57 protein-coding genes, 1 rRNA gene and 1 riboswitch (1 of these 59 only partly in view) are annotated in these 57261 nt (G+C 55.4%); of the genes, 48 read left to right on the top strand and 10 right to left on the bottom strand.

Going from position 1 to position 57261, the window contains the following annotated elements; all coding sequences use genetic code 11:
- The 5 genes from KI367_RS19985 to KI367_RS19965 form a co-directional block, all read left to right on the top strand.
- Positions 1 to 1198 carry the 3' portion of a homocysteine synthase gene (locus KI367_RS19985; RefSeq protein WP_212951884.1) on the top strand. Its footprint begins 98 nt before the window's first position, so the window shows 1198 of its 1296 coding nt (coding positions 99-1296); the start codon falls outside the window, past its left edge; its stop codon occupies positions 1196 to 1198.
- A 241-nt stretch (positions 1199 to 1439) separates the two neighbouring features.
- Positions 1440 to 2597, top strand: a complete 1158-nt coding sequence (locus KI367_RS19980) for a hypothetical protein (protein ID WP_036712813.1) — start codon at positions 1440 to 1442, stop codon at positions 2595 to 2597.
- A gap of 298 nt (positions 2598 to 2895) precedes the next feature.
- Positions 2896 to 4863 (top strand): heavy metal translocating P-type ATPase, encoded by a 1968-nt coding sequence (locus KI367_RS19975; protein ID WP_036712814.1) that lies wholly within the window; start codon positions 2896 to 2898, stop codon positions 4861 to 4863.
- Between the two features lie 240 nt (positions 4864 to 5103).
- Positions 5104 to 6045, top strand: coding sequence for a thioredoxin-disulfide reductase (gene trxB, locus KI367_RS19970; protein ID WP_212951883.1), 942 nt, complete (start codon positions 5104 to 5106; stop codon positions 6043 to 6045).
- Between the two features lie 64 nt (positions 6046 to 6109).
- Positions 6110 to 6346, top strand: a complete 237-nt coding sequence (locus tag KI367_RS19965) for a glutaredoxin family protein (protein WP_036712815.1) — start codon at positions 6110 to 6112, stop codon at positions 6344 to 6346.
- 198 nt (positions 6347 to 6544) lie between these two features.
- On the opposite strand, the gene KI367_RS19960 is transcribed toward KI367_RS19965, so the two are convergent.
- A complete protein-coding gene (locus KI367_RS19960) occupies positions 6545 to 6748 on the bottom strand; it encodes a hypothetical protein (protein WP_373316247.1) in 204 nt (67 codons plus the stop codon).
- 234 nt (positions 6749 to 6982) lie between these two features.
- Between KI367_RS19960 and KI367_RS19955 the strand changes: the two genes are divergently transcribed.
- Both KI367_RS19955 and KI367_RS19950 read left to right on the top strand, forming a co-directional pair.
- Positions 6983 to 7618, top strand: a complete 636-nt coding sequence (locus KI367_RS19955) for a bifunctional 4-hydroxy-2-oxoglutarate aldolase/2-dehydro-3-deoxy-phosphogluconate aldolase (protein ID WP_036712817.1) — start codon at positions 6983 to 6985, stop codon at positions 7616 to 7618.
- Positions 7619 to 7768: 150 nt separating this feature from the next.
- Positions 7769 to 8914: a transglutaminase domain-containing protein gene (locus KI367_RS19950; protein WP_036712820.1), complete on the top strand. Its 1146-nt coding sequence runs from the start codon at positions 7769 to 7771 to the stop codon at positions 8912 to 8914.
- Positions 8915 to 8981: 67 nt separating this feature from the next.
- Here KI367_RS19950 and KI367_RS19945 read toward each other — a convergent pair whose 3' ends face one another.
- The gene (locus KI367_RS19945; protein WP_212951881.1) at positions 8982 to 10445 is read right to left on the bottom strand and encodes an amino acid permease; all 1464 of its coding nucleotides are present in this window, start codon (positions 10443 to 10445) and stop codon (positions 8982 to 8984) included.
- Between the two features lie 132 nt (positions 10446 to 10577).
- Positions 10578 to 10787, bottom strand: a riboswitch (Lysine riboswitch).
- A gap of 110 nt (positions 10788 to 10897) precedes the next feature.
- Complete coding sequence (locus tag KI367_RS19940; protein ID WP_036712823.1) at positions 10898 to 12034, bottom strand: virulence factor; 1137 nt, start codon at positions 12032 to 12034, stop codon at positions 10898 to 10900.
- Positions 12035 to 12251: 217 nt separating this feature from the next.
- Between KI367_RS19940 and KI367_RS19935 the strand changes: the two genes are divergently transcribed.
- Both KI367_RS19935 and KI367_RS19930 read left to right on the top strand, forming a co-directional pair.
- Positions 12252 to 13214, top strand: a complete 963-nt coding sequence (locus KI367_RS19935; protein ID WP_036712880.1) for an MBL fold metallo-hydrolase — start codon at positions 12252 to 12254, stop codon at positions 13212 to 13214.
- Between the two features lie 87 nt (positions 13215 to 13301).
- Positions 13302 to 14927, top strand: coding sequence for an ABC-F family ATP-binding cassette domain-containing protein (locus KI367_RS19930; protein ID WP_212951875.1), 1626 nt, complete (start codon positions 13302 to 13304; stop codon positions 14925 to 14927).
- Positions 14928 to 15122: 195 nt separating this feature from the next.
- Here KI367_RS19930 and KI367_RS19925 read toward each other — a convergent pair whose 3' ends face one another.
- Entirely contained in the window at positions 15123 to 15308 is a 186-nt protein-coding gene (locus KI367_RS19925; RefSeq protein WP_036712824.1) for a hypothetical protein, read from the bottom strand.
- A 180-nt stretch (positions 15309 to 15488) separates the two neighbouring features.
- Here KI367_RS19925 and KI367_RS19920 point away from each other — a divergent pair, with 180 nt between their 5' ends.
- On the top strand, positions 15489 to 16400 hold the full coding sequence (locus KI367_RS19920; RefSeq protein WP_281422520.1) for a cation diffusion facilitator family transporter: 912 nt from the start codon (positions 15489 to 15491) through the stop codon (positions 16398 to 16400).
- A gap of 188 nt (positions 16401 to 16588) precedes the next feature.
- A complete protein-coding gene (locus KI367_RS19915; protein ID WP_212951873.1) occupies positions 16589 to 17437 on the top strand; it encodes a C40 family peptidase in 849 nt (282 codons plus the stop codon).
- Between the two features lie 106 nt (positions 17438 to 17543).
- On the opposite strand, the gene KI367_RS19910 is transcribed toward KI367_RS19915, so the two are convergent.
- Positions 17544 to 17930, bottom strand: coding sequence for a hypothetical protein (locus KI367_RS19910; RefSeq protein WP_212951871.1), 387 nt, complete (start codon positions 17928 to 17930; stop codon positions 17544 to 17546).
- A gap of 174 nt (positions 17931 to 18104) precedes the next feature.
- Between KI367_RS19910 and KI367_RS19905 the strand changes: the two genes are divergently transcribed.
- The 12 genes from KI367_RS19905 to KI367_RS19850 all read left to right on the top strand — a co-directional run bounded on the left by KI367_RS19905 (position 18105) and on the right by KI367_RS19850 (position 31122).
- Positions 18105 to 18758, top strand: a complete 654-nt coding sequence (locus tag KI367_RS19905; RefSeq protein WP_036712885.1) for an SGNH/GDSL hydrolase family protein — start codon at positions 18105 to 18107, stop codon at positions 18756 to 18758.
- A 113-nt stretch (positions 18759 to 18871) separates the two neighbouring features.
- The gene (locus KI367_RS19900; RefSeq protein ID WP_036712827.1) at positions 18872 to 19444 is read left to right on the top strand and encodes a hypothetical protein; all 573 of its coding nucleotides are present in this window, start codon (positions 18872 to 18874) and stop codon (positions 19442 to 19444) included.
- Positions 19445 to 19669: 225 nt separating this feature from the next.
- A complete protein-coding gene (locus tag KI367_RS19895; protein WP_212951869.1) occupies positions 19670 to 20179 on the top strand; it encodes a DUF948 domain-containing protein in 510 nt (169 codons plus the stop codon).
- A gap of 122 nt (positions 20180 to 20301) precedes the next feature.
- A complete protein-coding gene (locus KI367_RS19890) occupies positions 20302 to 20646 on the top strand; it encodes a YflT domain-containing protein (protein ID WP_212951868.1) in 345 nt (114 codons plus the stop codon).
- A gap of 215 nt (positions 20647 to 20861) precedes the next feature.
- Positions 20862 to 22046 carry a SpoIIE family protein phosphatase gene (locus tag KI367_RS19885; protein ID WP_212951866.1) on the top strand — a complete coding sequence of 395 codons (1185 nt, stop codon included), beginning with the start codon at positions 20862 to 20864 and terminating at the stop codon, positions 22044 to 22046.
- The gene (locus KI367_RS19880; RefSeq protein ID WP_212951864.1) at positions 22043 to 25708 is read left to right on the top strand and encodes a response regulator; all 3666 of its coding nucleotides are present in this window, start codon (positions 22043 to 22045) and stop codon (positions 25706 to 25708) included. The genes KI367_RS19885 and KI367_RS19880 overlap by 4 nt, the downstream gene beginning before the upstream one ends.
- Before the next feature lie 53 nt (positions 25709 to 25761).
- On the top strand, positions 25762 to 26631 hold the full coding sequence (locus KI367_RS19875) for a CheR family methyltransferase (protein ID WP_052147145.1): 870 nt from the start codon (positions 25762 to 25764) through the stop codon (positions 26629 to 26631).
- Positions 26632 to 26649: 18 nt separating this feature from the next.
- Entirely contained in the window at positions 26650 to 28293 is a 1644-nt protein-coding gene (locus KI367_RS19870) for a hybrid sensor histidine kinase/response regulator (protein ID WP_212951862.1), read from the top strand.
- A 118-nt stretch (positions 28294 to 28411) separates the two neighbouring features.
- Entirely contained in the window at positions 28412 to 28750 is a 339-nt protein-coding gene (locus KI367_RS19865) for an STAS domain-containing protein (protein WP_036712831.1), read from the top strand.
- Between the two features lie 19 nt (positions 28751 to 28769).
- The gene (rsbW, locus tag KI367_RS19860; protein WP_212951861.1) at positions 28770 to 29219 is read left to right on the top strand and encodes an anti-sigma B factor RsbW; all 450 of its coding nucleotides are present in this window, start codon (positions 28770 to 28772) and stop codon (positions 29217 to 29219) included.
- Positions 29216 to 29986 (top strand): sigma-70 family RNA polymerase sigma factor, encoded by a 771-nt coding sequence (locus tag KI367_RS19855; RefSeq protein WP_212951859.1) that lies wholly within the window; start codon positions 29216 to 29218, stop codon positions 29984 to 29986. The genes rsbW and KI367_RS19855 overlap by 4 nt, the downstream gene beginning before the upstream one ends.
- A 155-nt stretch (positions 29987 to 30141) precedes the next feature.
- Positions 30142 to 31122 (top strand): magnesium transporter CorA family protein, encoded by a 981-nt coding sequence (locus tag KI367_RS19850; protein WP_212951857.1) that lies wholly within the window; start codon positions 30142 to 30144, stop codon positions 31120 to 31122.
- A gap of 111 nt (positions 31123 to 31233) precedes the next feature.
- Here KI367_RS19850 and KI367_RS19845 read toward each other — a convergent pair whose 3' ends face one another.
- Together KI367_RS19845 and KI367_RS19840 are read right to left on the bottom strand one after the other, a co-directional pair.
- Positions 31234 to 31563 carry a DUF5665 domain-containing protein gene (locus KI367_RS19845; RefSeq protein WP_246537125.1) on the bottom strand — a complete coding sequence of 110 codons (330 nt, stop codon included), beginning with the start codon at positions 31561 to 31563 and terminating at the stop codon, positions 31234 to 31236.
- 110 nt (positions 31564 to 31673) lie between these two features.
- Entirely contained in the window at positions 31674 to 32075 is a 402-nt protein-coding gene (locus KI367_RS19840) for a YtxH domain-containing protein (RefSeq protein ID WP_212951856.1), read from the bottom strand.
- Positions 32076 to 32289: 214 nt separating this feature from the next.
- On the opposite strand from KI367_RS19840, the gene KI367_RS19835 reads away from it, so the two are divergent.
- Together KI367_RS19835 and KI367_RS19830 are read left to right on the top strand one after the other, a co-directional pair.
- Positions 32290 to 33294, top strand: coding sequence for an asparaginase (locus KI367_RS19835; protein WP_212951854.1), 1005 nt, complete (start codon positions 32290 to 32292; stop codon positions 33292 to 33294).
- A gap of 220 nt (positions 33295 to 33514) precedes the next feature.
- Positions 33515 to 34237 (top strand): pirin family protein, encoded by a 723-nt coding sequence (locus tag KI367_RS19830; RefSeq protein ID WP_212951853.1) that lies wholly within the window; start codon positions 33515 to 33517, stop codon positions 34235 to 34237.
- 95 nt (positions 34238 to 34332) lie between these two features.
- Here KI367_RS19830 and KI367_RS19825 read toward each other — a convergent pair whose 3' ends face one another.
- The gene (locus KI367_RS19825) at positions 34333 to 34557 is read right to left on the bottom strand and encodes a DUF1128 domain-containing protein (RefSeq protein ID WP_036712844.1); all 225 of its coding nucleotides are present in this window, start codon (positions 34555 to 34557) and stop codon (positions 34333 to 34335) included.
- A 239-nt stretch (positions 34558 to 34796) separates the two neighbouring features.
- Here KI367_RS19825 and yyaC point away from each other — a divergent pair, with 239 nt between their 5' ends.
- The 5 genes from yyaC to KI367_RS19800 all read left to right on the top strand — a co-directional run bounded on the left by yyaC (position 34797) and on the right by KI367_RS19800 (position 40656).
- Positions 34797 to 35378, top strand: a complete 582-nt coding sequence (gene yyaC, locus KI367_RS19820; RefSeq protein ID WP_212951851.1) for a spore protease YyaC — start codon at positions 34797 to 34799, stop codon at positions 35376 to 35378.
- A 93-nt stretch (positions 35379 to 35471) separates the two neighbouring features.
- On the top strand, positions 35472 to 36257 hold the full coding sequence (locus tag KI367_RS19815; RefSeq protein WP_212951849.1) for an alpha/beta fold hydrolase: 786 nt from the start codon (positions 35472 to 35474) through the stop codon (positions 36255 to 36257).
- 326 nt (positions 36258 to 36583) lie between these two features.
- Positions 36584 to 37261: a DUF6483 family protein gene (locus KI367_RS19810; protein ID WP_212951848.1), complete on the top strand. Its 678-nt coding sequence runs from the start codon at positions 36584 to 36586 to the stop codon at positions 37259 to 37261.
- A gap of 11 nt (positions 37262 to 37272) precedes the next feature.
- Positions 37273 to 38451 carry a class I SAM-dependent methyltransferase gene (locus KI367_RS19805; RefSeq protein ID WP_212951846.1) on the top strand — a complete coding sequence of 393 codons (1179 nt, stop codon included), beginning with the start codon at positions 37273 to 37275 and terminating at the stop codon, positions 38449 to 38451.
- A gap of 48 nt (positions 38452 to 38499) precedes the next feature.
- Positions 38500 to 40656, top strand: a complete 2157-nt coding sequence (locus tag KI367_RS19800; RefSeq protein WP_212951844.1) for an O-antigen ligase family protein — start codon at positions 38500 to 38502, stop codon at positions 40654 to 40656.
- Positions 40657 to 40736: 80 nt separating this feature from the next.
- Here KI367_RS19800 and KI367_RS19795 read toward each other — a convergent pair whose 3' ends face one another.
- The gene (locus tag KI367_RS19795; protein WP_036712861.1) at positions 40737 to 41048 is read right to left on the bottom strand and encodes a hypothetical protein; all 312 of its coding nucleotides are present in this window, start codon (positions 41046 to 41048) and stop codon (positions 40737 to 40739) included.
- A 154-nt stretch (positions 41049 to 41202) separates the two neighbouring features.
- Between KI367_RS19795 and uptA the strand changes: the two genes are divergently transcribed.
- The 16 genes from uptA to KI367_RS19715 all read left to right on the top strand — a co-directional run bounded on the left by uptA (position 41203) and on the right by KI367_RS19715 (position 54916).
- The gene (gene uptA / locus KI367_RS19790; protein ID WP_212951842.1) at positions 41203 to 41817 is read left to right on the top strand and encodes an undecaprenyl phosphate transporter UptA; all 615 of its coding nucleotides are present in this window, start codon (positions 41203 to 41205) and stop codon (positions 41815 to 41817) included.
- On the top strand, positions 41818 to 42384 hold the full coding sequence (locus tag KI367_RS19785; RefSeq protein WP_036712864.1) for a thioredoxin family protein: 567 nt from the start codon (positions 41818 to 41820) through the stop codon (positions 42382 to 42384).
- Between the two features lie 8 nt (positions 42385 to 42392).
- Entirely contained in the window at positions 42393 to 43019 is a 627-nt protein-coding gene (locus KI367_RS19780; RefSeq protein ID WP_036712865.1) for an MBL fold metallo-hydrolase, read from the top strand.
- Between the two features lie 438 nt (positions 43020 to 43457).
- Entirely contained in the window at positions 43458 to 43838 is a 381-nt protein-coding gene (locus KI367_RS19775) for a hypothetical protein (protein ID WP_036712867.1), read from the top strand.
- A gap of 240 nt (positions 43839 to 44078) precedes the next feature.
- Entirely contained in the window at positions 44079 to 44675 is a 597-nt protein-coding gene (locus KI367_RS19770) for a TetR/AcrR family transcriptional regulator (RefSeq protein ID WP_212951835.1), read from the top strand.
- Between the two features lie 7 nt (positions 44676 to 44682).
- Positions 44683 to 45111, top strand: coding sequence for a DMT family transporter (locus tag KI367_RS19765; protein ID WP_052147146.1), 429 nt, complete (start codon positions 44683 to 44685; stop codon positions 45109 to 45111).
- Positions 45112 to 45115: 4 nt separating this feature from the next.
- Positions 45116 to 45544 carry a DUF5360 family protein gene (locus KI367_RS19760; protein ID WP_246537124.1) on the top strand — a complete coding sequence of 143 codons (429 nt, stop codon included), beginning with the start codon at positions 45116 to 45118 and terminating at the stop codon, positions 45542 to 45544.
- A 196-nt stretch (positions 45545 to 45740) separates the two neighbouring features.
- Positions 45741 to 46028 (top strand): Asp-tRNA(Asn)/Glu-tRNA(Gln) amidotransferase subunit GatC, encoded by a 288-nt coding sequence (gene gatC / locus KI367_RS19755; RefSeq protein ID WP_036712868.1) that lies wholly within the window; start codon positions 45741 to 45743, stop codon positions 46026 to 46028.
- 32 nt (positions 46029 to 46060) lie between these two features.
- Entirely contained in the window at positions 46061 to 47518 is a 1458-nt protein-coding gene (gene gatA, locus KI367_RS19750) for an Asp-tRNA(Asn)/Glu-tRNA(Gln) amidotransferase subunit GatA (RefSeq protein ID WP_212951833.1), read from the top strand.
- A gap of 30 nt (positions 47519 to 47548) precedes the next feature.
- Positions 47549 to 48988: an Asp-tRNA(Asn)/Glu-tRNA(Gln) amidotransferase subunit GatB gene (gene gatB, locus KI367_RS19745; RefSeq protein WP_212951825.1), complete on the top strand. Its 1440-nt coding sequence runs from the start codon at positions 47549 to 47551 to the stop codon at positions 48986 to 48988.
- Positions 48989 to 49109: 121 nt separating this feature from the next.
- A complete protein-coding gene (locus tag KI367_RS19740) occupies positions 49110 to 49580 on the top strand; it encodes a GNAT family N-acetyltransferase (RefSeq protein WP_036712869.1) in 471 nt (156 codons plus the stop codon).
- 59 nt (positions 49581 to 49639) lie between these two features.
- A complete protein-coding gene (locus KI367_RS19735) occupies positions 49640 to 50353 on the top strand; it encodes an MgtC/SapB family protein (protein ID WP_036712871.1) in 714 nt (237 codons plus the stop codon).
- Positions 50354 to 50536: 183 nt separating this feature from the next.
- On the top strand, positions 50537 to 51184 hold the full coding sequence (locus tag KI367_RS19730; protein ID WP_246537123.1) for a hypothetical protein: 648 nt from the start codon (positions 50537 to 50539) through the stop codon (positions 51182 to 51184).
- A gap of 25 nt (positions 51185 to 51209) precedes the next feature.
- Positions 51210 to 52478 carry a DUF4097 family beta strand repeat-containing protein gene (locus KI367_RS19725; protein ID WP_212951823.1) on the top strand — a complete coding sequence of 423 codons (1269 nt, stop codon included), beginning with the start codon at positions 51210 to 51212 and terminating at the stop codon, positions 52476 to 52478.
- Positions 52479 to 52653: 175 nt separating this feature from the next.
- Positions 52654 to 53079, top strand: a complete 426-nt coding sequence (locus tag KI367_RS19720) for a Fur family transcriptional regulator (protein ID WP_212951821.1) — start codon at positions 52654 to 52656, stop codon at positions 53077 to 53079.
- A gap of 109 nt (positions 53080 to 53188) precedes the next feature.
- Positions 53189 to 54916, top strand: coding sequence for a glycosyl hydrolase family 18 protein (locus KI367_RS19715; RefSeq protein WP_212951895.1), 1728 nt, complete (start codon positions 53189 to 53191; stop codon positions 54914 to 54916).
- Positions 54917 to 55092: 176 nt separating this feature from the next.
- Here KI367_RS19715 and KI367_RS19710 read toward each other — a convergent pair whose 3' ends face one another.
- Positions 55093 to 55497, bottom strand: coding sequence for a DUF2614 family zinc ribbon-containing protein (locus KI367_RS19710; RefSeq protein WP_212951820.1), 405 nt, complete (start codon positions 55495 to 55497; stop codon positions 55093 to 55095).
- Positions 55498 to 55619: 122 nt separating this feature from the next.
- Between KI367_RS19710 and KI367_RS19705 the strand changes: the two genes are divergently transcribed.
- Complete coding sequence (locus tag KI367_RS19705; protein ID WP_212951818.1) at positions 55620 to 56498, top strand: nucleotidyltransferase-like protein; 879 nt, start codon at positions 55620 to 55622, stop codon at positions 56496 to 56498.
- 639 nt (positions 56499 to 57137) lie between these two features.
- Positions 57138 to 57261, top strand: a 16S ribosomal RNA gene (locus tag KI367_RS19700); the annotation flags it as partial.

The following is a 57261-nucleotide window of genomic DNA, read 5'->3' as shown; positions in this document are numbered from 1 at the left end:
AACGACGTCCTACGGATTCCGCGACAGCGAGCATGCGGCGAATCTGTTCGCGCTCAAGGAATTCGGAAACATTTACACGCGTCTGATGAACCCGACGACCGACGTGTTCGAGCAGCGGGTGGCTGCGCTGGAAGGCGGAGTGGGGGCCCTTGCGACCTCTTCGGGACAGGCGGCCATTACCTTTTCCGTATTGAACATCGCAGGAGCGGGAGACGAAATCGTGTCTTCCTCCACGCTGTACGGGGGGACGTACAACCTGTTTTCGACCACGCTGGCGAAGCTCGGCATCAAGGTGCATTTCGTCGACGCAAGCAATCCGGAAAACTTCCGCGCCGCGATCACGGATAAGACCAAAGCGCTGTACGCGGAGTCGATCGGCAATCCGAAAGGGGATGTGCTGGACATCGAAGCCGTGGCCCAAATCGCCCATGAAAACGGCATTCCGCTCATTATCGACAATACCTTCCCAAGCCCGTATCTGCTTCGTCCGATCGAACACGGCGCGGATGTGGTCGTCCACTCGGCGACGAAATTCATCGGCGGCCACGGCACGTCCATCGGCGGCGTCATCGTCGACGGCGGCAAATTCGACTGGGCGCAAAGCGGCAAATTCCCGGGCCTGACCGAACCGGATCCAAGCTACCACGGCGTCGTTTATACGCAAGCCGTCGGACCGCTGGCATACATCATCAAAGCGCGCGTGCAGCTGCTTCGCGACATGGGCGCGACGATTTCGCCGTTCAACTCCTGGATGCTGCTGCAAGGGCTTGAAACGCTGCATTTGCGCATGGAGCGCCACAGCCAAAATGCCCTGAAGGTGGCGCAGTTCCTGGAAAACCACGACGCGGTGGAGTGGGTAAGCTACGCGGGTCTTCCAAGCCATCCTTCGTACGAACTCGCGAAAAAATACCTGCCGAAAGGCCAAGGCGCGATTTTGACGTTTGGCATCAAAGGCGGCAAAGAGGCCGGACGCAAAGTGATCGAAAACGTCAAACTGTTCTCCCACCTCGCCAACGTGGGCGATTCCAAGTCGCTGATCATCCATCCGGCAAGCACGACGCATCAGCAGCTGTCCGAAGAGGAGCAGATTGCGGCCGGCGTCAATCCGGAAATGCTGCGCCTGTCCATCGGCACCGAAGCGATCGACGATATTTTATACGATCTGGAGCAGGCGATCGCCGCCAGTCAGCAATCATAATATAGAGGTTCAAAAGGAGACAACCGCTCGATGTTTCGAGCGGTTTTTTATTGGGCCCGGGAAGGGTCGGGCGGCCTCGGAACTTGTCATCCGTTGCGGTTATATTTCGCGCCCCCCGCTAATATGGTGTAAGGTAGGGCTCACTGCAAACGGGCTCATTTATCCGGGAAAAGAGGGTGGACTGCCAAACATGAGGAATGGTCGGTGTCAGAATAACTGCTGCCAAAGCGGCTCCTGCTCGATGTCTTCTTTTATGGAAGCGATTTATCCTGTTGACAGGCAAAATGACGGCATGTCCCTGCAGGATGAAGGGCAGGCGCGGGCATGCTCCTTGCCGGAGATTGCGTCGCTTGTAGAATTGGTCCGAATCGAGTCCATGACGAAAGAGGAGGCGATCCGCGCCGCCGACCCGTATTCGATCGGGAGCCTTTTGCGCGAGGCCGAGCCCTTTTCAGGAGATCAGGGCGATCTGGGGGCGCCGGAGCTTTTGCTCGGATGGTGCGACGATGCGCGCGGCATGGGCATTTTTGCCGAAGATTGGACGTATCCGCCGGAACAGGCCGAAGCGTTGTCCGGGACCGCCGGTTTGACGCTGCTGCGGGAGGATGATTGGCTTGCGCGCGGCCATTTGAAGGAGATTTACGAAGAGTGGATCATGCAATATGCCGGTCTCAGCGGGCGGCCGCACCCGAGCATCGCCTGCAGGGAACGTCTGCTGTACCGGTGGAAAGGGCATATGGAAACGGTGCTGCATCACTTGGACGAGAGGGTTTTACGCGTCGCGTTGATTTCCGGGCTCGATATTATGAAGGGACATCCGAGAGAAAAGGAAGCCCTCTCCGATTTAAGGGACATCCAGCTGGAAGCGTTATTCAGAGCCGCGCTGGCTTGCCACCGGCAGGGAATGGAGCATCGGATCGAAATTCTCGTTCCCCATACGTCCGACCCGGAGGCATGGAACCAAACCCATGAATTGATCGAGCGGGTGGCCGAGGAGACGTTGTGCCATCAACGCCGTGCCGTCTCATTCAGCATCGGTGCCTTAATGAATGCGGATATCGCCTGCAGCGCGGCGGCCGACCTTGCTAGAAGCGCGAACCTGCTTGTATTGGATTGCGGCGGGATCAGCGATCCGGAAACGCCATGGCCTGATGATGTCGTCGAACACATCGCCGCGCTTTCGGGTACGATTCGAAAAATAAGGCCGCGCCTCCTGCTGCGCGCGACAGGGCTGCGAAACACGGCCGATTTGCCGGCGGTTTACCGCGCCGGGTTCGCGGAGATTGGCGTTCCGGCGGAGCAGCTTCCCGCTTTCCGTCTGGCTGCGGCGCAGTGGGAAATACAGCAGAGGGCGGGAAGATCCTCAAGCTCCCAGAGCACCATGCGGGTTAAGGGATGATGAATTCGATACTGCATAAGGTGATTGCCTAAAACGGCATTCCCGTATGCAGTTTTTTTGTCTTTTCGTGAACAATGGGCCAGAATATGGGTTTACTTTTTTGCCGGTCCGGCATATAATGCAAGTATAAAGTTGTATGTAGGAAAAATAATTGTATTAGTGCAAAAATGATTATCATTCTCAATGGGACGGTCCCCGTCCTTCATGAAAACATGCTGCTCCGGCTGGTCTGGAGCAGCATGTGCTGTTTTAAGGGCAGTAATAATGTTTTTCATTCTCAAACAGGAAGGTGATTACGATGGAAAATGTACAAAAAATCGCGGCCAAAGCCATAAAAGAGCTTCCTTCATCCGGCAGCGCCAATGCGCCGAATCCGCACCGCAGAAGACGCATCGATCTTCGGAGCATGCTGCTGAACAAGGAAATGCAGGCGGCCATACTCAGCGGCTTGCTTATGATTGGCGGATGGGCGTTCGGCCATGTTTCGGCCGGAATTTCGGTGCTCTTATATATCATGTCCTACGCGGCCGGGGGATGGCTGAAAGCGAAGGAAGGCGTCGAAACGCTGATCAAGGAGCGGGAGCTTGACGTGAACCTGCTGATGGTCGCGGCGGCGATGGGCGCCGCAAGCATCGGCTACTGGAACGAAGGCGCGATGCTGATCTTTATATTCGCCTTAAGCGGCGCGCTGGAAAGTTACACGATGGAACGGAGCCGGAAGGATATCTCTTCCTTGATGGCGCTCAAACCCGAGATGGCGCTTCGGATCGAAGACGGAAGGATGGCCCTGGTTTCGATCGATGAGCTGAAGGTGAGCGACCTGATCTTGGTGAAGCCCGGCGAGCTTATTCCTGCGGATGGCATCATTCAGAAAGGGAGCTCGGCCGTCAACCAGGCCTCCATTACCGGCGAATCGGTGCCCGTCGACAAAGCCGAAGGCGATGAGGTGTTTGCCGGAACGCTGAACGGGGAGGGCGTGCTGTATATTGAAGTGACGCAAACCTCGGATGCGACCGTATTCGCAAAAATCATCCGTCTGGTGGAAGAAGCGGAAAACGAGGTTCCGCAATCGGAACGGTTCATGCAGCGTTTTGAAGGCATTTACGCACGGATCGTCGTGGCGGCCACGCTTGTCATCATTTTTGGGGCGCCGTTCGTCCTTGGCTGGAGTTTCGGGATGTCTTTCTATAAAGCCATGGTTTTCCTGGTCGTCGCCTCGCCTTGCGCGCTTGTCGCTTCGATTATGCCGGCCCTGCTGTCGGCGATCTCCAACCGGGCCCGCCGCGGCATCCTGTTCAAAGGCGGAGCCCACATGGAAAACATGGCGCTGACCTCCGTCGTTGCCTTCGATAAAACCGGCACGCTGACGGCCGGGGAACCCCAGGTCACGGACTTGATTGCGGCGGAAGGGTATGACCGCCTGGACCTGCTGGCCGCCATCGCATCGGTGGAACAGCTGTCCGAGCATCCGCTCGCCAAAGCGATCGTTCGCCAAGCCGAAATCGAGGGCGTCGAGACGCTCCCGGCCGAGTCGGTCACTTCGGTGACGGGCTGGGGGATGGAAGGCATCGTGGCGGGCAAAACCTGGCGGATCGGCAAAACCGACGTGCTGGATCGTTTGGACGACCGCGCGGAAGCGGAGCGTTGGAAACGGCGGCGGAGCATCCTGGGCGGCGAAGGCAAAACCGTGTCGGTCGTTATGGACGGAGAGCGGGTAGCCGGACTTGTCGCTCTGCAGGACGTGGTGCGTCCTCAGGCCATCGCCGCGGTTCGCAAGCTTCAGGCGATCGGCGTGAAGGTCGCGATGCTGACCGGCGACCGCGGCGAAACGGCGCAGGTGATCGGCCGGCAAATCGGCGTCGACCTGATTTATTCCGACCTGCTTCCGGAAGAAAAGGTGAAATACGTGAAACAGCTGCGCGAGGAACACGGCCATGTCGTGATGGTCGGCGACGGCGTCAACGATGCGCCGGCGCTGGCCACGGCGACCGTCGGCATGGGGATGGGCATGAGCGGCAGCGGCACGGCGCTGGAGGTGGCCGACGTCGTCCTCATGAACGACAACATCGAGGAAATTGCCGGGACGATCAAGCTTGCCCGCCGCGCGCGCCGGATCGTCAAGCAAAATATGGTATTTGCCATCTCCGTCATCGTGCTGCTGATGGCCGGGAATTTCGTGACGGGCATTGCGCTTCCGCTCGGCGTGGTCGGGCATGAAGGGAGCACGATCCTGGTCATTTTGAACGCGCTGCGTTTGTTGAGATAAATGTCGGAAATTCCCGCATAATGAGCTCCCGGGCCGTCTGGCCGGGAGTTTTCCCTTTAAATAAAGGTTAACAATCGGTTTGAACCCATGTATACTAGTTCTATTGACATTCGTGTCCATTTATATGATAATAATTATCAAATAATAATCATTTTAATTAGTACACTACAAGTGATCCTGGTAACGTCCCGCTTTGAAGCGGACTACTTTCCGGGCACTGCAAGCTTGGAGGGAATCTTTATGTATAAATCCGTAATTATCGGTACAGGACCTGCGGGTTTGACCGCAGCCATCTATTTGGCGCGCGCCAACCTGAACCCGCTCATTATCGAAGGACCGCAGCCTGGCGGCCAGCTCACGACGACGACCGAAGTCGAGAACTTCCCGGGTTTTCCCGACGGCATCATGGGACCGGAACTCATGGATAACATGCGCAAGCAAGCCGAACGTTTCGGAGCGGAATTCCGCACGGGATGGGTCAACGGCGTGGAACTGGGCGGACGCCCGTTCAAACTTGACGTGGAAGGCATCGGCCAAATCGAAACCGAAACGCTGATCATTTCGACCGGCGCGACGGCCAAATATTTGGGCATTCCGGGCGAGCAGGAAAACGTCGGACGCGGCGTCAGCACTTGCGCAACCTGCGACGGCTTCTTCTTCCGCGGCAAAGAAATCGTGGTTGTCGGCGGCGGCGATTCGGCGCTGGAGGAAGCAGGTTTCTTGACGCGTTTCGCATCGAAAGTGACGCTGGTTCACCGTCGCAACGAGCTGCGCGGCTCGAAAATCATGCAGGACCGCGTGCGCAGCAACGAGAAAGTGGAATGGGCGCTCAACCGCACGCCGATCGAGGTTGTCGCCGACGAGCGCGGCGTGCAAGGCTTGAAAGTGCGCAATAACGACACCGGCGAAGAGGAATTGATCGAAGCAAGCGGCGTATTCGTCGCGATCGGCCACCATCCGAACACGGGCTTCCTTGGCGGACAAATCACGACCGATGCCAACGGATATATCGTGGTGCAGCCGGGCACTTCCGAAACGAACATTCCGGGCGTATTCGCCTGCGGCGACGTTCAGGATACCCGCTACAGACAAGCGATCACGGCCGCCGGCAGCGGATGTATGGCAGCGATGGATTGCGAAAAATACATCGAAAGCCTGGAGCATCATACCGCCGTTCTTTAATGGCTTGAAATATTCAGTACGTGATGGATTTTTATATTCAGATTTGACGACGAGGTGACATTCCATGGAAAAAGCAATCGTATATACCAGCACTAACTGCCCGCACTGCCGTCAGGTGAAAAGCTATTTGGCGGAAAAAGGCGTGGAATACGAAGAACGCAACATCGAGCAAAGCGATGAATTCGCCCAGCAGGTATGGGATATGGGCATGCGTGCCGTTCCGGTTACCGTCATCGGCGAACACCGCATTCTCGGCATGAACAAACTGCAGTTCGAAAAGGCTTTGAACGGGCAGGCGTAACGTTCGGCAAACTCAGACCTTTCATCCGTAGAGCAGTCTATGGATGAAAGGTCTTTTTAGATGAACGGCACAAAGGATCCCGCAATAAAAAAGGGAGTCGCGTTTGGTTCGAAAACCAGCGTGATTCCCTTTTTTAAAAGCCATATTTCGTTCGATCGGAAAAACGTTCGCGGCCAAACGTTCAAAAAGCGAGCGCATTCAAAATAAAAATTTCATGACGATCTGAAAAACAAGGTAAACCGCCACGCCGGCCGCGATCAGCAGCAGCCCGGCTTTTTTCTTGCCCTGGAAAAACCGGAGGATCGCCAAGCTGAAAAGAGGCGCAATGATGATCAGAAACAGCAACACGGTCACGAACACTTCGGCCGATATATTGGAAGTATCCACGTAAGTCACGGACATTCGCTCCATTCATCAATATGGATCAAGCTGAACAACAGACAACCCGGATTTTTGCAAAATCCTCAACATTTCTATTATACCGGAATTTGCCGGAGATTTCCGCTGCAAACGGCCGAAAAATGTTGCGATTTTCCGACCGTTGACGTCTTTTGGATTTTCTCGCCTACAGAAGGGAAACCGCCTCAAGCCTGCGAATTATGTTTAATAGAGAAGAGGATAGGGGGCAAGCACGACATGAAATTAATGGGCGAGCTTTTATCTTCCCGGCTGGTGGCCATCGTCAGGGGAATTACGCGGGACGAGGCAAGGGTGGCGGGGGCGGGCCTCGCCGCCGGCGGGGTAAAGCTGATGGAAGTGACGATGAATACGGAAGGGGCGCTGGATATCATCCACGATTGGCGCTCGTTATATAACGGCCAAGCTCGCATTGGGGCGGGGACGGTGCTGAACGTGAAGATGGCCGAAGAAGCGGTATCGGCCGGAGCCGAATTTTTGATCTCTCCCAACGTGGATTTGCACGTCATCCGGTATGCGCTCGAGCAGGGGATCGACATTTGGCCGGGAGCGATGACCCCGACCGAAATCGTTACCGCCTTCCACGCGGGGGCCGAGGCCGTAAAGCTATTTCCGATGGCCAGCCTGGGTCTCGGATATTTGCGCGAAATCCGCGCTCCGCTCAACCATATTCCGCTGATCGTGACCGGCGGGGTGTCGCTCCAAAATATCGCGGAATATTATGAGGCAGGCGCCAGCGCGGTCGGCATCGGAAGCTCGCTGCTGCCGAAAGACGCCTTGGCGGCGGGAGACGCGACCCGGATCGCCGAAAGCGCAAGGGCCTTCGTGCAGGCAGCATTTAAGCCGAATCCGTGAATGACGGATATAACCTGATGCGGGCAAAAGATCAGCCAAATACGCAGTCATATATGTTCCATCATAGGAATAGAGTCAATTCGGAGGGCTAAAAAGCGGCTCGTTGTTACCCGGACAAATATGCCTATTGTAGAGAAGGGAGGGGACTGTATGAGATGGAAGCGGGGATCGGCGGCCAAAATGCTGCTGACCGGCACGCTCATCGCAGCGGTAATACCCCTTTGTATCGATTGGGAGATGGTTTATGCATCCTCGACGACATCAGGCGCCAGCGTGGTCAAAACCGACCAGGAGCTGCAAAACACGCTGCTGCGCGCGATGAATCAACGGCTCGGGCAAATTCAATTTGTTTATCAAGGGAAAACGAATCAGCTCAAGGGGCAGCTGAAACAGGCGCTCGAAGAGGCGCTTGAAAGCGATCCGTACATGAACTATACCATCGAAAGTTACGGTTATTCTTACAGCGGCAGCTCGAAGTCGGCGAACGTGAGCGTTCAATTGAGCTACCGGGAGACGGCGGCCCAAACGGCATATGTCTCCCGGCAGGTCCGGAGCATTTTGGGCGATATGATCAAGCCGGGGATGAACGACCACGAGAAAATCAAGGCGATCCATGACTGGATCGTGCTTCATTTGAAATACGACGAAACGCTGCAGAAATATACGGCTTACGACGGACTGAGCTCCGGCAGCACGGTTTGCCAGGGATACTCCCTGCTAGCTTATAAGATGCTGAAGGATGCGGGCATCACGAACCGGATCGTGGAGGGAACGGCCACGCCGCGGAATACGGGGGTGAGCCAGCTTCATGCATGGAACCTCGTCTTGCTGGACGGGAAATGGTACCATCTCGACACGACTTGGGACGACCCGGCGCCGGACAGGAAGGGAGAGATCGGATTCGGATATTATCTTCGCACCGACGCGCAGATGAAAAAGGACCACGCCTGGACGAAAAGTTATCCGGCCGCGAATACGCCGTACCGGGATACGCTCAAGCAGCTGATCAGGCAGAACGACAGCCGCAAAGGCTTCTACAAGAAGCTGGAGCGGGACCTGGAATACCAGCTTTACGATCCGTCGCAGATCGTCAGCTCCAGTGCCCAGCTGAGGTCCAAAGCGCAGGCCGTGATCAAGCAGGGGGGACGCTCGCTGTTGTTCCGTTATCACGGAAGCAAGGAAGCTTTGGTGGATGATCTGCAGGATCTGTACCGGCTTGGCGTCAATTCCATCTCATACGTGGAAAGCGGACTGGATGAAACGGAGGACTTGCGGGTATACGTGACCTGGAAATAGCATACGTTAAAAAAAGATCCCTCCCGGACTGCACGCAGCAGAAGCGGAAGGGATCTTTCTCGTTTCATTATCGGTTCGGCCGTTCGTGCATCGTCAAGTCGCATTCCTTCAGCGGAATCAATTTGCTGCCTTTGACCCATTTGTATCCGAGCCAAATCACGATAAACAAAGGGACGCTGACGTAGGATACCAACAAACCGTACCAGTCGATTTTCGAACCGGTGAAGGCGCCCGTATTTTGGCCGGCGATGGCGACGATGCACAGGATAAAGGCAAATATCGGGCCGAACGGGAACCATTTGGCGCGGTAAGGCAGCTCGTCGAGCGAATGCCCCTGCGCGATGAAGGCGCGGCGGAACCGGTAATGGCATACGGCGATGCCGAGCCAGTTAATGAAGCCGCACATGCCCGAGGCGTTCAGCAGCCAGTTGTACACGACGCCGTCCCCGAACAGGGAGGCCAGGAAAGCCAGCATGCCGATCAGTCCGGTCATGATCAGCGCGTTGATCGGAACGCCGCGGCTGCTCAGCTTGCCGAATATTTTCGGCGCGAGCCCGTCTTTGGCCATCGCGTACAGCACGCGGGTCGAAGAGTACATGCCGGAGTTGCCTGCGGAAAGCACGGAGCTCAGGATGACAGCGTTCATGACGGAGGCGGCGAAGGCGAGCCCGGCTTTTTCGAATACCAGCGTGAACGGACTGACGCCGATGTTGTTCAAGTCGGTTTTCAGCAGGTTCGGGTTCGTGTAAGGGATCAAAAATCCGATGACCACGATCGCCAAAATATAAAACAGCAGGATGCGCCAAAAGACTTGTCGGATGGCCCGCGGCACGTTGCGCCGCGGGTCTTCGCTTTCTCCCGCCGCGACCCCGATCAGTTCGGTGCCCTGGAACGAGAAGCCTGCGGCCATGAACACGCCGATAAAGGCGAAAAATCCGCCATGGAACGGGCTGCCGCCCAGATTGAAATTGCTGAAGCCGACGGGTTTGCCGCCGAAAATGCCGAAGATCATCATGACGCCGAGCACCAGGAACAGGATGACCGTGGCAACCTTGATAATCGCAAACCAATATTCCGATTCGCCGTAACCTTTCGCGGATAACGCGTTGAGGGCGAACATAAGCGCCAGGAACAAAAAGCTCCAAAGCAGCGACGGGGAATTCGGGAACCAGTATTTAATAATGACGGTGGCTGCGGAAAGCTCGGCCGCAATCGTGACCGCCCAGTTGTACCAAAAGTTCCAGCCGACCGCAAAACCGAAAGCGGGACTTACGAAACGGCTGCCGTACGTGCTGAACGAGCCGGAGTCGGGCATGTAGGTCGCCAGTTCTCCAAGGCTTGTCATCAAAAAATAAACCATAAGTCCGATCGCGGCATAAGCCAGGATGGCTCCGCCGGGACCGGCCGAAGATATCGCGCTCCCGCTGGCAAGAAAAAGTCCGGTGCCGATCGAACCCCCGAGGGCGATCATCGTCATGTGGCGGGCTTTCAAGCTTTGCCTTAGGGAATTCGCAGGTTGTTTGCTGCTCATGAGTGTAAAACTTCCCTTCTGTATGATTTCGTTATGATCATGGAAGGGGATAAACCAGCCCAAAAAGCCCGCAGGGCATGGAATGACCTGCGGGCTGTATGCTTGTCCTCTGGCTTCCGCATCCGTGCATCCATGAAAGATAGCTCAACACGGCCAAACGGCATTCTTAAGCGATGCCGGTTCAGCCGCGACAGTTCTGTCCCTTTCGGGTACAGCCCCAGCATGGCCGTCGATCGGAACGGACCGCCACACTTCGGCGAAAGCGCCCTTCACGGCAGATCGTCGGCGGTTCCTTGCGCCTCCCTGCAGCTACTCATCGCTTTCGCAACCTCTACCTCACCTTTGCAGGATGAGGTTATCTTTACGTTTTCAATTGCTTTTCTATAGTAAAGCAATGCGAAACGTATGACAATAGATATATATGGTAATGCAGCAATAAATCGGCGGGCCGGTCAGGAACGGTTGCGTTTGGCCATTTGCTGCCACACGGTGCCGGCGGCCTGTTCGCCGGATTCGATCCGCTCCAGCGCCATCCGCGCCTGCAGGCTGACCTCGAACTCGGGATCGTCGACCGCTTCCTTCAGCGCGTCTCTGGCGTCCTCCGTTCCGACCTCGTACAGGAAACGGGCGGCCCGCCAGCGGACGATTTTGCTCGTGTCCTTAAGCAGAGCCTGCATGGCGGGCGTTGCCGCCGGATCGCCGATATCGGAGAGCGTATCCCCGGCCGTGCGGCGCACGGTAGGCGAGCTGTCCTTCAGCGCTTCGTACAGCAGCTCCATCGCTTCGGGCGTGCGGATGTCGCCAAGATAAACGACGGCAAGGCGCCGCGTCTGCATTTTCTCGTCGTGGAGAGCCTGACGGAGCAACGGAAGATGCTTTTCCGCCGGCGTCATGCCGTCCAGCGCCGCATAACGGACGCGCCAGTCCGAGCTGTTCATCGCTTCCTTGAGCTCTTCGTCGGTCAATTCGCGCCGCTGCTCTTCGAATTCCTCGCTGCTGGCCCCATGGGCGATCGCTTGGGCGACGACCTGCTTCAGGCGCTCTTCGGGGAATGCCGCTTCCAGCTCCTGCTCAACCTCTTTGGCGATTGTCTTCAGCTCCCCGTAACGGACGCCGTAATCCTTCAGCTTGCGTTCCTTGATCATGGTCGTCGCGGCGACCTCCATCACCGCATCGGTGAATCGCTGGGAAAGCGCCAGACGTTCTTCCTCCATGCCGAATTTGACGCGAATCTGCATCGGAATGCCGCGGAAAAACTGGACCAGCACCTCGGCTTCGCCAAAATGCTCGCCGGCTCCCGCTTCGTCCTCCAGCGCGGCGTTTTGCACGCCTTCCCGCCCGAAGCGTTCCTGCACCTCCCCGAGAATGGCCGACCAGTCGGCATTGCCTTTGCGTTCGAGCGCCACGAAATCCAAGGTGTGGAACACGCTTTTTACGCCTTCGATGTGCAGCATTTCCCGGATCCAGGCCGGGGCCGATCTTTCGTTTTCGAGCGTATATGTTTTGCGGATTCCGGGCTCCAGGCTTTCATCCAGGTGAAGTTTCATGGAGTTCGGACTCGGCGTCGGTTCGATGAATTTTATTTTCATGGGATACAAACCTCCTTCAAGGTAACGGCCATATCAAATATTTCGCCTCATGAATAAGTGTACCTTACTTCGCGATAAACAAAAACCTTTTGCCGCAGGTTCGGCCCCAAAATTTTCAGGAGAGCGGCAGCTTCGGTCAACCGCCTTGGCTGGAAAAAGGCGCCATGTTCAGGGTAAAATGGAAGGGATGAGCCTGAAGGAGAAGGAGGGAGAACATTTGCCCAAAATTCGCTATAAAAATATGGACGATGTCCGGACGGACCATTCCGTGCAGGAGTTCAGGCAGTGGCGAAAGGAACGGAGAGGGAAGAAAAAGGATCTCGCCTTCCGGGTACCCAGCGTGCCTCCCGACATCGAATATCTTCAGGGAAACCGCCGCGAACCTACGATCACGTGGATCGGGCATTCGACGTTCCTCATTCAATACGAGGGCTTGAACCTGCTGACGGATCCGGTATGGGCCAACCGGATGGGACTGGACCGCAGGACCCTGGATCCGGGAATCGCCATCGGCGACATGCCTCCGGTGGACGTGATCCTGATCTCGCATTCCCATTATGACCATTTGCACCTGGCTTCCATACGGAAGCTGTATCGTGAGGGTACGACCTTGATCGTTCCGGCCGGGCTGCGCGCCAAAATGGTCCGCAAAGGCTTCCGGAACGCCATGGAGCTGGGCTGGTGGGAGCAGACGGCCGTCGGCGGCGCGAAGATCACATTCGTGCCCGCCCAGCACTGGACGCGGCGGACGCCTTTCGACACGAATACCTCGCATTGGGGCGGATACGTGCTCGAGCCTGCCGCGGAAGCACGGTCTGCGGCGGACTGCGATCCGGACCCGCCGAAGCGGACCCTGTACTTTGCCGGCGACAGCGGATATTTTCCCGGATTCCGAGAGATCGGAAGCCGCTTCAAGATCGATGCGGCGATGATCCCGATCGGGGCGTACGAACCCGAGTGGTTCATGGCGACGCAGCACGTCAATCCGGAGCAGGCGGTGCAGGCTTTTCTCGATGTCGGGGCGAAAACGATGATCCCGATGCATTACGGCACGTTCCGGCTTGCGGACGATACGGCGCAGGAGGCGCTGGAGCGGATGGAGGCCGAGCGGAAACGGCTAGGCATCGCCGAGGAACGCATCCGGGTGCTGAAATGCGGGGAGACGATGCGGGTCAAGTAAAGCCTAAGCGGCAAAAACTCCCCTTTGCGGGGGCATTTTATGCTATAATGTGCTGAAGCCTATTAGTGAAAGGGATGGTAATGCTTAATGATCAGTACAAGCGGCGTGACGCTCCGTTACGGAAAGCGCGCACTTTTTGAAGATGTGAATATAAAATTTACAGCGGGCAACTGCTACGGCTTGATCGGCGCAAACGGCGCCGGCAAATCGACCTTCCTCAAAATTTTGTCCGGCGAGATCGAGCCGAATTCCGGCGAAGTTCATATGACACCGGGCGAACGGTTGGCCGTGCTGAAGCAGAACCACTTTGAATATGACGAATATCCGGTTCTTGAAACGGTCATTATCGGCCATAGCCGCCTCTATGAGATCATGAAGGAAAAGGATGCCTTGTACGCCAAGCCCGACTTCTCCGAAGAAGACGGCCTGCGCGCGGGCGAGCTTGAAGGCGAATTCGCCGAACTGAACGGTTGGGATGCGGAAGCCGACGCGGCCGCGTTGCTGATCGGTCTCGGCATTACGCGCGAGCTGCACGACAAAAAAATGGAAGAGCTGAGCGGCAACGAGAAGGTGCGCGTGCTCTTGGCCCAGGCTTTGTTCGGCCGCCCGAACAACCTGCTGCTGGACGAACCTACGAACCACTTGGACCTCGAATCCATCCAGTGGCTTGAGAACTTCCTGATGGATTATGAAGGCACCGTCATCGTCGTATCCCACGACCGTCACTTCCTGAACAAGGTATGTACGCATATTGCGGATATCGATTTCGGCAAAATCCAGCTGTATGTCGGCAACTACGACTTCTGGTACGAATCCAGCCAGCTGGCGCTCCAAATGCAGCGCGAATCCAACAAGAAAAAGGAAGAAAAGATCAAGGAACTGCAGGCGTTCATCCAACGCTTCTCCGCCAACGCCTCCAAGTCGAAGCAGGCGACTTCCCGGAAGAAGCAGCTGGAGAAAATTACGCTGGACGACATTCGTCCGTCCAACCGCAAATATCCTTTCATCCACTTCAAACCGGAGCGCGAAGCCGGCAAGCAGCTGCTGACGGTCGACCGCCTGACCAAAACGGTGGAAGGCGAGAAGGTGCTGGACGATCTGAGCTTCGTCGTCAACAAAGGCGACAAGATCGCGTTCGTCGGTCCGAACGGGCTGCCGAAATCGATGCTGTTTGAGGTGTTGATGGGCCGCACGGAACCGGATTCCGGCGAATTCTCTTGGGGGGTTACGACTTCCCAGGCGTATTTCCCGAAAGACAACTCCGAATATTTCGACGGGGTCGATCTGAACCTGGTCGAATGGCTGCGCCAGTATTCCAAAGACCAGGACGAAACCTTCCTGCGCGGCTTCCTTGGCCGGATGCTGTTCTCCGGGGAAGAAGCCCTGAAGAAAGCGAGCGTGCTTTCCGGGGGCGAGAAGGTGCGCTGCATGCTTGCCAAAATGATGCTGAACGGCGCCAACGTCCTGCTGCTGGACGAACCGACCAACCACTTGGATCTCGAATCGATCACTGCGCTGAATAACGGGCTGATCGATTTCGACGGAACGATCCTGTTCACGTCGCATGACCATCAGTTCATTCAGACGATCGCCAACCGGATTATCGAGATTACGCCGACCGGCATCATCGATAAGGTCATGACCTATGACGAATATCTGGAAAGCGAAGAGATCAAGGCGCTCCGCGAAAAAATGTATCCGAACGGCCTGTAGGCCGGCGGCGATGCCGTATATCGAAAAAAGCTGCTAACCCGCCCGGGCGGTCCTCTGTTTTCAAACAGGGGCTGTCCGGCGGGGAGCAGCTTTTTTTTCGTTCATAGAAATTCTATACTTCGGGGTCCCCGCAAAGCCCTTCGAAAAAAAATAATTGCAACGGGTTCGCTTTGTGGGGGAGTTTTCCGCCATGGCTCAAGAGCCTCCGGTGCGGCGGCGCTGGTTGTTCGGCTTTTTATTGTTTTGGCTTTTCATCGCCTGCGGGGAATTTCCTTGAAATCCACCGGGCTTAAACGATTGGTTCTGCTGTTTTTTCTGCTCCAGCTTGGCGCGGATGGCGTCAGCCAGGCTGACCTTCTTCTGCTCTTTGCTTTCGGACATGGGCAGGCCCTCCCTAAGGTTTATCGTACCTAATTCTATCCGTTTTTGCGGCTCCCCACAAGAGATGTAGCGCATAAAACCTCTTTGCCCGCTGCAACTATGTTTCTCTAGACCCACCCGGGTGGTATTTGATAGGATAGGAAAAGACTTTTTGGAACCCATGTAAAGGTGGCTTCGAAATTGGTGAATATCTATGACGATATACGGAAAGGGGAGCGGGGAGCCTGGATCAGCATCGCGGCTTACTTGCTCCTGTCCTCCTTCAAACTCGCGAGCGGTTATTGGTTTGCGTCCAGCGCGCTGCTTGCCGACGGTTTTAACAACGTGACGGATATCGTGGCCTCCCTGGCCGTGCTGATCGGACTGCGGATATCCCGGAAGCCGCCCGACTCCGACCATGCTTACGGGCATTTTCGGGCCGAAACGGTCGCGGCGCTGATCGCTTCCTTCATTATGGCGACGGTCGGGATCCAGGTGTTGGTCGATGCCGTACGATCCTTGTTTGCCGGCAAGGAGACGCAGCCCGATCTATGGGCCGCCGGAATTGCCGTGGTGTGCGCGGTATGCATGTACGGCGTGTATCTGTACAACCGGAGATTGGCGAGGCAGATTAACAACCAGGCGCTTATGGCTGCGGCCAAGGACAATTTGTCGGATGCCCTCGTCAGCATCGGAGCGGCGGTCGGCATCGTCGGGGCCCAATTCGGGCTGCCTTGGCTCGACATGGTTGCGGCGATCGCGGTCGGCTTGTTGATCTGCAAAACGGCTTGGGATATTTTCAGGGATTCAACCTACCGGTTGACCGACGGCTTCGACCAGGCGGAGCTGAAGGATCTTCGCAGCGCCATCAGCCGCACGCCGGGCGTGGAAGGCATCAAGGACGTCAAAGCCAGGGTACACGGCAACCATGTGCTGGTGGATGTGGTGATTGAAGTGGACCCTCATTTGAGCATCATCGAAGGGCATCGGATCAGCGACGAAATCGAGGACCGGCTGACGGATATGCATAATATCATGAACGTCCATGTCCATGTGGAGCCGAAGGATTTGGATGTTTTGGAACCGGGGCGGCATGGTGCCGTCAAAAAATAGAAGTTATGCGGGCGCCGGGTTGCCGGCGTTTTGTTATTCAACCGGAATAGAATTTTGGGCCTTTAGTCCTGTGAATATCTAAACCACGAATGGGAAATTTGTGAGAAAAGAAGCATGTAGTACATCCTTCCGCATGACTATAATGGGGACAAGAACGCCCATTTTCAGTCAGCATAAGGAGGATTGACATGTTCAACATCAAGAAATGCCTGATCGGCTGCCTGCTGGTTTCCGCGGTGATTCCCGGTGCGGCGCTGCTGCCGGGCTCCAAAGCCGATGCCGCTTCGATTTCGGCGCCAAAGAGCGCGGTCACGCCAACCGGCGTCATTCAGGCGAGCGTCCGGTTGCGGGACAAACCTTCCTCGTCGGGCCAGGTCATCGGATATTTGAAAAACGGGGATAAGGTCACCATTCTCGAAAGCAGCACCGCTTATTTCTATAAAGTAAAAACACCGTCAGGCAAAGTGGGCTATACCAGCTCTGACGAACGATACATAACGGTACCCGGCGAAGCCTCCCCGGGTTCGGGATCCGCGGCCCCTTCCGGCAGCGGATCCGGCGCTCCGCAGGCAACGCCGCTGATCGCCTCGGAGGCCGGCGAGGCCATTGAACGGGTGATCCAAACGGGAATGAAATATTTGGGGACCCCTTACGAATTCGGCTCGGACCGCAACCAAACGAATACCTTCGACTGTTCGGCGTTTACCCGCCAAATTTTCAAGGAAGGCGCCGGCATCGTCCTGCCGATGGACTCCCGCCAGCAGGGAGCCTGGGTGAAACAAAACAGCCAAGCGGTATACGATATTGACTGTCTCAAGCGCGGGGACCTGGTCTTTTTCGTGAATGATATCGGGTCTGCGGGTTCGGCGGCCGCCGGCGCCGACAAAGACCATGAGCGGATTACGCACGTGGCGGTGTATCTGGGGGAGGGCAAGCTTCTCCACACCTATTCCCAAAAAGCGGGCGGCGTCGTCGTAACGGATTTCAGCAATTCATGGAAGCTGCGCTTCCTTTTCGGAGGCAGCATCATCAGATAACTTCTTTGGCGTCATGCCGATCATCATGGCCATGCAAAAAGACCGGAGGCGAACCAGGCGAACCTCCGGTCTTTTTGCGCTGCATGTTCCTATTATGTATTAGGAATTATACCGCTTCGGGAATATGCAGCCAGGCTGTGCCGAGCCAGGTATAAATTTCGACCCACTGGCCGTCGCCGTTGACGTCGGTGACATGCTTTCCGGTGCTGTACACGACCTGAGGAGACAGGAAGTTCAAAATGCGGCCGTTAGGATCTGCAAAAAAAGGAGTGATTTTGGAAATGACGATCGGTTCGTTGTTCTCCTTCGAAAGATCGCCCGGCTGGATCAGCGGCTCATCGAACAGCTTGGTAGGCTGCACGACCGTCGTCGACGTGCCGGTAACCGGGGACGCCGCCTGTTCCGCCGCGGAGTTGTCCGCATCGGCAAACGCCGCCGTGCCCATGGAGGCCATCAGGCCGAAAGCTGCCGCAAACGCAATCATTTTTTTCATCTTTGTTTTCCTCCTTCAATAATGTGGATTCGCATCCTATCGTAGAAATAACCCGCCTTTGGCAAATTGAACCAACAAAATTGGCGGTCATCTATCAAAAATACCAAAAGTTCAGGTATATTATTTTATAGCAATCTTGAAAAAAATCAATCAGGAAAGCGTGGAATGGTGCCAATGATTTCGAAGAAAAACGCGGTTATTTTATTCCAAGGGGATTCGATTACGGACGCAAACCGGGACAGAGGGCTTTATCAAAAGTACTTTATCGGGCAAAGCTACGTTTTTCTGATCGCCTCCAGACTGGCAAACGACCATGCGGATAAAAATCCGGTATTCGTCAACCGGGGCATCAGCGGCAACCGGGTCTCCGATCTGTATGCGCGCTGGAACGAAGATGCCTTCAGCCTGAATCCCGACGTAATCAGCATTTTGATCGGGGTTAACGATGCATGGCGGACGATGTCGGAGGAGCCGAGCGGCGTGACGGACCGTTTTGAAAGGGCATACAGGCATCTGCTGGAAGAAACGAAGGAAGTGCTGCCGGATACCCGTCTCATTTTGTGCGAGCCGTTTGTTCTCAAGGGAGTCGCAACGGAAGCCAAATGGGAGGAGTGGCAAAAGCTCGTCGGCAAATACCAAACGATCGTCCGTGAGCTCGCGGAGGAATTCGGAGCGGTTTTCGTGCCGCTGCAGGACGCATTCGACGAAGCGGCGAAAAGGGCCGAACCGGCATACTGGCTGTATGACGGCGTCCACCCGTCGGCGGCAGGCCATGATCTCATCGCCAGACGCTGGCTCGAAGTGGCCGGCCGGACAGGTTTGGCCTGATCGCAGGGACGGCGGCGTTTCGGACCCCGGATTCGAGATTGATAGGCGAATTCAGTATAATGGGAGAATAGAGAGGCGGGAATGATCGCCTTGAACCGGAAAGGAGTCGGAACATGAAAGTACTGCTTCGGATGATCGTTACGTTGCTTTTGCTTGCCGTCATCGCGTGCGGCCTCATCATCTGGTATATTTCTCCCGATCAGAAACTGGATTTAAGCTATCAAGACATAGACGTCAAAGCCAAGGCCGTGGAAATGCTGAAAACGCGCAAGCCCGAAATAACGCTTAACGGCAGCGAGCTGAACGAGCTGGCCAAAAAAGAGCTGGTGAAACATTTGGGGGATATCCCGCAGCAGATCACCGTTACCGGTGCGGAGTTTCATTTCAGCGGCCGGGAAGTGACGGCGGACATCAACGGCAAATACGACAATCTGATCCCGTTTGGCGCCGAGCTGAAATTCCATATGGAAGCCAGCGGCAGCAACCTGGATCTGCAGCATGAATCCACGAGCGTCAAATCCGTGCGGATTCCCGCTTCATGGCTTCATCTGGGAACGATCACGGTCCATTTGAAGGACCATTTGCCGGACATGCTGACGGTGGACCATATCGAATTCCTGCAGGACGGCGCCAAGCTGACGTTTAAGCTGGACTGGCTTTCTTTGCCGTCGCTCCTGCTCAAATAACATGATGCGTACATGGAAGAAACGCCTGGCGTCCGATAACGATGCTTGGCGTTCTTTTTGTGCACCAAAAGGCGTTGTTTCGGGCGTCCTCCGGCAGGGTAACTAACGCATATCAGCACATTCGGCCGCGTGGTGAGCCGCCTTAGCGCATGTTGTCTTCGTTGGCGGTTTATGCCGGAGCTAACGGGATAGCCGTGCAATCTACTAGGAAAGCGAGGTTTTGCTATGCTCATCGGAGTAAGCGTTGCCGTCATTGCCGCCGCGTTTGTGGCGCTGGTCGTTTATTTGATCAAAACCCTTCTCGCCGCCAAGGAATCGTTGGAGAAAACGACGCAAACGCTGCAGGAAATCCAAAAAACGGTGGACGAACTGGGGTACGAAGTGAAACAGGTCGTAAGGGAAGCCAACGATATTACGAGGGACGTGCGGCACAAAATGCAGCAGATCGACCCCGTCATGGAATCGGTCAAGCATTTGGGCGAGGCGCTCAGCGAAATTACGCTTGCCGCCAAACAGGCGTCAGCCGCCTTCATGCACAAATTCAAGCGGGGAACCGAAAGAGTCCTCATCAAACAGCCTTCTCCCCTGAGAGCCGCTCCGGCCGACTCGGAGGAACGCACGATCGAGGCCTATGCGTCGGCTTACGGAACCCGCGGGAAAAAGAAAAAGGATGCGGGCTGGATGAAATGGGGAGATCTCGCGGTTTCCGTCTGGCAGAAATTCCGCCATGAATGACCGGTGGAAGGACTGCGAACCGGACCAAACCCATTTTCGAAAAATAAATGGTTTCACCGCCGCCCTTCATGGTTAATAGGAACATGAGCGGACGAAAAAAACGCTTAAGGAGAGTGAGGAACATGAATTCATCAACCCATGCAAGATCGTATGCAAAAGTCGTGGAAAACGGCGTTCAAGCCGTGGAGGAAGTGCGCCGCCTTCGAAACAGCGGCTACATGAGCGACAACATCTTCGTGTTGGCCCATGACGGCGACCGGACGGAACGGATTGCCGATGCGGCAAATGCGAACGAGATCGGCATTAAGGAAGAAGGCATGTTTGATGCTCTTGCCAATCTGTTCCGGCTCAGGGGCGACGAGCTCCGCGCCAAGATCACTTCGCTTGGTTTCACGGAGGCGGAGGCCCAGTTTTACGAGAAGGAGCTGGACCTCGGAAAGGTCTTGGTCATCGCCAAAACCGTATAACGTTTGATACAAGTTTCGGGTAGGGTATCCAGAATATAGATAAGGAATGGGGTCTTTTGTCCCATTCCTTATCTGTGTTTTTGGAGCCGGGCCCGCCGTATGGAAAATTTTGAATTTTCCGGGCGTTGGCCGAAAAGTTATCTTTTAGATTATGTTAGTATGGTAGCAGGAGATTTCATAACCCAAACCTATTCGGGCGTGTTAAGGAGAATGTTATGAGAATATTAATCGTTGACGATAATCCGACAAATATCATTATTATCCGGGAAATTTTGAAAAAAGAGAACTACCGCGAAACGGCATCGGCCTCCTCGGCCCACGGCATGTTCGAGATGCTGGGCATCGAGGGCCGCGGAGAAAGCGGCTCCGGCAGGCAGGCAGCGGGCCATCAGGCCAACATCGACCTCATCCTGCTGGACATGATGATGCCGGAAATCGACGGGATCGAAGCCTGCCGGATCATTCAGCGGCACGAGCATCTTAAGGACATTCCGATCATTATGGTCACGGCCGTGGGCGACTCGAAAAAATTGGCTGAAGCGCTGGATGCCGGAGCGGTGGACTATGTGACGAAGCCGATCAACAAGGTGGAGCTGATGGCCAGAATCCGGCTGGCCTTGCGGCTTAAAAAGGAAAACGATTGGCATAAGGAGCGGGATCAGCGGATCAAGGACGAATTGCGGTTGGCCGCGCTGGTGCAAAATGCCGTGCTGAGCCCCCCGATCGAGGACAGCGCCTTCGAGGTGCACGCGATCTACCAGCCTTCCGCCGAGCTTGCCGGGGATTTGTACGCGTGGTATCCGCTTGGCGGGGGACGGTACGGCGTCCTTCTGCTGGACATGATGGGCCACGGCATCTCCTCGTCGCTGTTTACGATGTTTATCGCGTCGGTGCTGAAGGATACCGTAACGACATATGTGGAGCCGGAAAAGGTCATCCAGGAGCTGAACCGCCGGTTCAACCAGCTCCATATCGAAAATCAGCTCGTGCAGTACTATTTTACGGCGATCTATCTCGTCGTGGACACGGTCGTGAAAAGGATCGATTACGTCAACGCGGGGCATCCGCCGGCGCTGTTTTTCCCGAATGAAGGGGGAGTCGTTCAGCTTGACAAGGCATGCTGTCCGGTAGGGCTGTTCGAGAAGATGGAGATTGAACCGCAAACGCTTCATTACGAAGGCGACGGGCATATCGCCTTGTATACCGACGGTCTGCTGGAGGTGGTGGACGGGGAACATGAAGAGAAGATGGATTTCCTGATCGACCGCCTGAGCCATTCGCATCGGTGGGACGAGTCCCGGATGTTCGAGGCTTTTTTTGAAGACCACGGCACGCAGGAGCGGGAAGACGACAAGTGCCTCGTGTGGATATCGTTAAAAGAGGGGGAAAACGCGGAATGAAGCTGAAAGCCAAGCTGATTATCGGTTTCGGCGTCATGATGGTCCTTATGGCCGTGATGACGACGATTGGCTACAACCGTTTAAACGATATGAACAAGCAGCTGGACGAGATCTATGAGCAGCGGTATTTGAAGGTCAGATATTCCAGCAGCGTGCGGAGCGAAGTGAACAATATTTCGCGGGTGCTCGTCAACGTGATGTTGAACCGGACCGCCTCGCTCGAAGAAACCAAAAACGAGATCAACGCCATGATAGACAGCGGCAACGAAAGTTTGCAAAAGCTTATCGCGAGCAGCGAGTCCCCGGAAGAGCAGCAAATGCTGACCCGGGTGAGAAGCGCTTGGGAAGGCTTCAAGCGATACGAGGAGAAGCAAATGTCTCTTGTTTCGCAAGGAATGTGGGAGGCAGCCAACGCGTACCGCAACACAAGCGGTCTTGCCTTGCAGGAAGAAGCGCTGAAAAGCGCCAACGAGCTTGCGGCGTTCCAGGACATGCAGGTGGATCGCGACATAACGGAAGCGAAAACGAATTACGGCCGATCGATTCAAATCACGGCCGTTTTGATGACGGCCGGTTTGCTGATTGGATTTGCCGTCATTTTATGGGTAATTCCGAGCATTACCAGGGGACTGAACGTGGTCTCCATGATGATCGACAGCTTCGGCAAGGGACGGATCCGGACCATCCGCCGGATCAAAGTGACCTCCAAGGATGAAATCGGGGAGGTAGCCCGCGTGTTCAAAGAGATGGCGGAGGATCTCGAGGAAAAACAACAGCTGGAAAAGAGCTACCTGCAGGCCCAAAAAGATTTGAACTGGCTGAATTCCAACGTGAGCCGGATTACGGAGCTCTTGCGGGGCATCAATTCCAGGGAGCAGGTGTCCCAGGCCTTTATCAGCGAATTTACGCCCGTCCTGGGAGCGATGTACGGGGCCATCTATATCCATGATGAAGAAAAAGAGCCGGACTGGCTTGTTCTGAACGGCACGTATGCCCGCGAAGGCGAATTGGCCACGAAGGGGAAGGTCGGGGTAGGCGAGGGGCTGATCGGACAAAGCGCGCTGGACCGCAAGCCGATCGCGACCACGGTTCCGGACAACTATTTATCCGTGACGTCGGCCTTGGGCCAGGGCAAGCCGGCACATTTGATGATCCAGCCGATCCTGTTCGAGGACGAGCTGCTGGGAGCGATCGAAGTGGCTTCGTTCGAGCCGTTTTCGGAGCTGCAAAGCAAGCTTTTTTCCCAGCTCGCCGACCATTTGGGCATCGTGATCAACAATATCAACCGGAGATTGCGCGTCGAGGAGCTGCTGCGGGAATCGCAGGCGCTTACCGAGGAGCTGCAGTGCCAATCGGAAGAGCTGCAAACGCAGCAGGAAGAGCTGAGACGCACGAACGAGAACCTGGAAGAGCAAACCGAAGCGCTCAAAAAATCCGAGGATCTGCTGCAGCGGCAGCAGGAGGAACTGGAGCACTTCAATACGGAGCTCATCGCCAAGACGCGGGCGCTCGAAGAGCAGATGCAGCAGCTTGAGGAAAAAAACATCGAGGTCGAGGAAGCGAAGGCGAAGCTGGAACGGCAGGCGATGCAGCTGGCGGTAACGAGCAAGTACAAATCGGAGTTTTTGGCCAATATGTCGCATGAGCTGCGGACGCCGCTGAACAGCCTTCTGATCTTGTCCCAGCTCCTGGCCGAAAACAAGGAAGGCAACTTGAGCGACAAGCAGACGGAATACGCCCGCACGATTTATATGTCGGGGGCCGATCTCCTGAAGATGATCGACGAGATTTTGGATCTGTCCAAAGTGGATGCAGGCAAGATGGAGATCAATCGGGAAAAAGTGGCGGTTCAGGAATGGAAAGGTTTCGTGCATCAGAACTTCATGCCGGTCGCGACGCAAAAGCAGGTGGCGCTCCGGTTCGACGTGGACCCGGATTTGCCAGTATCGATCGTCACGGATGGTTACCGGGTCAAGCAAATCATCCGCAACCTGATGTCCAATGCGTTTAAATTCACGAACCGCGGTTCCGTCACCTTCAGCGTTCAGCGGGCGGAAGAGGCTGAACTGCCCACCTATCTGGACGGACGCCGCAGCTACCTCGCTTTGTCGGTCAAGGATACGGGCATCGGCATTCCTAAAGACAAAACGGAGCTTATCTTTGAAGCGTTCCAGCAAGTGGACGGCACGACAAGCCGCAAATACGGGGGAACGGGCCTCGGGCTTTCGATCAGCCGCGAACTGGCCAAGTTGCTCGGAGGCGGCATAGAGGTGCAGTCCACGGAAGGCAAGGGAAGCTGCTTTACTTTGTATCTGCCGATCGAAGCGGACGAAGCGGCGCTCCAGTCGGCCCGCAGCGAGGCTGCGGCTGCCGGCGAGCTGCTGGTCTCCGGGGAAACCGCGCCGGCCGGAGAGCCGGAACGCAAAGCCAAGGACCAAATTCCGGCTTTGGCGGCGATTGCCGACGACCGGGACCGGATCGAGGACAACGACAAGGTGCTGCTGATCATCGAGGACGATCCGAAATTTGCCGGCATCTTGCTGGAAATGGCCCGGGGCCGCGGCTTTAAGGGCCTTGTCGCGGCGCAGGGCGATATCGGCCTGCAGATGGCCCAGTCTTATTTGCCGGATGCCATCATCCTCGATATCCAGCTCCCGGTCATGGACGGCTGGTCCATTCTCGGCGAGCTGAAGAGCCATTCGGCTACGCGGCACATCCCGGTGCATATCGTTTCGGTCGTGGACGAAGTGAAGCAGGGATTGAAAATGGGGGCCATCGCCTATCTGAAGAAGCCGTCTTCCAAGGCGGCGCTCGAAAGGGCATTTTCGCATATCGAATCGTATACCGAAAATTCGGTCAAACATTTGCTGATCGTAGAGGACGACGAAACGCAGCGGAATTCGATCATCGAGCTGATCGACCACGACGATGTCGTCATTACGGCGGTGTCGACGGGCGAAGAGGCGCTGAGGGAGCTGCGGAACAAACGGTACGACAGCATGGTGCTGGATTTGATGTTAAGCGATATGACGGGCTTCGAGCTGCTGGATCAAATCCAGCAGGACGAAGAGCTGGAGGACCTGCCGATCATCATTTACACGGGCAAGGACCTGGACAGCAAGGAGGAAATGAGGCTCCGGAAATACGCCGAGTCCATCATTATCAAGGACGTGAAATCGCCCGAGCGGCTGCTGGACGAAACGACGTTGTTCCTGCACCGGGTCGAAGCGAATTTGCCGGAAGACAAACGCAAAATTTTGCAAAGGCTGCACAATAAGGAGGTTTTGTTCGAAGGCAAGCGGATTCTGCTCGTCGACGACGACATCCGGAACGTGTTTGCGCTGTCCAGCGTGCTGGAAAGCTATGATATGGACGTCACCTTTGCCGAAAACGGGCGGGATGCGATCGAAATATTAAACAGCGGCGAGCATTTCGATTTGGTGCTGATGGACATGATGATGCCGGAAATGGACGGCTACGAGGCGATGCGCCGAATCCGCCAGCAGCCGGAGTTCCAAAAGCTGCCGATCATCGCTTTGACGGCGAAAGCCATGAAGGAGGACCGCTCGAAATGCATCGAAGCCGGAGCCTCGGATTACGTCAAAAAACCGATCCAAACCGAACAGCTTCTTTCGCTCATGCGGGTATGGCTGTATTCGTAGGCCGGATATGCGGGTAATGGAAAGTGTTATACGGGAAATCAGGAGGAACTTGAATGGATATTTGCATTTCGGAAGATTTTGAAGAACGTTTGACGGCAGGCGGCAACAGGGAGCGCGAGGATATCGAACTTGAGCTTCTGCTTGAAGGGGTTCACCGGCTTTACGGTTATGACTTCCGCAACTACGCGCTGCCATCCCTGCGACGGCGAATATGGCATTTTATCCATTCGGAAGGCCTGAAAAGCATTTCCGCGCTTCAGGAACGGGTGCTTCATGAGCGTACGTGTTTTGAGCGGATGGTCCAGACGTTGTCGATCCCGGTGACGGAGATGTTCAGGGACCCGGAGGTGTTTAGGCTTTTCCGCGAGAAAATCGTGCCGCTGCTCCGCACCTATCCGTATATCCGTATCTGGCACGCGGGCTGCTCGACGGGCGAGGAAGTTTACTCCATGGCGATTTTGCTGCATGAGGAAGGGCTGTACGACAAATCGAGGATTTATGCGACGGACATGAACGACCGCTCGCTGGCGATTGCCAAGCAGGGGATATTCGGGATCGAAAAAATGAAACAGTACACGAAAAACTACATCGAGGCCGGGGGAACCCGCTCGTTTTCGGAATATTACACGGCGAAATACAACTCGGTCATTTTTAAGCCGTTTTTGCAAAAAAACATCATTTTCGCCGAACATAACCTGGCCACGGACCGTTCCTTCAACGAATTTAACGTCATTTTTTGCCGGAATGTCATGATTTATTTTAACGATACGCTCCGGGACCGGGTACATGGGCTGTTTTACGAAAGTCTGAGCCGCTCCGGCATTTTGGTCCTCGGCTCGAAGGAGTCGATCCAATTTACGGAATACAGCCAGTATTACGAACCGATGGACCGCGTGGAGAAAATATACCGGAAGATGAAATAGGTTAGTGGGGAGGATTCTATGGGGGTTCAAGAACCGATTCATATATTGCTCGTGGACGACCATCCCGAAAATTTGCTGGCCCTTGAGGCCGTGCTGGAGAGCGAACGGTACAACCTCGTCAAGGCGACGTCCGGAGAAGAGGCGCTGCGCTGCCTGCTGAAGGACGAGTTTGCCGTCATCGTGCTCGATGTGCAAATGCCGGGGCTGGACGGGATCGAAACGGCGAAGCTGATCAAAAAAAGGGATAAGACGAAAGACATTCCCATCATCTTTATCTCGGCGAACAGCAAGGAAGCGGAGCATTTATTCGCGGGGTATTCCGCCGGAGCCATCGATTATATGGTCAAACCTTTCATTCCGCAGATCCTGAAATCGAAAATCGAAGGTTTCGTCGAAATGTATTTGACGGGGAAAAAACATAAAACCCAGTCGATGCTGCTGCAGCAGAAAACCCAGGAGCTGGAGAAAATCAACCAGGAGCTGGTGAAGGCCAAAGAAGCCGCGGAAATCGCGGCCAAGGCGAAAACCGAATTTTTGGCGATGATGAGCCATGAAATCCGCACACCGATGAACGGGGTGATCGGCATGGTCGATCTGCTGATGGAAACCGAACTGAACGAAGAGCAGCAGGAATATGCCGAGATTATCCGCAGCAGCGCGGATGCCCTCGTGACGGTCATCAACGACATCCTGGATTTCACGAAGATGGAGTCCGGCAAAATGGAGCTTGAAGAGCATCCCTTTGACCTGGGCGTCTGCATTCAAGAGGTTTTCAGCCTGTTTTCCGTCGAAGCGGGCAAAAAGGGGCTGGAGCTCGTCTATTTCCTTGACGACAGGATTCCCCCGGCGATTTACGGCGACATGGCCCGGTTGCGCCAGGTGCTCATCAATTTGATCGCCAATGCGGTGAAATTCACCCACGAGGGCGGCGTGTATTTAATCGTGTCTTTGAAGGAGCGGACAGCCGGGAGCCTCGATATCGAATTTGCCGTCAGGGATACGGGCATCGGCATCTCGGAGGGCAAAATCGACCGATTGTTCAAGCCGTTTTCCCAGCTCGATTCCTCCATGACGCGCAAATACGGCGGCACCGGCCTTGGACTGGCCATCTGCAAATCGCTCGTCGAGATGATGGGCGGCGACATCCGGGTCGAGCCGTCCGAGGTTCAGGGAACGACCTTTATTTTCAACATCGTCGTCAAGGAGCCGGAATACGACGAATGCTTGGACGGATGCTGCGACGAACTTCGGCTGCAGGTGAAACGGGACGGCAGCGCGCCGCCGGACATTCTGGTCGTGGACGACCATCCGGTAAACCGGAAGCTGATGGTCAGCATGCTCGGCAAATTCGGACTGAAAGCCGAAGTGGCCGAGGACGGGCTTCAGGCCGTGGACAAGTCGCTGGCAAGCCCCGGTTACCATTACATTTTCATGGATCTGCAAATGCCGGTGATGGACGGGCTCGAGGCGGCCAAACGAATCCGCCAGCGGCAGAAACCTGCAAACCGGACGCCGGTGATCGTCGCGATGACGGCCAACGTGATGGAGGGCATACGCGATCGCTGCCTGGAAGCGGGAATGGACGACTACATCAGCAAACCTGTGCAGATGAGCAGGCTGAAGGAAATATTGAATCGTTACCCGCTTTCGTTGCCTTCATGAACCGGAAGTGATTCAAGCAGGCGGGTTCGGGTTATTTGTAAATATCGGGTCGTATGGACCTGGGATGCACATGCGATGGATATGACGAAATGAAATCAATTTTCGGGAGAGAATGTCTATGAATGCAAATAAAAACGATAAATTCAAAGCAACGACAGAAAAAAACGGAAATTCTTGCACCGTATATCTGGCCGGAGAGCTGGATTTGTCGGTGGCCCCTGATTTCAGGCTCGTCATGGAGCCGTTGGTATCGGACGCGGGGATCGATCTGATCGTCAACCTGAAGGATTTGAAGTATATCGACAGCACCGGGATCGGGATCCTGCTCTCCATTTTGAAAGCCAGACACGGCATGGAAGCCCGCTTCCTGGTAGAACAGGTTCCTCCGCAAATCCAGAAGCTGTTCGACATGACGGGCATCGCCAAGTTTTTCGCCCCTAATGAGAATTCCCAATAGGAAAGGATCGAAGAAAAGAATGAATGCTGAAGTTCAAAGAGTCGTGATCAGTCTGCCGGCCAGAGCGGAATACGTCGATATCGTCAGACTGAATTTGTACGGGATCGCCTCGAAGATGGGTTTCACTTACGAGGATATCGAGGACATGAAGGTAGCGGTGTCGGAGGCGTGCAACAACTCGGTGCTTTATGCCTACGGCAAGCAGGACGGCATCGTGGAAGTGGCGTTTGAGGTTTTTGAGGACATGTTGTCCATTACGGTACGGGACGAAGGGGAAAGCTTTGAACGGACTTCTACGAGCGGCAGTGCGACGCTTCACGACAAGGAGCTGCTGGACGTAGAAATCGGCGGGCTTGGTTTCTACCTGATGGAAGCGCTCATGGACGAGGTCAGCATCGAAAATGCGGCCGGGCGCGGAACCAAGGTCGTGATGGCAAAACGTCTGACGAGAAGCGAGGAAAAGGTATGAACGATAAAGTGACTCCCCCTGAGTCCATGAGCGAGGCCGTCGGTTTGATTTGGCAGTACCAGCAGACCAAAGACAACGAAATCGCTACCGTTCTAATCCAAAAATATGAGCCTATGGTAAAAATCGCAGCAGGCAAAATTGCCCGAAACCGCCCCGATTTGTACGAAGATTTGTACCAGGTCGGCCAAATGTCGCTGATTCGCCTGCTGCAGCAATACGACATCGAACTTGGAGTTCCGTTTGAGCCGTACGCGATGAAAAGCATGATCGGCCACATGAAAAATTTCCTTCGCGACAAATCTTGGTACATACAGGTGCCGCGGCGGATCAAGGAGAAGGGCGCGCTGGTCCAGCAGGCGATCGATGAGCTGACGGTAAAGCTCGAACGTTCGCCAAGCGTGGATGAAATCGCGGAGTTCCTGGATCTGTCGGTGGAAGAAACCGTCGAAGTCCTGGCCGGACGGGAATGCTATCATTATGTGTCCTTGGATTCCCCTTTGTCCCAGGAAGAAACGGGGGCGACGCTCGGGGAACTGATCAGCTCCGAAGCGGACGACTACGATACGGTCGAAAAGCGGATGGATCTGCAGCAAGCGTTGAGCCAGCTGAAGGAACAAGAGCAGCGGGTGCTGCTGATGGCTTTCCAGGACGGAGAATCCCAGCGCTCGATCGCCCAGAAGCTGGGCGTTTCGCAGATGAGCGTTTCGCGCATCCAGAAGCGGGCCACCGAAAAATTGAAAGAAATCATGTCGAATTCTTCGTTATGACGGACAAGCTTTTTTTGGGGTTGCGCGCATGGCGGGAATGTTATAGATAGGACACGCAATGGATTTCTCCATCGAGAACTTGCGTGTCCTTTTGCATATCCGAAAGGCGGATGACGCCTTGCTATTCGCAGTTTAACGAAAGGGGCGCTTAGCCTATGAAGAACAACGGTTCCAATGCGGCACAGCACCGCTTGCTCCATTTTGCCGGCGGATGGCGATGGTACGATGTGGCCATGGAAGACTCGTCCCATGAATGGCTTCAGAGGCTTCGGGAGGAATCCCCGGCGATCGACGAGTGGCTGCGCGTCATTCCGAAGGTCAGCGAAAATTATATTTCGGTCCGGTTTCCCGATGGCGCGGAAGCCGTCATTTTCGGTACGCTGCCATACTCCGTCAAAAGCGAGGTCACGGGCGCCGGCCCGGTGGACAGGCTTCATTTTTTCGTGAACGATCAGATGCTGGTCACGATCAACCTGGATCCGGACACCAGGGAGATGATGGCGGCCAAAGAAAGAACGTCGATGCTGCAGCAGTGCCCGAACGCCGTCGACGGCATGTTCGTATTGGCGAGGACGCTGCTTCATTATTTCCATCAAGGGCTCGACCGCTTCGAGATGAATTTGCGCGCCATCGAACGCGCGATGGAGATGGACAATCAGCGCCATCTGATGGATAAAATTTTGAACTCCCGGTTCGAGCTGTTGTTCTGGAGCAATTTGTTCACCCCCTTTGACGAGTTGATCGCGGCTGCCAGGGAGGGGTATCTGGATAGGCTTGAGTCAAGCAAACCCTTCCTGCGGCTGCTCCATCGGATGGAACGGATGGATAGGGCCTTCCGGCATTACGAGGACGAAATCGATACCCTTATTGCCATCGACGACGCCGTGTCCGCGTTTCGCGGCAACGAAATCATGAAGACCCTCACGATCGTGACTTCGATCTTCACGCCGGCCACCGTGGTCGGGGCGATATGGGGCATGAACTTCGATAACCTGCCGGCGATCAAAACCCCCTGGGGATTCGTGTCCGTCATGTTCGGCACGCTTCTGTTTACGCTGGGCATGTACTGGTGGATGCACAGCAAGGGCTGGACCGGGGATTTGCTGAGGGTCAAAGGGCGAAAATCCAAAATATGACGGCATCCGGACACGAAACTTCGCACGCCGGTCGCGTCACGAAAAAGCGGCCCCGAAAGGAATTCCGGGCGCCGCTCTTTCCGGTTAAAAAACGCTGAACCTGTCGCCGGTTCAGCGTTTATATTGGTTGATATAGTGCAGCAGGTTGGCGATATATTCGCCGATGACGGGCATTTTGACGAACAGGCTGAGAATGTACCCGAGCACCCCCAAAATGACGAACGTGCCGATGGAGAGCCCCAGCCCGCGGGCGATGCCCGAAGTGAAATTGGTGATGATTCTTTTTTTCGGATTCGTATAATTTTCAAGAATGTCCTTGATTTCGGCCTTTTCGAGCGAATCGGCGATTTGGTCCAGCCGCCGGTTGAGCCTTTTGACCTCATGCCTCAGCTCGAAAGGATGTTCATCGACGCGATACGGGCTTGTTTTGCTCATGTTCATCCCTGCTTTCTTCCGGCGCGCGGGCGCCTTCAATGTCGCTTGGGTCGCGGAAAAAGCCAGCCGCTTCGGCTGGCTTGCGGACGAATCTTTCATTCGGCAGCAGGAGGCGTTTATTCCATTTTGCCCGCGGCTGTTTGGGAGGCATCCTCCGCCGCCGCTTTGACTTTATCGGAAGCGTTTTTGGCGTCCTCCGCCAGATCGGCCGAAGCCTGCTTCACGCTTTCCATGATGCTGTTTTTGCCTTCGTTCACCGATTTGGCCAGTTCCGTCGTTTTGGAAGAGACCGATTTGGCGACATCGGACGCTTTTTCGCCCAAGGTGGACGCGAGTTCCTTCGATTTATCCGTCATGGTGCTGATCGTTCCGGACAAATCGCCCCGCAGCTCGCGGCCCGATTTGGGGGCGAACAGCAATGCCGCGGCCGCGCCGAGCAGCCCGCCGACCAGCGCCCCTTTGAGGAAGGTAGAGGTGCCGCCGCTTTGAACTTGGCAATCCGTTTCCGTCTTATTCATCGAAATCACTCCTTGTTTTATGATGATGGTTTGAGATCGGCCATGATAGGGTTTGTCCTTGCTTATTTCGTATTTAAACGGTCTTATGGAGCCTGAAACAAAAATCATGAAATGCGTAGCGAAAGAAAATAATGAACAATATTGCGGCAGTCTTCAAACTCTTCGGAATAAGTTGTATGATGGATAAGCGATTAGCTAAAGGAGAGATGGTTTGATGGAACCGGTATTGATCAAGGAATATCGCGCGGGCATCATGGAATGCTCGCATCATGGACATATATGCGTCGTCGACGATCGCGGGGAAACCTCGGCTTACGCGGGAGATCCGGATTTCGTAACCTTCACGCGTTCGGCCGCGAAACCCCTTCAGGCGATCGTTGCGATCCGCGGAGGCATTGCGGCCCATTACGGGCTGGACGACAAGGAGATCGCCATCATGACCGCATCGCACATGGCGCAGCCTGAGCATGTGGACGTGCTCGAAAGCATCATGAAGAAAACGGGACTGTCGGAGTCGGAGCTCGTTTGCGCGGCAAGTTATCCTTGGAACGAAGAAAGCAAGGAAGAGGTGCTGCGCCGGCAGGGCGGCAAACGCCGCTTGTACCATAATTGTTCCGGCAAACATCTCGGCGTGCTTGCCTACTGCAAAATGAAAGGATACCCGCTGGATGGGTATGCGGACCCGGGGCATCCCGTTCAGCAGGAAATCATCGGGACCGTGGCGATGATGTGCGGCATTCCCGCGGATCGCATCGAACTCGGTACGGACGGCTGCGGTTTTCCCGTTTTTGCTTTGCCGCTTTCGGCGATGGCCGCGGCCTACGTGAAGCTTGCTTGCCCGGACCTCATTGCGGATGAAGCCGTCAGGGAAGCGGTGAAAACCATTGTCCGGGCGATGAACCTGCATCCGGAAATGGTGGGCGGCCGCGGCCGCGTCGATTCCCTCGTCTTGCAGGACGGAAATATCGTCGCCAAGGGCGGCTTCAAGGGCGTGTACTGCTTCGGCCTGAAGAAGGAACGCCTCGGCATCGCCTTTAAGGTATTGGACGGGTCGGAAGAAGAATGGGGCTGGATCGTCGAGTCCATCCTGGAACAAATCGGCTACGGCAACCACTCGATCATCCGGGAATTAAGCGAGTCTTTTACGCATGACATTTATAATGACGAAGGCAAAAAGGTCGGGCATGCCGATGCCGTGTTCCGGCTACAATCGGTATAACGCCTGAGGAGGCCTGCGCAAGGTGCCACCCGGCACCGCATTCGTTTTTTTTTCGCGCTAGGCATCCCCAAGAGAATAGGAATCCGCATGAAATCCCTTCCGGATTGCAGGAGGGATTTTTTTGTTTTTGAACGTGATTGAGCGGTGAAGGTTAGGGGTAAGAATTACGTAATCAAGACCAACCTTTTTTGAGAAAGACATTCATGGAGGTGGATGTAAAATGATTAAAGTAGTGACTTCGGCGGAGCGTCATACTTCGGAGAAAGGGTGGATCCACAGCGAATTCAGCTTTTCTTTTGCCGACTACGATGATCCGAGCAATTCGCATTTCGGCTGCCTGCTGGCGCATAACGATAATTGTTTAAGTCCGTTGCAAGGCTTTAAGAAACATCCTCATCATGATTTGGAAATCGTCAGTTACGTCATCTCCGGCACGCTTGAACATAACGACAGCCTGGGCAACGCGCAGCGCCTTCCGGCCGGCACGGTCCAGGTGATGAGCGCAGGCACCGGAATCGAACATGCGGAGACGAATCCGTCCGAAGACGAACCTGTCAGGTTTATGCAAATGTGGTTTTTGCCGTCGGAACCGGGGCACAGGCCGTCATGGACGTCCCGCCCGCTCACCAGGGAGGAACGTTTGAACAAGCTGGCGCCCGCGGTAACCGGAAGGACGGAAGGGCAAGAGGGGATCCGGATACATTCGGATATTTCCCTTTACATTCCGATCTTGGAAACGGGCCAAGAAATCGTGTTCGATCAGCAGGAGGAAAGACGGACTTATTTGTTCCTCATTTCCGGCCACCTGGAAATCGGCTGCAATGACGGCACTTTCCAGCTTGAACCCGGGGATGCCGCCCGGATCCGCAACAACTGCGACCTTCACATCAAAGGGACGAGCAGCGACGGGGACGCGGAATTCGTGCTCGTGGATCTTCCCTGAAATGAGCCGGCTCGTAGAAAAGCCCCCTGCGGCCTTCCTTCGTACACGTTGGAACGATAAGGATCGACAGGGGGCTTTCGTATTCCGGGGAAAACTTATTTGCTGCGTAAGCGGCCAAGCTCCGACACCAAGGCTTCCACTTCGGAAATGCTGAGGTTCGATTTGGTCATGACAAGCTCGTAGACATCTCGGATGTCTTCGTATTGATCCACCGAAAAGGCGGTGGAGCTCATGGCGGCGCCGCTGGCCATTCGAAGCTTGGTTTTGATCTGTTCGATCATGTACTCGATATTTTCAGCCGTTTTTTGCGATAAATCCATGGGGGAGGTTCATCCTTTCCAGTTTCTTTTCTTCAGTTGCAGCCGTTTATCATTTCCCTTGCCTCTTCGAAGTGCGAGAACGGGCTGCGAAGCTAAGTCCCTGCCTTCGGGGAATCGCGGGTTGTACCCATTGTAGCATGTCTTGCCGCCCGACACAGGAAAATGATTTTTCTTGCCGGCTATTTTGCAGTAAAATCAAAAGGAATATGTTGATCAACCTGCAAGGGAGGCACTAGGCCTTGTCGAATCAAGACTTCCGCTCCGGCCGGGATAAGGGCGGGAACAGCCAAAAAACGGATGCCAACGGGCTTCGCGCTTTTTTGGCGGAGATCCGCAGCCGCCATGAGCCCTCCGCCGTGACCTTTTTGTGCATCGGCACGGACCGGTCCACCGGCGATGCGCTCGGCCCGCTGACGGGAAGCGCGCTTTCCGCCTGCGGTTTCCCCCATGTCATCGGAACGTTGGCGTCCCCGTGCGATGCCTCCAGCCTGGTAGCCCGCTTGGCGGAAATCCCGGAAAGCCATGTCGTGGTCGCGATCGATGCATGCTTGGGACAGCCGCAGTCCGTCGGAAGCTTCCTGGTTGCGGACGAGCCGCTGTTACCCGCAAGATCGGTGGGACTCTCGCTTCCGCCCGTCGGAAATTACAGCGTCGCCGCGGTCGTGAATGCGATCGGTCCCAAGCCTTATGCCACGCTGCAGATGACCTCGCTGCATCATGTGATGGCGATGGCCGGCCAGATTGCCTCCGCCGCGGCGGAAGCGTTCGGACTGGCGGCCGATGCGGGCGCCAACCGGGCCTATGGTTGGCCATTCATTTAAATCTATGGGAGTCCGGTCCGGAATATGGCTGCATGATGGGATTGGAACCGAAAAAGCGGATGCAAAAAATCCTCACGAAAGAAGGGTTTCACGATGGATAAAGTAGTTTGCGACGGATATACGCTTTGTTATGCCGATCAGGGAGAGGGAGAGGCTGTCGTGCTGCTCCACGGCTTCTGCGGCAGCTCCGCATACTGGGAGCCGCTCGTGCCGCTCTTATCCGGCAGCCTTCGCTGCATCGTGCCCGATTTGCGCGGACACGGCTCGTCGGATGCCCCGCTGGGAGCGTATTCGATCGAGCAAATGGCGGACGACGTCCTGAAGCTTCTCGACGAGCTGAACGTGGAGAAGGCGACGATGCTGGGGCATTCCATGGGCGGATACGTTACGCTTTCCTTCGCCCAGCGGTACGCCTCGCGGTTAAACGGCTTCGGCCTCATCCATTCCACGGGATACGCGGATGACGAAGCGGGCAAGGAAAAGCGGCTGAAAGCCGTAAGCACCATCCAGACGGAAGGAATGACCGCGTTTATCGACGGCCTGATTCCGGGATTGTTTGCGCCAGGCACGGCGAAGTCCCGGCCCGAGCTGATCCAAAAAGCGAAGGAAATCGGCTATCTTACGCCGCCGCAAGGCGCCGCAGGCGCGGCATTGGCCATGCGCGAGCGGCCGGACCGCCGGGACGTCATTTCCGCTTCGGCGCTGCCGGTCCTGCTGGTGGCGGGAGAACATGACGGCATTGCCCCTCCGGAAAAAGTATTCTCCTCGGACCGCCCGAACATCACGAAAGCAACGATCAAGGGCGCAGGCCATATGAGCATGATGGAAACGCCGGAGGAGCTGGCCGGCATCGTCCGGAGCTTCTTGAAGGAAAGCTGAGCGCCCGCGGCCCTCGTTCATGCGCTGAAAATTTCATCCCGTTACAGCTTCATGCCATAAATAAAAGCCGGAGCCCTAAGAACAAAGGGCTCCGGCTTTTTGCGCCATAAAGGCAGCGGCTTAAATCCGGTTTACCCGGGCGTTTCCGGGCGGGCCGCTGGCTTTGGCATGCCGAATAGCATACAATCATTAAAAAGAAAGATCCTCGAGGCAAAAGACGCGGTCTTCCCGGGCATCAAGGTTCAACGCGCACCAGAAGGCAAGAAAAGGGAGGCTTCGCGATCTTGCCTGTCGCTTAATCATTTTGGAAAGGGTTGAGGAGCGTCATGTTCAGGAAAGACTATTTGCTGCAAATGGTAGAGGATATGGTTGAAATGGTCGGCAAGGTATTCGGGCTCAAACAGCAGAAAAAATACACCGAGGCTCTGTGGGAAATCGACGACCTGCTGAGCAAAAATTTCCGCCTGAACTCGAAGCTTTTGAATTCCCTGTCCGTTGAGGATATCATAGAGATGTTTCGCCTGGGGGGCGGGATCGAAGCCGACAAGCTGCAAACGATCGCCAGGCTGCTTCAGGAAGAAGCCGGGGTATACTTGGATATGGAGCAAAAGGACGAGGGGCTGATCCGCCTTATGAAGTCGCTGCATCTGTATCTCTATGCCGACCTGCACGGAGCGGACCATACGATGCTGAAGCTGCCCGAGCGCGTGGCCGAGCTGAAGGAAGGGATCAAAGGCTACAGGATTCCGGCCAAAACGGATCAGCTGCTGCTCCGCTATGAAGAGGAGCGGGGGCGGTACGACGAGGCGGAGAACGCCCTCTACAGGCTGCTCGATCAGCAGGAAATCACCGAAGAGGAAGGCTTTGCCTTCTATCAAAGACTGTTAACGAAAAGCGACGAAGAGCTTGAAGCGGGAGGGCTTCCGCGGGAGGAAGTGCAGGAAGGCTCGGAAGAACTGCAGCGCAAAGCAAACAAGCCGCGTTTGGAAAATACGAGAAAGTGAGATGTACCCTCTTGGAATCTTTACGCAAACTCATCCATGACATCACGGAAGAAACGACATTGATCACGGCGACGCTGAGCCAGCTGCGCAAGCGGGAAGGCGCAACCTTTACCAAGGTGCAGATCAAGCCGGTGGAGCTGAAGAAAAAAATACATTATCAATTCGCTTACGTGCATCCGAACAAGGTCGTTCACCAGAACGTCCCCGCGGAAGAAGCGGAGGAGGCGATCATGCGCCTGTTCGAGCAGACGTTCCGACAAGGAATGATCTGCACGCCGGATGCGGACTACCAAATCTTGATCAGCAAAAAATACAAAGTATCGATCCTTACCAAATCCCCGACCAAAACCTCCGCCGATTTGGCGCATAACCGCAAGAAAAAATACGTGCTGGAGGAAGGGCATCCGATTTCGTTCCTGGTCGAACTGGGTATAATGAATGAACAAGGGAAGGTTTTGGCCCGAAAATACGATAAGTTCAAACAGATCAACCGTTTCCTGGAGATGGTGGAGGACGTGCTCCCGGCGCTGCCCGAGGGACGCCCGCTGACGATCGTCGACTTCGGCTGCGGCAAGTCCTATTTGACCTTTGCGCTCTACCATTATCTGTCCATTCAGGAACGGCGGCCGCTGAACGTCGTCGGGCTGGATCTCAAAGCCGACGTCATCGAGCATTGCAACCGGCTGGCGGACAGGCTGAATTACAGCAACCTGCGGTTTTTGGTCGGGGACATCGCCGACTACGACGAGCTGGAACAGGTCGACATGGTGGTGACGCTGCATGCCTGCGATACCGCAACCGATGCGGCATTGGAGAAGGCGGTCCGCTGGAACGCTTCGGTGATCCTTTCGGTTCCGTGCTGCCAGCACGAGCTGTTCAATCAGATCGAAAGCCCGGTCATGGAGCCGCTGCTTTCGCACGGCATCCTGAAGGAACGTTTTTCCGCGCTGGCAACGGACGGCATCCGGGCCAAGCTGCTTGATATTCTCGGCTACAAAACGCAGCTGCTCGAATTCATCGATTTGGAGCATACGCCGAAAAACATTTTGATCCGGGCGGTCAAAAGCCAAGGCGGCAACCGGGAGCAGCTTTGGCGCGAGTACACGGCTTTCCGCGATTTCCTTCACGCCGAACCTTATTTGGAAAAAGCGTGCGAGGATTTGCTGCCGGGAAAAACCGACGGGAAGTAAGGATTTGAACGTTTCGGGCAGGAAGAAAAGGCGATGGGGGGCGGGAGCGTGAGACGCTCTGTGCTGGGAATCATGGGGGCCGCGCTGATCGCGGTGCTGCTCCTGTCTTGTCTGAAATCCGGCTTTTATTTTACGTCCGATCTGTATCCGGCCTGGATGCTGTACGGCCTGCTGCCGTTTTTTGGCGGCGTTACGGCTTTATTGCGCCGTTTGGCGGTATCCGAAAACGAAAAGCGGATCGCGCCCGCTGCCGTTTCCGCTGCGGAAAGGCTGCTGATCCTGAGTCCGTTTATATTGATGACCGTATATGCCCTTCACTGGCTGCTGGGGCCCTTGTCCGTTCACGGAACGGTGAACCAGCTGCTGCGGTGGGGGTTTTACGGTCTTTTTGCCGTTTCGGCGGTTCGGATCGCCCGCTCCGAGGGAGGGGAAAAGGTGCTCGCGTCTGCCTGGCACGCGGCTGGGGCGCTGCTGTGCGGTTCGGCGCTCCTGGCGGTTTGCGGCATCCTTCCGCTGCCGCATGCCGTCGTGTTCACCACGAACGCCGGGATCAGCGCCAGCGGGGCCAGGCTTGCCGGCCTGGTCGAATACCCGAACACGTTCGGCCTGTTGATGGCCGCTTTCCTGCTGGAGCGGCTCTTTGCGCTCGCCGCCCTGCTCCGGCGGGAACCCGGAGCAGGGGAGATCCGGCTGCTGCGGGCTGCGCTCCCGCTACTGCCGTACGCCGCCGCGCTGCTCCTCAGCGAGTCGCGCGGCGCGTGGCTCACGGCCGGCGTGGCCGCGGCCGCCGGCCTCGCCCTGCAGCGGCGGCGCAGCTTCGCGCCGCTGCTGCTTGCGGCCGCGCCCTTCGCCGGCGCGGCCCTGCTGTACCGCCAGCTGGCAGCCGCCGCGCTGGCGGTACAGCCCGCCCCCGGCCTGCTCGCGCTGGCCGGGGCGTGGGCCGGCAGCCTGCTTGCCGGCCTGGGGCTTTGCCGCCTCGCGCGCAGCGGGGCGGCTTCCCGCCGCCGCCTGGCCTGGGCGGCAGGCGGCCTTTTCGCGGCCGCGGGGATGGCCGCGGTGTTTCTGACGGCGCAGGAGCGCATCGTCCGAAACTTCGGGACGGCCACGGCGCGCGGCGCGATCTACCGCGATGCATGGGGGCTGTTCATGCAAGCCCCCTGGTTCGGGCAGGGCGGGGAGACGTGGCGGCTGTCGTACCGCGCCGTCCAGTCCAATCCGTACGTCGGCAGCCAGGTGCACAGCGGTTACCTCGACATGCTGCTGAACACCGGCGTTCTCGGCACGTCCGTCTTATTATTGCTGCTCGGCGCCATCGGCCTACTGCTTGTCCGCCGCCGCCGCGAGCTGCTGCCGGTTTACGGCGTGTTTGTCCTGCACGGGGCCGTCGACCTCGATTTCAGCTTCGGCCTCGTTTGGCTGCTGATATTTCTGCTTGCGGCATGGGGGCTTTCCTGTAAAGCGGAGGAAATCCAAGCTGGCGCTAAGCTCGGGGAGGATCAGGGACATGCGGTTTTGGCCAGGCCCATAGCGGCGGCAGGCCGTTTGGCGCGCCGGGCCGATCCGATCGCATCCGGTTACAGGCACCGGGCATACGGAACGGCGGTGCTTCTGCTGCTTTGGCTTGGCGTCACCGGCGCCGGCATGTGGCTTGCCTTCCGCGGAGAAATGGCCCACCGGCTGCATCGGCAGGCGCTGGCGGCAGCGGCCCCGGCCAAGTCCGCCGCGCTATTGCGCTCCTCGCTGCAGTGGAATCCGGCCGATGCCGGGACGGCGATCGAGCTGGCGCGCAGGCTGCCGCCCCGGGAAGCCGAGGCGGTGCTCAAGCGGAGCCTGTCCTACTCGCCGGGGCATCCCGGCCTGCTGTTTGCGCTGGCGGACAACGCCGTCCAGCGGGGAGATGCGTACGCCGCCGTCTCGTGGGCGGAGGCGGGGTTCCGCCGCGACAAATACAATGCGGCGGAGCAGACGAAAAGCCTTGAGGGGCTGTTCAAGCTGGCGCGGCGCAAATGGATGTCCGGCAGCGCGGCGGAAGCCCGGCGGGTCCTGGACGCCGGGCTCGAGCTTTACGGCGATTACGCGCGCCGCGCCGCGGACCCGGACCAGGTTCGGGTCCGGAACGACCGGGAGTTCCGCCTCACCCGCGAAGCCGAGCAGTGGGGCCGCGAGCTGGCGAGCCTGGAGCGTTCCCTTCATGCGCCGGAATGAACCCGCCCGCGGGAAGAGGCCCTCGGGCTACCGACCTTACGCCCCAGAGCCCTTTTCTTGAACAACGTATACCATTTCCTTCAGCCGCCAAAAGCTTCGCGGAAAGCTTTTCCGAGATGCTCTTCGTCTACCTTCCATAGGGCGGCAAGCTCGGCGCGGACCGCTTCGTCCCACCAATCGCACAGCAGCTTCCGGTTGCTGCGGTTTTCGTGAATCCAGATCAGGTTGCCGATGACCTTGCGGTAATAAAGGGTTTCGCCTTCGCGGAGGGCGTCATCCGGGACGTACACCTTCAGCCGCTTGACCGTGCGGTACAGCTCCTTGCTGCAGGCTCTGCGGATGCCGCGGGCCGAAGGCAGCGGAGCGTCTTTTTTCTGGGAAATCGGCGGCATTTGACCTACCTCCTTTATTCCCCACCATATGCCGCGGACGGCTGGGAAGACACCTTCCCGCCGCAAATGGGCTCATGTAGAAGTCATGTCCGCTCCTATGCTAGAATAGATTGGGGATAGGGACTTAAAAGTACATATAGAAAGAGGGGCCAGGGTGCATTTTATATCGGATATCGTCAGTCAATTGTTTCATTGGATTCAAAGTCTGGGTTATTTCGGCATCATGCTGGGCTTAATGATTGAAGTCATTCCAAGCGAGATCGTGCTTGCTTACGGCGGCTTTTTGGTATCCTCGGGCCACATCAGCTTTATCGGAGCCGTGCTGTTCGGCATCATCGGCGGCGTCATCGCGCAGCTGTTCGTGTACTGGATCGGACGTTACGGCGGCAGGCCCGTGCTCGAGAAATACGGGAAATATATTTTTATTCATAAAAAGCATATCGATGCGGCGGAGCAGTGGTTCAACAAATACGGAACGGGCGTCATTTTTACGGCGCGCTTCATTCCGGTGGTCCGTCATGCCATCTCCATCCCGGCGGGGATTTCCAAGATGAACGTATGGCGTTTCATTTTGCTGACGACGCTTGCGATCATTCCGTGGTCGGTGCTGTTCGTTTACCTCGGGTATATCCTCGGGGATCAGTGGGAGCACGTGGACGAGAAGGCGGGGCCGTACGTGACGCCGATCTTGCTCGTTGCGCTGGCGTTGCTGATCGTGTATTTTGTTATCAAAATGGTCAAATCCAAATCCAGAAAGGGGACGAAATAAATGGCAGTCCATTTGGCGGACAAGCTGAATACGGGGCTCTCCCCACAGCAGTTTATCGACGGCATGCAGAAAAACCAGGAGGAATTCAAACGGGGGTACGACGCGTTTGCCTGGGACAACGACGGCGACCGCGAGTTTTTTGAAAACCTGAAATCGCGCGACGACCTTCGCGTCCTTATTTTGGCGGCGGACTGGTGCGGAGACGTGGTGCGCAACGTGCCTGTCGTGTTCCGTGCCCTTGAAACGGCCGGCATTCCGACCGAAGTGCTTATTCTCGAAGAAAACTTCGACGTGATGGACCAGTTTCTGACGATGGGCGGACGGAGCGTTCCGGTCGTCATCTTTACGGATGCGGAAGGGCATGTCCTTGGCAAATGGGGACCGCGTCCCGCGCACGTGCAGCAAATCATGGTTCGGTTCAAGCAGCAGAACCCGGACCGTGAAGCGCCGGATTACCAGGAAAAAATGGCCGAGTGCCGGAAAGAGCTCATTGCAGCTTACGGGGAAGGAACCGATCATCATGCGTCCGTCATCAAAGAACTGCGTGAACTGATTTCGGGGTTCTAAAGACGGATATGCTGAACATTCAAACCTTTTGCCTCGGCCCGCTGCAAACCAATGCCTATTTGCTGACCGGCGAAGATCCCGGGCGCGCGGTCATCATTGATCCGGGGATGAATCCCGGCGCCCTCATCAAAAAAATCGAGCCGCTTACGATCGAAGCGATTTTGCTGACCCACGCGCATTTCGACCACATGGGAGGCGTGGATGAAATCCGGAAATTAAAAAACTGTCCGGTATACCTGCATGATCTGGAAGCGGATTGGCTCGAAAATCCGAAGCTGAACGGATCGCTCAACTGGCCGCAGGTGTCGCCGCCGCTTTCGACCGGCCCTGCCGAATATGGCTTGGACGAAGGGCAGAAGCTGGAGTTGATCGGCCACACTTTCACGGTGTACCATACGCCGGGGCATTCGCCGGGAAGCGTCAGCTTTTTGTGCGGGGACGACCTGTTTTCGGGGGACGTGCTTTTCAAGCTTGGCGTCGGAAGAACGGATCTGTACGGGGGACGCGAACGCGATTTGCTCGACTCCATCCAAAACAAACTTTTTGCTTTTAAGGATGAAGTGAAGGTTTACCCGGGCCACGGTCCAAAAACGACGATCGGATATGAACGCGCCCACAATCCTTACGTGTCCTGAATGGAGCCGTAAGGCGTTTTCTCGACAGAAATCGGGAAAAAATGGCTGGACAAACGGTAACGCCCCTGATACAATGATGTTAATTTAATGTTACCTTTACATTCGCGAAGCACGCAAGCTGTGGAATAAATCCCGGTTTGCGTTCTTTTTTTGCATTTTATATAATCTATTCTATCGGAGGTTCATATTTTCATTCGCTTGTTGTAAGAGGGGGACTTCCGATAACCCGGGCTTAAGAAGCATGAAGCATGGCCGCGTTGTCTTTTTTGGGGCTGCGAAGCGTCCAGCCATGGTTATTTCCGGACGGATTCGCATTCACGGACATGCTTTTTTCGAAATTAAGCCTTTTGCCTCGTTTTCCGACAGGCTTACGTGTAGACAGACCTACTTTTTTTTAGTAGACTATACAAACAATGATAGACATCTAGGAGGTAGACGATGCTGCAACTTGGGGAAAAGATTGTGATCGTCGCGGACGCCTTTGAGCAGAACCTTCCTATTGGGGAATACGGTTATCTGATCGCTTATGACCGGAATCCGGACAATGCGTTTGATTACGTCATCCGGGTACCTAAGATTAACCGGAACTTTTTCGTGCCATCGGGTGATGTGCAGCCGGAAGAGCTGCTCATTCAGCATGAAGTGGAGATGACCACGCGGGAAGCGCTGATCGATTACGCCCTTGCGACATATAACGAGAAGCTGTTCCATCAAATCATGAACGGCGAACTCGAACAGGAAGAAGAAGAGGAATCGGCGCCAGAGGTGCTTTCGCAGGCGGAATTCATCAAGCAAGTGAATTTGCGGGCCTGGATTTAGAAGAGTCGGCTACATGCCGGCTCTTTTTTGTGTATATGGTTTATTAAACCTTCACAATGGCCGTCCGGCGTGGGGGATCCGAACTGTAAGTTGGAAAAGGCCCGGATACCGGATACGGATGCATGTCGCTATGAAAATAGCGAAGCTTTGTTTTTTATATGAAACGCGGTATACTTTTTTGGGTACTGAAAATAATAAAATAGTTTTATTGTTACCGATAATGGAAGCGGGAGGATGTTCATGAAAGAGAAATTGCAGCAGTCCGCGCTGACGCTGCTGAATCGCAAAGGCTTCAAATTTACGATGGGGGATCTCGCATCCGAGCTTGGAATCAGCAAACGTACCATTTATGAGCATTTCGCATCCAAGGAAGAGCTGATCGGCGCGATCGTGGACGAAGCGATCCACGAAGTGCTGCAAACCCAGCGCGACATCTACGGGCGTCCGGATTGGAGCGCCGTGCGGAAATTAAAAGCCATATTGTCGATCGTGCCCAGCGGACTGCGGCTTGCCGATGCGCGGGTGCTTGAAGAGATGCGCCGCCACGCCCCGCAGGAATGGGTCAAGGTCGATCGCTTGTTGGAGGAGGAATGGGGCACCGTGGAAACGCTGCTTCAGGAAGGCATCGCGTCGGGGGAACTGCGTCCCGTGGACATTCCGTCGGTCGTTCAGTGCATGCGCGGAGCGTCGTTTGCCGTTTTTGACCCGGATTTCCTCGTGAACGCGAAGGTGTCCCTCGTCGGCGCCGTTGATGCGATGGTCGATATGCTGTTATTCGGCATTGTTTCGCAAGGGGACGGAAAATGCGATATAGCCGAAACTTCGGAAGGGATGTGATGAAGGCATGTCATGGATTTATTTGATTTTTGCGATTGCGCTGGAGGTCGGGGGAACCGTCTCGATGAAGATGTCCAACGGTTTTACCAAAATCGTACCGTCCATACTGATGATCGTGCTGTACATATTAGCCTTTTCCAGCTTGAACCTGGCCCTAAAGCAGGTGCCTGTCAGCGTCGCCTATGCCATATGGTCCGGAGTCGGCACGGCAGCGATTGCCGTTATCGGGTACATGTATTTCCAGGAATCGATGACGCTGGTCAAAGCGGTTTCGATTGCCTTAATCATCCTGGGCGTCATCGGACTAAATTTGGGAGATCGCGCCCATGGGGCCCGCTCGTCGGGTGAGCCTTCGGACATTTCGGAGAATAAAATCCAAACGGAGCTTGCGGCGGGCATTTCCGGGCTGGCGGAAGAACGGGGAAAGGGGATCTGATCCAATGAACGTTTTGCACCGAAAAGAGCCCTCCATGCGCGTATTGAAATGGTTTTTTCTGTTGACCGATATTTCGTTCATTCTATATTTCGGCGCGACGGCACTGGGCCTCATCCCTCCCGAATGGGCTTATTCCGATTACAGGAACCCGATTTTGATCGCTTGGAACTGGTCGTTTTTTCCGCTCGACATGCTGGTGTCGGCAACCGGATTGACGGCGCTGTATTTGTACCGCAAGCCATCGCCGGCCTGGAAATCGGCGGCCTTGGTTTCGCTCGTATTGACGTTTTGCTCCGGGATGATGGCCATTTCCTATTGGGCGATCCGCTGCGAATTCGATCCCGCATGGTGGATTCCGAATCTGTTCCTTATGATATACCCCATGTTTTTTATCCCTAAGTTTTGGAAAGGAACGTTTGCTATACGGGTTTGAAGAGCTTGGCAAAGAGCCTGCAAAGGCTGCGCGGACCGGAGCGGAGGCCTGCCGGGGAATCCGGCGGGAGCGCCCGGTTTTTCCGGCGGGAGCCAAGCTCCGCATTGAATTGTCGCAGGTTCTACAATATAATTAGAAACGTTATCCCGAGGCTTTAATCCTTTAATATAAGAAGGAATAAGGAGGAATCCGATTTATGAGCATCACCAATCAGGACGTTCAGCACGTGGCCAAGCTTGCCCGCCTCAATTTGAGCGCGGACGAAGAGCAAAAGTTCACGGAACAGCTGAACGCTATTTTACAATATGCCGAAAAATTGAACGAGCTGGATACGGACGGCGTCGAACCGACGACCCACGTGCTGCCTGTCAGCAACGTGATGCGCGAGGACGTGAAACGCGAAAGCCTGCCGATCGAAAAGGTCATGCTGAACGCGCCGGAAGAGGAAGACGGACAGTTCAAAGTTCCGGCCGTGCTTGAATAGAACGTTTCATTACGAAAGGAGGAAGAGGCAACTTGAGCCTGTTAAATCAAAATTTGAAGGATATACATAGCAAGCTTCACAACAAGGAGCTTTCTGTGCTGGAACTGGTGGAAGAGACGTTCCGCGCCATTTCCGAACGCGATGAACGGATCGGAGCGTATTTGACCTTAAACGAAGAGGGCGCGAAAAATACGGCCCGCCGCCTCGACGACAAATTGGCGTCGGGAGAGGAACGCGGACTTCTGTTCGGCCTGCCGGCCGGCATCAAGGACAACATCGTGACGGAAGGCATTCGCACCACCTGCGCAAGCCAATTCCTGTCGAACTTCAATCCGGTGTACGACGCGACGGTCGTGCGCAAGCTGAAGGACGCCGATGCGGTTACGATCGGGAAATTGAACATGGACGAGTTCGCGATGGGCGGCTCCAACGAAAACTCGAGTTTCCATCCGGTGCGCAACCCGTGGGACCTCGAGCGCGTTCCGGGCGGTTCCAGCGGCGGCTCCGCGGCATCGGTCGCGGCTGGCGAGGCGTATTTTACGCTTGGTTCGGATACGGGCGGCTCGATCCGCCAGCCGGCGTCCTATTGCGGCGTCGTCGGCCTGAAGCCGACATACGGGCTCGTGTCCCGTTTCGGCCTGGTCGCTTTTGCTTCTTCGCTCGATCAGATCGGCCCGGTCACGAAAAACGTCGAAGATGCGGCCTACGTCCTGCAGGCGATTGCCGGCTACGACAACATGGATTCGACTTCGGCCAACGTCGACATTCCGGATTACTTGAGCGCCCTGACGGGGGACGTGAAAGGTTTGCGCGTTGCCGTTCCGAAGGAATATATGGGCGAAGGCATCGACGCCGGCGTGAAGGAACGCGTCGAAGCCGCCTTGAAAGTGCTTGAAGGCATGGGCGCGGTCATCGAGGAGGTTTCCCTTCCGCATACCGAATATGCGGTCGCCGCTTATTATTTGCTTGCATCTTCCGAAGCTTCTTCCAACCTGGCCCGCTTCGACGGCGTTCGTTACGGCGTCCGTGCCGGACAATCCGGCAACCTGCTGGATTTGTACCTCGAATCCCGCAGCCAAGGTTTCGGTCCCGAAGTCAAACGCCGGATTATGCTGGGCACCTACGCGCTGAGCTCCGGTTATTACGATGCGTTTTACCTGAAGGCGCAGAAGGCGCGCACGCTGATCAAACGCGATTTCGATCAGGTGTTCGAACAATATGACGTCATCATCGGGCCGACGGCTCCGACGCCGGCGTTTAAGCTCGGCGCTCAGGTGGGCGATCCGCTGACGATGTATTTGAACGATATTTTGACCATTCCGGTGAGCCTTGCCGGCGTGCCGGCGATCAGCGTTCCTTGCGGTTTCTCCGAAGGGCTGCCGGTCGGCCTGCAAATCATCGGCAAACCGTTTGACGAAAGCACGGTGCTGCGCGTGGCGGGAGCCTTCGAGCAAAACACCGAACATCATAAACAGCGGCCTAACCTGTAGAAATCGGCTCAAAAGGAGGGAATCTAAACCATGTCATCTTCGAAATACGAAACCGTCATCGGCCTTGAGGTCCACGTGGAGCTGAAGACCGAATCCAAAATCTTTTGTGGCTGTTCGACCGAATTCGGCGCACCGCCCAACACGCACACATGCCCGATCTGCCTGGGCCATCCCGGCGTGCTGCCGGTGCTCAACAAGCAGGCCGTGGAATACGCGATGAAAGCGGCGATGGCGCTCAACTGCGAAATTGCCGATGTCAGCAAATTCGACCGGAAAAACTATTTTTACCCGGATTCGCCGAAGGCCTACCAAATTTCCCAATACGATCAGCCGATCGGGCAAAACGGCTGGATCGACATCGAAGTGAACGGACAAACGAAGCGGATCGGCATCACCCGCCTTCATTTGGAGGAAGACGCGGGCAAGCTGACGCATATCGACGGAGGGTATGCATCGCTGGTGGACTTTAACCGCGTCGGCACGCCGCTCGTGGAAATCGTGTCGGAACCGGAGATTTCTTCGCCGGAAGAAGCCCGCGCTTATTTGGAAAAACTGCGCGCCATCATGCAGTACTGCGAAGTGTCCGACGTCAAAATGGAAGAGGGCTCGATGCGCTGCGACGCCAACATCAGCATCCGTCCCCATGGGCAGAAGGAATTCGGCACTCGTGCCGAGCTGAAAAACATGAACTCCTTCCGCGGCGTGCAAAGAGGGCTGGAGTACGAGGAATACCGCCAAGCCGAAATTTTGGACGAAGGCGGAACGGTCGTGCAGGAAACCCGCCGCTGGGACGAAGCGCAGGGCAAAACCTTCACGATGCGCGGCAAGGAAGAAGCGCATGATTACCGTTATTTCCCGGACCCGGATCTGGTGAAGGTATACATCGACGAAGAATGGAAAAACCGCATCCGCGCGTCGATTCCGGAGCTGCCGGACGCCCGCAAAGCGCGCTACACCTCCGAATACGGTCTGCCTAGCTACGATGCCGAGGTCATCACCTCCTCGAAGCCGATCGCGGATCTGTTTGAAGACAGCTTGAAATATACGAAAGATGCCAAATCGGTTTCCAACTGGATTATGGGCGAATTGCTCGGCTATCTCAACAGCAACAACCTGGAATTCTCCGAGGTGAAAATCACGGGCCAAGGGTTGGGCGAGATGATCGGCTTAATCGAAAAAGGGACGATCAGCACGAAAATCGCCAAAACCGTCTTCAAGGAAATGCTCGAAAGCGGCAAGCTTCCGCAGCAAATCGTCGAGGAAAAAGGGCTCGTGCAGATCAGCGACGAAGGCGCGATCAAGTTCATCGTCGAGCAGGTCGTGGCCGCGAACCCGCAATCCGTCGAGGATTACAAGGCGGGCAAGCAAAAGGCGATCGGCTTCCTCGTCGGCCAGGTCATGAAGGAGAGCCGCGGCAAAGCCAATCCGGCGATCGTCAACAAGTTGCTGGAAGAAGTGCTTAATCAGTAAGAGGAACGGGTCTTGGGGCTTGTCCGCCGGACAGGCCCTTTTTTATTAGGCGGATGTTTTTTGCCTGATAAGTTGGTCTTTTTTTGACTTGCGGCGTATAGCCTGAAAAAGGGGGATTCCCGTGATTACGAAGCTTTCCTTGCAGGATGGCGACATGCTGGACCAAATTTGGAGGCTGCAGCATATTGCCTACCGGCTGGAGGCCGAAAAAATCGGCTTCTACGACATTCCTCCGCTGCTCGACACGCATGAAACGCTGCGTACCTGCGGCGAAACGTTTTACGGTTGCTTGGACGAGGACGGGGAGCTGCTCGGGGCGGTGGCGACGAAACAGGAGACCCCGGGGTCGCTGACCTTGATGCGGATGATGGTTCATCCGGCTCATTTCCGCAAAGGCATCGCGGGCAGCCTGATCCGGCATGTTTTTGACGTTCATCCGGACGTTCCGCTGTTTATCGTCTCCACCGGCGCCAAAAATGAACCTGCGGTGGCGTTATACCTCAAATACGGCTTTATTCCTTTCGAGGCGTTCGAGGTGGCCCCGGGCGTGGAACTGACGACATTTCACAAGCGGGCAGACGTATCGGTTTAATTCATGGCCTTATGGCCGCGGATTTGCATTATTAGAGTGAGATAGGGAGAGATAGGCTCTTGGCGGATCCATGGTATATAGATAACGTGCATATATTGCTGCGGTTGCTTCTGTCTATGCTGTTAGGCGGGCTTGTCGGCTTGGAGAGGGAACGCTCCAACCATGCGGCAGGCCTCCGGACCCACATCCTCGTATGTATGGGTTCGACGCTGATCATAATGCTGTCCATTTATGGTTTTTCCGAATTCGTGCATGAGGTCAACATCCGGATCGACCCGGCGAGATTGGCTTCGGCCGTCATTACGGGGATCGGTTTTTTGGGCGCCGGGACCATTTTGTTTACCGGCAAATCGATTACGGGTTTAACCACGGCCGCGTCGGTATGGGTCATCGCCGCCGTCGGACTCGCCGTGGGCGCAGGTTTTTATTTTGCCTCCATTGCGGCTACGTTACTCATTTTGCTGACGTTGGTGGTTTTCAACAAATTGGAGCAGCGTTACATCCGCAGCAGCAAACTTCATTTGATCTCGGTGTGCGCGATTTCGGCGCCGGGGCTGCTCGAAGCGATATCCGGCCTGCTGGAGGAAGAGGAAATCACCGTCAAAAAAGCGGTCGTCAACGAGCGGAGCACCGTGCCGTACGGCGAGCTTCAGCCGCCTTCGACCACGGTGGAAATCGCTTTGAACGTGCTCAGCAAAAGGGTATTCGATCCTTTGGAGCTCGCTTCCCGCATTCGCAGGCTCGACGGGGTATCCATGGTTTCCATCGATTGAACTGCGCCGAAAAACTCCCTGGTTAAGGGAGTTTTTTTGGTTTTTCAGGGACTTCATCCAATTATTTACCTGTTATTGTCCCGGTTATATAGGGTAGTATCATCTATATAGTATAGAGGGTGGGCTTTTTTTGGGCTGGAACGGCGTGTCAGCGATGAATTTTACGGTGAAAGGAGCGGGAGGATGCACAGCGTCGAACATTCCGGCGGATCGAAGGAAGAAACGGCAAAAAGAAACCGCATGCGCGGCGAAAAGAAGGCTGCAGTCCGGACCCGCCGCCTGTTTTCCCGAAAACGCAAGTTTACGGCAGGATTCCTCGCGGCCGTTTGTCCGGGGCTCGGCCATATTTACCTTGGATTGTACCGCAAAGGCATCGCCTTTATTTTTACGCTCCTATTGGACGCTTCGGCGTTGTTATATTTTTCGTCCATCGGCATGCAGATCAACGTCCCGCTGCTCATTTTGCTGGCGCTCGTGATCCCGGTGACTTATTTTTACAACGTATACGACGTCCTGCAATCGGCCGATTACGTCATCTATTACAGGGTGGGGACGCATGGGCAGGAAGAACGCCAGGTTTCGCCTTACCGGAATCCGTTCGCCGTGGAGCGAAGCGCGCTTTTCGGCATCATGCTCGTCGCGGGTGGCGCGCTGATGTTTCTTTTTTATCAAAAGCCGCGGTGGCTCCGGTATTACATGGAGGATTACGGCAAAATCACGGTGGCGGCGGTGCTGATCATCGCAGGCTTGTGGGCAGGAGGCCGGGAAATTTGGCTTTTGCGGAAACAACGCGGCTCAAAAAGCCGGGAGAGGGAAAAGGGCGGCGTTTAGGCGCCAGCGAACGGGGGAAGAAAACATGAACCGGATACGGCGAATGCGCGTGGGAAGATTCACGGCCGTCCTGCTGCTGATCGCAACCGGCGTGCTGCTTCTTGGCGATGCGCTCCAAGGCACCGAGCGTTTGCTGCTGCTTTTGAAATGGTGGCCGCTCACGCTGGTGCTGTGGGGGCTGGAATATATCGCTTTGCTGCTGATATCGCGCCGTTCCCAAGGAACGGGCCGGCGGTTTCAGCTGGACCTGCGCGGGGTGCTGATCGCCGTCGTGCTGTCAGCCTCGGTGTTTATCGTGACGGAACAAAAACACTATTTGCATCTCTGGAACAAGGTGAGCCTGAATCTGGCCGCGGCCGGCGTGGATTACAGCGAACAGGAGGGGAGCAGCGTCGGAAAAGACCTGCTTGCCGTTCCCGTGACGTTAACGACGCAAAACATCAAGGTGGAAAACATCAACGGCGATATCGTCGTGCAGCGCGGTCCGGTGACGGACATCGGGGTGCAGGCGGAGATTTGGGTCGACCAGATTACGGGACCGGAGGCCGAAGCCATCGCGAGGGAATCGGCGCTTGAGGTCGGCGGCGGCAACACCATTACCATCCAGACCAAAGGGAAAGGCTACGGCCAGTCCGGGAAAAGGCAGCCGCGGATGAATCTGACGATTACGCTGCCGCAGGACCGGCGTTTTGATCTGTCGCTCCGGACGATGAACGGCAGCATCCTTGTGCAGCACGTGGATGCGATCAAGCAAATATCGATGGAGACGGCAAACGGAGATCTCCGGTTGAACCGCGTCACCGGGAACGTCAAGGGCAGCACGCTGAACGGAAAAGGCATCGCGTATCACGTCATGGGTTCCGTCGACTTGAGCACGAATCAGGGCAACATGCAGGCGGTGGACGTTTCCGATGCCGTAACGCTTTCGACCCAGGTCGGCAATTTGTCCGTCCGCAAATCGCTGGGCCCGATCGACGTCCAGACGAAAAACGGGAACATCGACGTGGACGAAGTCCGCTCCGATCTGAAGGCGGAGTCGCTTAACGGCGGCATTAAGGCCCGTTCCAGCGTCGTGGAAGGCGACTGGGACATTTACAGCGCGGTAGGGGAACTTACCGTCAGCCTGCCCGAATCGGGAAGCTACGAAATCGACGGGAGCATCAGCTATGGCGATATCTACAATCAGTTTCCGGCGTTTACGGTGGATAAAAAGAACATTACGGGCACAATAGGTCTGGGTGAACATCGGGTTCGCATCGAAGGCAACAGCGATTTGAACGTGAATAAATATTGAGCCGGTGCATACATTTATTCCAAGTTCTTTCAGGGCGGGCCCTTTCGTTGACAAAGTCGAAACGATGAACGTACAATAATGTTATAGGGCATATTTTAGAATGTTGGGTGAACAACCTTTTTCGTTGCATTCGATAATATCAGAATTTTGTTTAATCTTAAGGCGGTGGGTAAGAATGTCAACGCGAGTCGAGCATGCATTGGAACAATTGAAAACGAATGGTGTTCGGATTACGCCCCAGCGTCATGCGATATTGGCTTACCTCATGGAGTCCATGAGCCATCCAACGGCGGATGAAATCTATCGTGCCCTGGAGCCTAAATTTCCGAGCATGAGCGTAGCTACCGTTTATAATAATTTGAAGATGCTGATCGAAGCCGGTATGGTTCATGAGCTGACTTATGGAGATAATTCAAGCCGTTTTGATGCGAACGTTTCGGATCACTTTCACGTGATTTGCCAGAAATGCGGGAAAATCGAAGACTTCAGCTACCCGTCCCTCGAGGACGTGGAGCAGACTGCTGAGAAAAGCACAGGCTTCCAGATTCAAGGGTTGCGCATGGAGCTGTACGGTATTTGCAGCAACTGCAAAAATAAGTAAAGCATCCGTTTCAAGCTTTCTGCTTTTCGACAAAACGTGCGGATTCCTGCCATGGGTCCTCACGTTTTTTTAGCTTTCAAGCCTTTTTGGCAACGATACTTATACGATGATGGAGGATCAGCCTTTGAGTAGAAGTAGACGCAGACGCCGTCCCACGGCTAAGAGGCGGCTTGCCGTTTTTCTCGGACTGTGCCTGATTGCGGCAGGAGCCTATTTGACGGTGATGGAGGTTCTCCCGAATCCGCTGCATGAAAAGCCGGACTGGAGAGGGATGGACAAGCCCATATTCGTTGAAGGCAAGCTGCTCGATCAGCCTGCCGAAGGTGCCGGGGAGCAGCTGAAGCTGCCGCTTCCGGTGCTGCAGGAGAGCATAGACCCTAACATTCGTTACGAAAAAGGAACGCAGTCGCTGATTTTGACGACCCCGGCCAAGGTGATGCATTTGCAGGCAGGGGAGAAGGAAGCACGGCTGAATAACAGGCAGGTCCAGCTCCGGTTCGCGCCGGAGGAAGAGAATGGCCTGTTGTATGCGCCGATCCATCCGCTGAAAGAGCTGTACGGGATTACCGTTCACGAGGATCCGAATACGGGCGCCGTGCTGCTGATGAGAGCCGGGGATACGGTACAAATGGGCAAAGTCGCCGGCGATGCCGGTTCCAAAACGGCGCTTCGCAGGGGACCGTCCAAACATGAGCCGATCTTGGCGGACATGGCAGGGGGAACGACTCTGTGGGTTTGGGGGAGCGAGGAATCGTGGTATTTCGTGCAGATGGATAACGGGTATGCCGGTTACGTGCCGAAATCCAAGGTGGCGCTCGGCGAAAAGAAAACGGTGGAAGCCGTTCAGGAGCAGCCTACGCAAGCCGAACGCAACTGGGCGGGCAAAAAGGTCAATCTGGCCTGGGAGGCCGTTTATCAGAAAAAGCCGGACCCGGCCGTCATCGATCAGATGACCGGCGTCAACGTCGTCAGCCCGACGTGGTTCAGCATCATCGACGGGGAAGGGAACGTCCGCAGCAACGCAGACATTGCCTACGTGCAAAAAGCCCATGCCCGCGGGATGGAAGTGTGGGGGCTTCTGAGCAACAGCTTCGATCCCGAGATCACTGCGAGCGCGATGGCAACCTATGAAACGAGGTCGAACGCCATCAATCAAATCCTCGAACTTGCCAAGACGTATCATTTGGACGGGATCAATTTGGACTTCGAAAACGTCAAAACCGAAGACGGGGAAAACGTGTCCCAGTTCGTCCGCGAGCTGAAGCCTTTGGCTCGTGCGGAGGGATTGATCTTATCGGTGGACGTCACCCCGAAATCGGGAAGCGAAATGTGGTCCCGCTTTTTGGACAGGCGTTCGCTGGGGGAAGCGGCGGATTTTATCATTTTGATGGCCTATGACGAACATTGGGCTTCAAGCCCGAAAGCGGGTTCGGTGTCGTCCTTGCCGTGGACCGAATCGGCCGTGCGCAAAATCCTTGAGGAGGATGAGGTGCCGCCCGAAAAATTGGTTTTGGCCGTGCCGCTGTATACCCGGATCTGGTCGGAAGAAGCCAAAAACGGCAAAACCAAAGTCTCGTCGAAGGCGGTAGGCATGAAAACCGTAAAGGAAATCCTTGCGGAAAAGAAGCTGAAACCCAAATACCTTGAGGATGTGCAGCAGAACTATGTTGAATATACGGAAGACGGCGTTTTGAAAAAGATATGGATTGAAGATAAGACGTCGCTCGGTGCAAGAGTGAAGCTGGCCAAGGAACTGAAACTTGCCGGAGTCGCCGCGTGGACCCGAAGCTTCGGCACCGAAGAAGCATGGAATACGCTGAAGGATATTTCATCCTAATGCGAATCGCACTCATATTTGTCGTGGATATCGACTGATGGTTTAACGCAGGTATCTTATGAATGATTACTCTTTAAAATACGAAATGGCGTAGTCCGAACGTAAAAAACCGGTCATCCTTGGAGGATGGCCGGTTTTTTTGTTTGCCGCTCATAAATCTTGCCCTAAGACGGCGTCTAGTGGTGATGGACGGCCGATGAAGGGCCGGCTTGCGTTTCCTGGCGCTTTTGCATTTCTTCCAGCTCGTCGTCCGTAATGTCTGCCAGATTGATGTCGGTCGTCATGATGGTTCGGCAGAACATGCAGCGGTCCGTTTTTCCGAGCATTTTCGTCGGTTTGTGACATTCCGGGCATTCGATCGTCTTCACGCTCGTGGAGAGCATCCCGGCCCAAAAATAAATCCCCAGGCTGCCCATCATGGCGATCAGGCCGATGACGAGACCAATCGCCGCCACGATTTTTCCGGCTTGTCCCCAGAAGACGATCCCTGCCGTGCCCAGCACCATCAGCATCATGCCGATGATCGTCAGCAGCAGTCCCCAGGTACGGAAAGCAACGATTTTTGCTGTTTTGAAGATCATGGATCATTGGCTCCTATCATCATTTTAGTTGTATGCAAAAAAGAAGGAACTGACGTGGATCATGTAGAAGTATATTATAACTGAATTGGCTGGTTTTCGCCAAGGAATGCATGGAGGGAGACATGGATTTGTCCAATTTGTCTTTTTTTTATGGAGAGTCTTTTGATGCCGATGCCATCGGTACTATCATATATCGACAGGAAGCGCAAAAATTCGACGGATCTTTGCTTCATGACTTCGACTATATCGTCCTCGTCGTCCATGAAGGACAGGAGGCGGAATTGGCCGTCGAGCATACGCTTGTAGGGGAACTGCCGTGCCAGACGCTGCATGTTTCGTCCGAGTCCCTTCAGCGCTGGCTTATTGCGGGCGAAAAAGGGGATTTGATCCGCTGCTTTATGGAAGGGGAGCTGGTGAGGGACGTGAACGGGAAACTGGCCCGGCTCCGCAGGGAATATACGGAGTTTGAACAGCCGCTGCGGGATCGCAAAATGCTGTATGAATTCTCCCGCTTCCTAAGCATATACGTTGAAGCCAAGCGGTATTTGCAAGCCGGATACGAGGTCGACGCCTATCAATCCGTGCTGGATTCGTTAAGGCATTGGGCAAGGATCGAACTGATCGAACGCGGGGTGCTGCCCGATCGGGCCGTTTGGGAGCAAGTGAAGGAACTGAATACGGCGATCCACAAGCTGTATGAGGAATTGACCCAGAGCAAGGAAACGATCCGGCAGCGCGTGGAGCTGGTGCTGCTTGCCTGCGAGTTTTCCGTCATGTCGAAAATGGCGGAGTGCACCGGGCTTCTGCTGCAGATTTTGAAAAGCCGGTCCCAGCCCTGGAGCATCGAGGAACTGATTCATCACCCGGATCTGGACATCGTCAAAAACGAACTGCCGCTTGTCATGCGCAAGCTGGTCAACCGTTCGCTGGCGAAGGAGTCGGTCGTGTGGTCCGACGCCTCGGGATACAGCAGCCCGGCAATCCGCTATTCCGCGGAATAGCGTCATCTGTATTGCGCAAAGGTTCGAGGGGGTAAATGCTCCCTCTTTATTTATGCATGGAGCGTTCGTTTTGGGGGAACTTATAAAGGGAGTTTAGCTGCTTAGCTTTTTTTATATTTAGAGGTTGACTCCTCAATGTTTTATGTGTTAAATTATAACTCGCCCCATGAAACCTCGGGTTTACAACAAACGAGGATTCGACAAGCTCAAAAACGAGCTGAAAAAAAGATCGAAAAAAGTGCTTGACGAAATGATGGGCAACATGATATATTATAAAAGTCGCCGCTGAGATGCGGTGATGAACGAAAGAGAAAGATTTGATCTTTGAAAACTGAACAACGAGTGAGATACAGGCTTTGCTTGCAAAGCCGATCGCGAAGCAAACCGGTCCAAGCCTATGGCTGGATGGTTTGCGGAGCACAAATGAGAATTAATATAATGAAATTTTCGATTAGGCTTTGCTCAATCGAAAAATTCATTATTTCTCGTCAGATTCAAAATGAGCTAAGAGCTCTTTCGAAGATGCGGATTGAAAATGATCGACTCAGCCGAGTTTGACTCATTTTCAATCGTCGGTCGAACGAAGTTCGACCTTTCGATGAATCACCCGTCGCTGCAAAGCCGACGAATGATTCATCTTTCTTGGAGAGTTTGATCCTGGCTCAGGACGAACGCTGGCGGCGTGCCTAATACATGCAAGTCGAGCGGAGTTGATGGAGAGCTTGCTCTCCTGAGACTTAGCGGCGGACGGGTGAGTAACACG

The organism is Paenibacillus cookii (assembly GCF_018333375.1).
In the GTDB taxonomy this organism is placed as follows: Bacteria; Bacillota; Bacilli; order Paenibacillales; family Paenibacillaceae; genus Paenibacillus_AQ; species Paenibacillus_AQ cookii.
The sequence above is the reverse complement of the archived record's forward strand: the minus strand, read 5'-3'. Positions and strand labels throughout refer to the sequence as shown.

Bases quoted from the DNA above. Each gene is read 5' to 3' on its own strand.
- KI367_RS19980 (WP_036712813.1), top strand. From the start codon at position 1,440: ATGTCTTCTTTTATGGAAGCGATTTATCCTGTTGACAGGCAAAATGAC.
- KI367_RS19975 (WP_036712814.1), top strand. From the start codon at position 2,896: ATGGAAAATGTACAAAAAATCGCGGCCAAAGCCATAAAAGAGCTTCCT.
- trxB (WP_212951883.1), top strand. From the start codon at position 5,104: ATGTATAAATCCGTAATTATCGGTACAGGACCTGCGGGTTTGACCGCA.
- KI367_RS19965 (WP_036712815.1), top strand. From the start codon at position 6,110: ATGGAAAAAGCAATCGTATATACCAGCACTAACTGCCCGCACTGCCGT.
- KI367_RS19960 (WP_373316247.1), bottom strand. From the start codon at position 6,748: ATGTCCGTGACTTACGTGGATACTTCCAATATATCGGCCGAAGTGTTC.
- KI367_RS19955 (WP_036712817.1), top strand. From the start codon at position 6,983: ATGAAATTAATGGGCGAGCTTTTATCTTCCCGGCTGGTGGCCATCGTC.
- KI367_RS19950 (WP_036712820.1), top strand. From the start codon at position 7,769: ATGAGATGGAAGCGGGGATCGGCGGCCAAAATGCTGCTGACCGGCACG.
- KI367_RS19945 (WP_212951881.1), bottom strand. From the start codon at position 10,445: ATGAGCAGCAAACAACCTGCGAATTCCCTAAGGCAAAGCTTGAAAGCC.
- KI367_RS19940 (WP_036712823.1), bottom strand. From the start codon at position 12,034: ATGAAAATAAAATTCATCGAACCGACGCCGAGTCCGAACTCCATGAAA.
- KI367_RS19930 (WP_212951875.1), top strand. From the start codon at position 13,302: ATGATCAGTACAAGCGGCGTGACGCTCCGTTACGGAAAGCGCGCACTT.
- KI367_RS19925 (WP_036712824.1), bottom strand. From the start codon at position 15,308: ATGTCCGAAAGCAAAGAGCAGAAGAAGGTCAGCCTGGCTGACGCCATC.
- KI367_RS19915 (WP_212951873.1), top strand. From the start codon at position 16,589: ATGTTCAACATCAAGAAATGCCTGATCGGCTGCCTGCTGGTTTCCGCG.
- KI367_RS19910 (WP_212951871.1), bottom strand. From the start codon at position 17,930: ATGAAAAAAATGATTGCGTTTGCGGCAGCTTTCGGCCTGATGGCCTCC.
- KI367_RS19905 (WP_036712885.1), top strand. From the start codon at position 18,105: ATGATTTCGAAGAAAAACGCGGTTATTTTATTCCAAGGGGATTCGATT.
- KI367_RS19900 (WP_036712827.1), top strand. From the start codon at position 18,872: ATGAAAGTACTGCTTCGGATGATCGTTACGTTGCTTTTGCTTGCCGTC.
- KI367_RS19895 (WP_212951869.1), top strand. From the start codon at position 19,670: ATGCTCATCGGAGTAAGCGTTGCCGTCATTGCCGCCGCGTTTGTGGCG.
- KI367_RS19890 (WP_212951868.1), top strand. From the start codon at position 20,302: ATGAATTCATCAACCCATGCAAGATCGTATGCAAAAGTCGTGGAAAAC.
- KI367_RS19885 (WP_212951866.1), top strand. From the start codon at position 20,862: ATGAGAATATTAATCGTTGACGATAATCCGACAAATATCATTATTATC.
- KI367_RS19880 (WP_212951864.1), top strand. From the start codon at position 22,043: ATGAAGCTGAAAGCCAAGCTGATTATCGGTTTCGGCGTCATGATGGTC.
- KI367_RS19875 (WP_052147145.1), top strand. From the start codon at position 25,762: ATGGATATTTGCATTTCGGAAGATTTTGAAGAACGTTTGACGGCAGGC.
- KI367_RS19870 (WP_212951862.1), top strand. From the start codon at position 26,650: ATGGGGGTTCAAGAACCGATTCATATATTGCTCGTGGACGACCATCCC.
- KI367_RS19865 (WP_036712831.1), top strand. From the start codon at position 28,412: ATGAATGCAAATAAAAACGATAAATTCAAAGCAACGACAGAAAAAAAC.
- rsbW (WP_212951861.1), top strand. From the start codon at position 28,770: ATGAATGCTGAAGTTCAAAGAGTCGTGATCAGTCTGCCGGCCAGAGCG.
- KI367_RS19855 (WP_212951859.1), top strand. From the start codon at position 29,216: ATGAACGATAAAGTGACTCCCCCTGAGTCCATGAGCGAGGCCGTCGGT.
- KI367_RS19850 (WP_212951857.1), top strand. From the start codon at position 30,142: ATGAAGAACAACGGTTCCAATGCGGCACAGCACCGCTTGCTCCATTTT.
- KI367_RS19845 (WP_246537125.1), bottom strand. From the start codon at position 31,563: ATGAACATGAGCAAAACAAGCCCGTATCGCGTCGATGAACATCCTTTC.
- KI367_RS19840 (WP_212951856.1), bottom strand. From the start codon at position 32,075: ATGAATAAGACGGAAACGGATTGCCAAGTTCAAAGCGGCGGCACCTCT.
- KI367_RS19835 (WP_212951854.1), top strand. From the start codon at position 32,290: ATGGAACCGGTATTGATCAAGGAATATCGCGCGGGCATCATGGAATGC.
- KI367_RS19830 (WP_212951853.1), top strand. From the start codon at position 33,515: ATGATTAAAGTAGTGACTTCGGCGGAGCGTCATACTTCGGAGAAAGGG.
- KI367_RS19825 (WP_036712844.1), bottom strand. From the start codon at position 34,557: ATGGATTTATCGCAAAAAACGGCTGAAAATATCGAGTACATGATCGAA.
- KI367_RS19815 (WP_212951849.1), top strand. From the start codon at position 35,472: ATGGATAAAGTAGTTTGCGACGGATATACGCTTTGTTATGCCGATCAG.
- KI367_RS19810 (WP_212951848.1), top strand. From the start codon at position 36,584: ATGTTCAGGAAAGACTATTTGCTGCAAATGGTAGAGGATATGGTTGAA.
- KI367_RS19795 (WP_036712861.1), bottom strand. From the start codon at position 41,048: ATGCCGCCGATTTCCCAGAAAAAAGACGCTCCGCTGCCTTCGGCCCGC.
- KI367_RS19785 (WP_036712864.1), top strand. From the start codon at position 41,818: ATGGCAGTCCATTTGGCGGACAAGCTGAATACGGGGCTCTCCCCACAG.
- KI367_RS19780 (WP_036712865.1), top strand. From the start codon at position 42,393: ATGCTGAACATTCAAACCTTTTGCCTCGGCCCGCTGCAAACCAATGCC.
- KI367_RS19775 (WP_036712867.1), top strand. From the start codon at position 43,458: ATGCTGCAACTTGGGGAAAAGATTGTGATCGTCGCGGACGCCTTTGAG.
- KI367_RS19770 (WP_212951835.1), top strand. From the start codon at position 44,079: ATGAAAGAGAAATTGCAGCAGTCCGCGCTGACGCTGCTGAATCGCAAA.
- KI367_RS19765 (WP_052147146.1), top strand. From the start codon at position 44,683: ATGTCATGGATTTATTTGATTTTTGCGATTGCGCTGGAGGTCGGGGGA.
- KI367_RS19760 (WP_246537124.1), top strand. From the start codon at position 45,116: ATGAACGTTTTGCACCGAAAAGAGCCCTCCATGCGCGTATTGAAATGG.
- gatC (WP_036712868.1), top strand. From the start codon at position 45,741: ATGAGCATCACCAATCAGGACGTTCAGCACGTGGCCAAGCTTGCCCGC.
- gatB (WP_212951825.1), top strand. From the start codon at position 47,549: ATGTCATCTTCGAAATACGAAACCGTCATCGGCCTTGAGGTCCACGTG.
- KI367_RS19730 (WP_246537123.1), top strand. From the start codon at position 50,537: ATGCACAGCGTCGAACATTCCGGCGGATCGAAGGAAGAAACGGCAAAA.
- KI367_RS19725 (WP_212951823.1), top strand. From the start codon at position 51,210: ATGAACCGGATACGGCGAATGCGCGTGGGAAGATTCACGGCCGTCCTG.
- KI367_RS19720 (WP_212951821.1), top strand. From the start codon at position 52,654: ATGTCAACGCGAGTCGAGCATGCATTGGAACAATTGAAAACGAATGGT.
- KI367_RS19715 (WP_212951895.1), top strand. From the start codon at position 53,189: ATGGAGGATCAGCCTTTGAGTAGAAGTAGACGCAGACGCCGTCCCACG.
- KI367_RS19710 (WP_212951820.1), bottom strand. From the start codon at position 55,497: ATGATCTTCAAAACAGCAAAAATCGTTGCTTTCCGTACCTGGGGACTG.
- KI367_RS19705 (WP_212951818.1), top strand. From the start codon at position 55,620: ATGGATTTGTCCAATTTGTCTTTTTTTTATGGAGAGTCTTTTGATGCC.